Origin of the sequence: Tsukamurella sp. NPDC003166 (assembly GCF_040611135.1) — a bacterium.
GTDB lineage: Bacteria > Actinomycetota > Actinomycetes > Mycobacteriales > Mycobacteriaceae > Tsukamurella.
In genome coordinates this window covers 1-53215 of sequence record NZ_JBEXNL010000027.1, presented here as the reverse complement: position 1 = coordinate 53215, position 53215 = coordinate 1, and the positions used below count along the sequence as shown (strand labels likewise).

Annotated in this window: 61 protein-coding genes, 3 tRNA genes and 1 pseudogene; 31 read left to right on the top strand and 34 right to left on the bottom strand. The window is 69.7% G+C overall.

The window, feature by feature from the left end; translation table 11 throughout:
• Window positions 1-954, top strand: a 954-nt coding sequence (locus ABZX10_RS21825; RefSeq protein ID WP_355545046.1) for an ATP-binding cassette domain-containing protein, incomplete at its 5' end; no start/stop codon positions are given.
• Here the strand turns inward: ABZX10_RS21825 and ABZX10_RS21820 are convergent.
• Both ABZX10_RS21820 and ABZX10_RS21815 read right to left on the bottom strand, forming a co-directional pair.
• The gene (locus ABZX10_RS21820; protein WP_355545043.1) at window positions 921-1748 is read right to left on the bottom strand and encodes an SDR family NAD(P)-dependent oxidoreductase; all 828 of its coding nucleotides are present in this window, start codon (window positions 1746-1748) and stop codon (window positions 921-923) included. The genes ABZX10_RS21825 and ABZX10_RS21820 overlap by 34 nt on opposite strands.
• Before the next feature lie 24 nt (window positions 1749-1772).
• Window positions 1773-2372: a TetR/AcrR family transcriptional regulator gene (locus tag ABZX10_RS21815; protein ID WP_355545040.1), complete on the bottom strand. Its 600-nt coding sequence runs from the start codon at window positions 2370-2372 to the stop codon at window positions 1773-1775.
• Between the two features lie 54 nt (window positions 2373-2426).
• Here ABZX10_RS21815 and ABZX10_RS21810 point away from each other — a divergent pair, with 54 nt between their 5' ends.
• Together ABZX10_RS21810 and ABZX10_RS21805 are read left to right on the top strand one after the other, a co-directional pair.
• Entirely contained in the window at window positions 2427-2960 is a 534-nt protein-coding gene (locus tag ABZX10_RS21810; protein WP_355545038.1) for a pyridoxamine 5'-phosphate oxidase family protein, read from the top strand.
• A 35-nt stretch (window positions 2961-2995) separates the two neighbouring features.
• Entirely contained in the window at window positions 2996-3682 is a 687-nt protein-coding gene (locus tag ABZX10_RS21805; protein ID WP_355545035.1) for a DUF899 family protein, read from the top strand.
• 215 nt (window positions 3683-3897) lie between these two features.
• On the opposite strand, the gene ABZX10_RS21800 is transcribed toward ABZX10_RS21805, so the two are convergent.
• From ABZX10_RS21800 to ABZX10_RS21785, 4 genes are all read right to left on the bottom strand, one after another.
• A complete protein-coding gene (locus tag ABZX10_RS21800; RefSeq protein WP_355545032.1) occupies window positions 3898-4089 on the bottom strand; it encodes an addiction module antidote protein, HigA family in 192 nt (63 codons plus the stop codon).
• A gap of 162 nt (window positions 4090-4251) precedes the next feature.
• Window positions 4252-4848: a hypothetical protein gene (locus ABZX10_RS21795; protein ID WP_355545029.1), complete on the bottom strand. Its 597-nt coding sequence runs from the start codon at window positions 4846-4848 to the stop codon at window positions 4252-4254.
• Window positions 4849-5165: 317 nt separating this feature from the next.
• Window positions 5166-5444, bottom strand: coding sequence for a hypothetical protein (locus ABZX10_RS21790; protein ID WP_355545077.1), 279 nt, complete (start codon window positions 5442-5444; stop codon window positions 5166-5168).
• Window positions 5393-5590: a hypothetical protein gene (locus ABZX10_RS21785; RefSeq protein ID WP_355545071.1), complete on the bottom strand. Its 198-nt coding sequence runs from the start codon at window positions 5588-5590 to the stop codon at window positions 5393-5395. The genes ABZX10_RS21790 and ABZX10_RS21785 overlap by 52 nt, the downstream gene beginning before the upstream one ends.
• Between ABZX10_RS21785 and ABZX10_RS21780 the strand changes: the two genes are divergently transcribed.
• A complete protein-coding gene (locus ABZX10_RS21780) occupies window positions 5496-5762 on the top strand; it encodes a hypothetical protein (protein ID WP_355545074.1) in 267 nt (88 codons plus the stop codon). The genes ABZX10_RS21785 and ABZX10_RS21780 overlap by 95 nt on opposite strands.
• A 145-nt stretch (window positions 5763-5907) precedes the next feature.
• On the opposite strand, the gene ABZX10_RS21775 is transcribed toward ABZX10_RS21780, so the two are convergent.
• The 3 genes from ABZX10_RS21775 to ABZX10_RS21765 all read right to left on the bottom strand — a co-directional run bounded on the left by ABZX10_RS21775 (window position 5908) and on the right by ABZX10_RS21765 (window position 8393).
• On the bottom strand, window positions 5908-6537 hold the full coding sequence (locus ABZX10_RS21775) for a DUF4190 domain-containing protein (protein ID WP_355545026.1): 630 nt from the start codon (window positions 6535-6537) through the stop codon (window positions 5908-5910).
• Window positions 6538-6592: 55 nt separating this feature from the next.
• A complete protein-coding gene (locus ABZX10_RS21770; RefSeq protein ID WP_355545023.1) occupies window positions 6593-7252 on the bottom strand; it encodes an FABP family protein in 660 nt (219 codons plus the stop codon).
• Window positions 7253-7367: 115 nt separating this feature from the next.
• Entirely contained in the window at window positions 7368-8393 is a 1026-nt protein-coding gene (locus ABZX10_RS21765; RefSeq protein ID WP_355545020.1) for a LacI family DNA-binding transcriptional regulator, read from the bottom strand.
• 132 nt (window positions 8394-8525) lie between these two features.
• On the opposite strand from ABZX10_RS21765, the gene ABZX10_RS21760 reads away from it, so the two are divergent.
• The 5 genes from ABZX10_RS21760 to ABZX10_RS21740 are packed head-to-tail and all read left to right on the top strand — an operon-like array spanning window position 8526 to window position 12689.
• On the top strand, window positions 8526-9524 hold the full coding sequence (locus ABZX10_RS21760; protein ID WP_355545017.1) for a substrate-binding domain-containing protein: 999 nt from the start codon (window positions 8526-8528) through the stop codon (window positions 9522-9524).
• Between the two features lies 1 nt (window position 9525).
• Window positions 9526-10479 (top strand): ABC transporter permease, encoded by a 954-nt coding sequence (locus ABZX10_RS21755; RefSeq protein WP_355545014.1) that lies wholly within the window; start codon window positions 9526-9528, stop codon window positions 10477-10479.
• On the top strand, window positions 10476-11270 hold the full coding sequence (locus ABZX10_RS21750; RefSeq protein ID WP_355545011.1) for an ATP-binding cassette domain-containing protein: 795 nt from the start codon (window positions 10476-10478) through the stop codon (window positions 11268-11270). Before ABZX10_RS21755 ends, ABZX10_RS21750 begins: the two co-directional genes overlap by 4 nt.
• Window positions 11260-12084 (top strand): PfkB family carbohydrate kinase, encoded by an 825-nt coding sequence (locus tag ABZX10_RS21745; protein ID WP_355545008.1) that lies wholly within the window; start codon window positions 11260-11262, stop codon window positions 12082-12084. The genes ABZX10_RS21750 and ABZX10_RS21745 overlap by 11 nt, the downstream gene beginning before the upstream one ends.
• A complete protein-coding gene (locus ABZX10_RS21740) occupies window positions 12081-12689 on the top strand; it encodes a nucleoside/nucleotide kinase family protein (RefSeq protein ID WP_355545005.1) in 609 nt (202 codons plus the stop codon). Before ABZX10_RS21745 ends, ABZX10_RS21740 begins: the two co-directional genes overlap by 4 nt.
• A gap of 6 nt (window positions 12690-12695) precedes the next feature.
• Here the strand turns inward: ABZX10_RS21740 and ABZX10_RS21735 are convergent, their stop codons facing one another.
• The 9 genes and pseudogenes from ABZX10_RS21735 to ABZX10_RS21695 form a co-directional block, all read right to left on the bottom strand.
• A complete protein-coding gene (locus tag ABZX10_RS21735) occupies window positions 12696-13319 on the bottom strand; it encodes an alpha-ketoglutarate-dependent dioxygenase AlkB (RefSeq protein WP_355545068.1) in 624 nt (207 codons plus the stop codon).
• Between the two features lie 136 nt (window positions 13320-13455).
• Window positions 13456-13683: pseudogene (locus ABZX10_RS21730) on the bottom strand (Ada metal-binding domain-containing protein); the annotation flags it as partial.
• On the bottom strand, window positions 13680-14378 hold the full coding sequence (locus ABZX10_RS21725) for a 2OG-Fe(II) oxygenase (RefSeq protein WP_355545002.1): 699 nt from the start codon (window positions 14376-14378) through the stop codon (window positions 13680-13682). The pseudogene ABZX10_RS21730 and the gene ABZX10_RS21725, both read right to left, overlap by 4 nt.
• Window positions 14375-14977, bottom strand: a complete 603-nt coding sequence (locus ABZX10_RS21720; protein ID WP_355544999.1) for a methylated-DNA--[protein]-cysteine S-methyltransferase — start codon at window positions 14975-14977, stop codon at window positions 14375-14377. The genes ABZX10_RS21725 and ABZX10_RS21720 overlap by 4 nt, the downstream gene beginning before the upstream one ends.
• Window positions 14974-15444 carry a sigma-70 family RNA polymerase sigma factor gene (locus ABZX10_RS21715; protein WP_355544996.1) on the bottom strand — a complete coding sequence of 157 codons (471 nt, stop codon included), beginning with the start codon at window positions 15442-15444 and terminating at the stop codon, window positions 14974-14976. The genes ABZX10_RS21720 and ABZX10_RS21715 overlap by 4 nt, the downstream gene beginning before the upstream one ends.
• Window positions 15441-15959 carry a methylated-DNA--[protein]-cysteine S-methyltransferase gene (locus ABZX10_RS21710; RefSeq protein WP_355544993.1) on the bottom strand — a complete coding sequence of 173 codons (519 nt, stop codon included), beginning with the start codon at window positions 15957-15959 and terminating at the stop codon, window positions 15441-15443. Before ABZX10_RS21710 ends, ABZX10_RS21715 begins: the two co-directional genes overlap by 4 nt.
• A 149-nt stretch (window positions 15960-16108) precedes the next feature.
• A complete protein-coding gene (locus ABZX10_RS21705) occupies window positions 16109-16414 on the bottom strand; it encodes a DUF1416 domain-containing protein (RefSeq protein ID WP_068573081.1) in 306 nt (101 codons plus the stop codon).
• Between the two features lie 11 nt (window positions 16415-16425).
• On the bottom strand, window positions 16426-17253 hold the full coding sequence (locus ABZX10_RS21700; protein ID WP_355545065.1) for a sulfurtransferase: 828 nt from the start codon (window positions 17251-17253) through the stop codon (window positions 16426-16428).
• A 258-nt stretch (window positions 17254-17511) separates the two neighbouring features.
• Window positions 17512-18339 (bottom strand): LmeA family phospholipid-binding protein, encoded by an 828-nt coding sequence (locus tag ABZX10_RS21695; protein ID WP_355544989.1) that lies wholly within the window; start codon window positions 18337-18339, stop codon window positions 17512-17514.
• 107 nt (window positions 18340-18446) lie between these two features.
• Between ABZX10_RS21695 and ABZX10_RS21690 the strand changes: the two genes are divergently transcribed.
• The 7 genes from ABZX10_RS21690 (at window position 18447) to ABZX10_RS21660 (ending at window position 25427) form a co-directional block, all read left to right on the top strand.
• A complete protein-coding gene (locus ABZX10_RS21690) occupies window positions 18447-19181 on the top strand; it encodes a response regulator transcription factor (protein ID WP_355544986.1) in 735 nt (244 codons plus the stop codon).
• A gap of 2 nt (window positions 19182-19183) precedes the next feature.
• Window positions 19184-20110: a mycothiol synthase gene (gene mshD / locus ABZX10_RS21685; RefSeq protein WP_355544983.1), complete on the top strand. Its 927-nt coding sequence runs from the start codon at window positions 19184-19186 to the stop codon at window positions 20108-20110.
• A 130-nt stretch (window positions 20111-20240) separates the two neighbouring features.
• On the top strand, window positions 20241-21371 hold the full coding sequence (pstS, locus tag ABZX10_RS21680; RefSeq protein ID WP_355544980.1) for a phosphate ABC transporter substrate-binding protein PstS: 1131 nt from the start codon (window positions 20241-20243) through the stop codon (window positions 21369-21371).
• A gap of 108 nt (window positions 21372-21479) precedes the next feature.
• Window positions 21480-22502 carry a phosphate ABC transporter permease subunit PstC gene (pstC, locus tag ABZX10_RS21675; protein ID WP_355544977.1) on the top strand — a complete coding sequence of 341 codons (1023 nt, stop codon included), beginning with the start codon at window positions 21480-21482 and terminating at the stop codon, window positions 22500-22502.
• Entirely contained in the window at window positions 22499-23425 is a 927-nt protein-coding gene (gene pstA / locus ABZX10_RS21670; RefSeq protein ID WP_355544974.1) for a phosphate ABC transporter permease PstA, read from the top strand. Before pstC ends, pstA begins: the two co-directional genes overlap by 4 nt.
• An 18-nt stretch (window positions 23426-23443) precedes the next feature.
• Window positions 23444-24220, top strand: a complete 777-nt coding sequence (gene pstB / locus ABZX10_RS21665; protein ID WP_355544971.1) for a phosphate ABC transporter ATP-binding protein PstB — start codon at window positions 23444-23446, stop codon at window positions 24218-24220.
• A 49-nt stretch (window positions 24221-24269) separates the two neighbouring features.
• Complete coding sequence (locus ABZX10_RS21660) at window positions 24270-25427, top strand: FHA domain-containing protein (RefSeq protein WP_355544968.1); 1158 nt, start codon at window positions 24270-24272, stop codon at window positions 25425-25427.
• 3 nt (window positions 25428-25430) lie between these two features.
• Here the strand turns inward: ABZX10_RS21660 and phoU are convergent, their stop codons facing one another.
• The 11 genes from phoU to ABZX10_RS21605 all read right to left on the bottom strand — a co-directional run bounded on the left by phoU (window position 25431) and on the right by ABZX10_RS21605 (window position 34173).
• Window positions 25431-26093, bottom strand: a complete 663-nt coding sequence (phoU, locus tag ABZX10_RS21655; protein ID WP_068573098.1) for a phosphate signaling complex protein PhoU — start codon at window positions 26091-26093, stop codon at window positions 25431-25433.
• 65 nt (window positions 26094-26158) lie between these two features.
• Window positions 26159-27364, bottom strand: coding sequence for a tRNA dihydrouridine synthase DusB (gene dusB, locus ABZX10_RS21650; RefSeq protein WP_355544964.1), 1206 nt, complete (start codon window positions 27362-27364; stop codon window positions 26159-26161).
• Window positions 27361-27777 carry a PIN domain nuclease gene (locus tag ABZX10_RS21645; protein WP_355544962.1) on the bottom strand — a complete coding sequence of 139 codons (417 nt, stop codon included), beginning with the start codon at window positions 27775-27777 and terminating at the stop codon, window positions 27361-27363. The genes dusB and ABZX10_RS21645 overlap by 4 nt, the downstream gene beginning before the upstream one ends.
• Window positions 27774-27992 (bottom strand): hypothetical protein, encoded by a 219-nt coding sequence (locus ABZX10_RS21640; protein ID WP_355544959.1) that lies wholly within the window; start codon window positions 27990-27992, stop codon window positions 27774-27776. The genes ABZX10_RS21645 and ABZX10_RS21640 overlap by 4 nt, the downstream gene beginning before the upstream one ends.
• 60 nt (window positions 27993-28052) lie before the next feature.
• Complete coding sequence (locus ABZX10_RS21635; RefSeq protein ID WP_355544956.1) at window positions 28053-29039, bottom strand: acyl-ACP desaturase; 987 nt, start codon at window positions 29037-29039, stop codon at window positions 28053-28055.
• Window positions 29040-29162: 123 nt separating this feature from the next.
• Window positions 29163-30140, bottom strand: coding sequence for an acyl-ACP desaturase (locus ABZX10_RS21630; protein ID WP_355544953.1), 978 nt, complete (start codon window positions 30138-30140; stop codon window positions 29163-29165).
• A 116-nt stretch (window positions 30141-30256) separates the two neighbouring features.
• Window positions 30257-30883: a response regulator transcription factor gene (locus ABZX10_RS21625; protein ID WP_355544950.1), complete on the bottom strand. Its 627-nt coding sequence runs from the start codon at window positions 30881-30883 to the stop codon at window positions 30257-30259.
• Window positions 30880-32106, bottom strand: coding sequence for a histidine kinase (locus ABZX10_RS21620; RefSeq protein WP_355544947.1), 1227 nt, complete (start codon window positions 32104-32106; stop codon window positions 30880-30882). Before ABZX10_RS21620 ends, ABZX10_RS21625 begins: the two co-directional genes overlap by 4 nt.
• Window positions 32103-32927 (bottom strand): ABC transporter permease, encoded by an 825-nt coding sequence (locus ABZX10_RS21615; RefSeq protein WP_355544944.1) that lies wholly within the window; start codon window positions 32925-32927, stop codon window positions 32103-32105. Before ABZX10_RS21615 ends, ABZX10_RS21620 begins: the two co-directional genes overlap by 4 nt.
• The gene (locus tag ABZX10_RS21610) at window positions 32924-33895 is read right to left on the bottom strand and encodes an ABC transporter ATP-binding protein (RefSeq protein ID WP_355544941.1); all 972 of its coding nucleotides are present in this window, start codon (window positions 33893-33895) and stop codon (window positions 32924-32926) included. Before ABZX10_RS21610 ends, ABZX10_RS21615 begins: the two co-directional genes overlap by 4 nt.
• Window positions 33892-34173: a hypothetical protein gene (locus tag ABZX10_RS21605; RefSeq protein WP_355544938.1), complete on the bottom strand. Its 282-nt coding sequence runs from the start codon at window positions 34171-34173 to the stop codon at window positions 33892-33894. Before ABZX10_RS21605 ends, ABZX10_RS21610 begins: the two co-directional genes overlap by 4 nt.
• 237 nt (window positions 34174-34410) lie before the next feature.
• Here ABZX10_RS21605 and ABZX10_RS21600 point away from each other — a divergent pair, with 237 nt between their 5' ends.
• Genes ABZX10_RS21600 through ABZX10_RS21585 form a run of 4 tightly spaced genes read left to right on the top strand, consistent with a single transcriptional unit; the run spans window position 34411 to window position 38615 of the window.
• Window positions 34411-35298: a sugar ABC transporter permease gene (locus tag ABZX10_RS21600; RefSeq protein WP_355545062.1), complete on the top strand. Its 888-nt coding sequence runs from the start codon at window positions 34411-34413 to the stop codon at window positions 35296-35298.
• Between the two features lie 38 nt (window positions 35299-35336).
• Window positions 35337-36140, top strand: coding sequence for a carbohydrate ABC transporter permease (locus ABZX10_RS21595; RefSeq protein ID WP_355545059.1), 804 nt, complete (start codon window positions 35337-35339; stop codon window positions 36138-36140).
• A gap of 41 nt (window positions 36141-36181) precedes the next feature.
• Complete coding sequence (locus tag ABZX10_RS21590; RefSeq protein WP_355544935.1) at window positions 36182-37492, top strand: ABC transporter substrate-binding protein; 1311 nt, start codon at window positions 36182-36184, stop codon at window positions 37490-37492.
• A 46-nt stretch (window positions 37493-37538) separates the two neighbouring features.
• Window positions 37539-38615, top strand: a complete 1077-nt coding sequence (locus tag ABZX10_RS21585; protein WP_355544932.1) for an ATP-binding cassette domain-containing protein — start codon at window positions 37539-37541, stop codon at window positions 38613-38615.
• Window positions 38616-38658: 43 nt separating this feature from the next.
• Here ABZX10_RS21585 and ABZX10_RS21580 read toward each other — a convergent pair whose 3' ends face one another.
• Window positions 38659-39882 (bottom strand): glycosyltransferase, encoded by a 1224-nt coding sequence (locus ABZX10_RS21580; protein ID WP_355545056.1) that lies wholly within the window; start codon window positions 39880-39882, stop codon window positions 38659-38661.
• 109 nt (window positions 39883-39991) lie between these two features.
• Between ABZX10_RS21580 and ABZX10_RS21575 the strand changes: the two genes are divergently transcribed.
• Window positions 39992-40408, top strand: coding sequence for a VOC family protein (locus ABZX10_RS21575; RefSeq protein ID WP_355544929.1), 417 nt, complete (start codon window positions 39992-39994; stop codon window positions 40406-40408).
• Between the two features lie 360 nt (window positions 40409-40768).
• Complete coding sequence (locus ABZX10_RS21570; RefSeq protein ID WP_355544926.1) at window positions 40769-41374, top strand: YdeI/OmpD-associated family protein; 606 nt, start codon at window positions 40769-40771, stop codon at window positions 41372-41374.
• A 49-nt stretch (window positions 41375-41423) separates the two neighbouring features.
• On the opposite strand, the gene ABZX10_RS21565 is transcribed toward ABZX10_RS21570, so the two are convergent.
• Window positions 41424-42455, bottom strand: a complete 1032-nt coding sequence (locus ABZX10_RS21565; RefSeq protein WP_355545053.1) for a methyltransferase domain-containing protein — start codon at window positions 42453-42455, stop codon at window positions 41424-41426.
• Between the two features lie 340 nt (window positions 42456-42795).
• Here ABZX10_RS21565 and ABZX10_RS21560 point away from each other — a divergent pair.
• From ABZX10_RS21560 to ABZX10_RS21545, 4 genes are all read left to right on the top strand, one after another.
• Window positions 42796-42868: transfer RNA gene (locus ABZX10_RS21560), tRNA-Glu, on the top strand.
• A gap of 25 nt (window positions 42869-42893) precedes the next feature.
• Window positions 42894-42970: transfer RNA gene (locus ABZX10_RS21555), tRNA-Asp, on the top strand.
• Window positions 42971-43012: 42 nt separating this feature from the next.
• Window positions 43013-43086, top strand: a tRNA-Phe gene (locus ABZX10_RS21550).
• Between the two features lie 143 nt (window positions 43087-43229).
• The gene (locus ABZX10_RS21545) at window positions 43230-44216 is read left to right on the top strand and encodes an LppP/LprE family lipoprotein (RefSeq protein ID WP_355544923.1); all 987 of its coding nucleotides are present in this window, start codon (window positions 43230-43232) and stop codon (window positions 44214-44216) included.
• 24 nt (window positions 44217-44240) lie between these two features.
• On the opposite strand, the gene ABZX10_RS21540 is transcribed toward ABZX10_RS21545, so the two are convergent.
• Entirely contained in the window at window positions 44241-45305 is a 1065-nt protein-coding gene (locus ABZX10_RS21540; RefSeq protein ID WP_355544920.1) for a ferredoxin--NADP reductase, read from the bottom strand.
• 88 nt (window positions 45306-45393) lie between these two features.
• On the opposite strand from ABZX10_RS21540, the gene ABZX10_RS21535 reads away from it, so the two are divergent.
• From ABZX10_RS21535 to ABZX10_RS21515, 5 genes are read left to right on the top strand one after another with little or no spacing between them, the layout of a single operon-like run.
• Window positions 45394-46374 carry an alpha/beta hydrolase gene (locus ABZX10_RS21535; RefSeq protein ID WP_355544917.1) on the top strand — a complete coding sequence of 327 codons (981 nt, stop codon included), beginning with the start codon at window positions 45394-45396 and terminating at the stop codon, window positions 46372-46374.
• On the top strand, window positions 46374-47228 hold the full coding sequence (locus tag ABZX10_RS21530) for an SDR family NAD(P)-dependent oxidoreductase (RefSeq protein WP_355544914.1): 855 nt from the start codon (window positions 46374-46376) through the stop codon (window positions 47226-47228). The genes ABZX10_RS21535 and ABZX10_RS21530 overlap by 1 nt, the downstream gene beginning before the upstream one ends.
• A gap of 38 nt (window positions 47229-47266) precedes the next feature.
• Window positions 47267-48190 (top strand): ferritin-like domain-containing protein, encoded by a 924-nt coding sequence (locus ABZX10_RS21525; protein ID WP_355544911.1) that lies wholly within the window; start codon window positions 47267-47269, stop codon window positions 48188-48190.
• A gap of 16 nt (window positions 48191-48206) precedes the next feature.
• Window positions 48207-49691 (top strand): NAD(P)/FAD-dependent oxidoreductase, encoded by a 1485-nt coding sequence (locus ABZX10_RS21520; protein WP_355544908.1) that lies wholly within the window; start codon window positions 48207-48209, stop codon window positions 49689-49691.
• A 10-nt stretch (window positions 49692-49701) separates the two neighbouring features.
• Window positions 49702-50469: a MerR family transcriptional regulator gene (locus tag ABZX10_RS21515; RefSeq protein WP_355544905.1), complete on the top strand. Its 768-nt coding sequence runs from the start codon at window positions 49702-49704 to the stop codon at window positions 50467-50469.
• A gap of 24 nt (window positions 50470-50493) precedes the next feature.
• On the opposite strand, the gene ABZX10_RS21510 is transcribed toward ABZX10_RS21515, so the two are convergent.
• On the bottom strand, window positions 50494-52158 hold the full coding sequence (locus tag ABZX10_RS21510) for an MFS transporter (protein WP_355545049.1): 1665 nt from the start codon (window positions 52156-52158) through the stop codon (window positions 50494-50496).
• A 98-nt stretch (window positions 52159-52256) separates the two neighbouring features.
• Entirely contained in the window at window positions 52257-53111 is an 855-nt protein-coding gene (locus ABZX10_RS21505) for an acyl-ACP thioesterase domain-containing protein (RefSeq protein ID WP_355544902.1), read from the bottom strand.
• Between the last annotated feature and the right edge of the window lie 104 nt (window positions 53112-53215).

Genomic DNA, 53215 nt, shown 5'->3' with positions numbered 1-53215 from the left:
GGCCACCCCATATATATACACCTCTATAATTACACTCTTACCAACCCCGCCGCCCTTCCGATGGGGGCCGCCGCCGACGGGGCCGCGCGCGCCGGCGCGCTCGCGGACGCGGCCGTGCCGCTGGCCGTCGGGCTCGCGGCGATCGCCGCGCTGCTGTTCGCCGGCACGCGCGCCGGCGCCGTGGACGCCACGACGCTCGGCATCCTGATCCTGCTGCCGCTGAGCGCCTTCGAGGCGGTATCGACGCTGCCCGATGCGGCCCGGCAGTACGTCCGCTCCGTCGACGCGGCCGGGAGGATCGCTCCCCTGCTGACGCTACCCGTGGCGCTGTCCGGAACCGCTTCGGTATCCGTGCATCCCGCGCTCCGACTGGGCGACCTGGAGCTGGCACCGGGCGACCGGCTCGTCGTGCGGGGCGAATCCGGCGCGGGCAAGACGACGTTGCTGCTCGCCCTCGCCGGTCTCGACGCTCGCGGTGGCGAGGTGCTCGTCGACGGCGCGCCTGCATCGACGTTGGCCGATCTGCCCACGGCCGTGGGCTTCTTCGGCGAGGCGGCGCACGTCTTCGCGACGACGGTGGCCGAGAACGTGCGGGTGGCGCGCGGTGACGCGACCGAGGCGGAGATCGATGCCGCGCTACGGCGAGTGGGGCTGGGAGAGTGGATGGACTCCCTCCCCGACGGCGTCCGAACCGCGCTCGAGCACGGCGCGGACTCGTTGTCGGGCGGCCAGCGACGTCGGCTGTTGCTGGCGCGGGCCCTGGTGAGCGACGTCGCCGTCGTCCTGCTGGATGAGCCGACGGAGCACCTGGACCGGGCGGACGCGTCCCGGCTGCTGGCCGCGATCCTGGATCCGGGCGGGCTGTTCCCGGGCCGGACGGTGGTGGTCGCGGGGCATGCGGCCCCGCCCGCCGGCGTGCGTCAGCTGGTGATCGAGCGGCTCAGGTCGGCGTAGCGCTCCGCGTCGGCGCGGACCTCGTCGGACTTGTGCGCGATCGCGTGCAGCGCATCGGTTCCCAGGTAGATCCGGGACGGTGGATCGGGCAGGGCGGCGATCTGCACCAGGGTGCGGGCCAGTCGCGCCGGGTCGCCGCCCTGGTTGTGATTGAGCCGGTCCAGCGCCGCGAGCGTGCGCGCCACCGAGTCGTAGCCCGGAATCGTGACCTCGGGCCGGCGCGTCGACGAGGCGTCGAGGAAGTCGGTGCGCACGCCGCCCGGGCAGATCGCCGTGGCGCGCAGGCCGAGCGGGGCGATCTCGGCGTCGAGCGCCTCGGTGAGCATGAGGACGGCGGCCTTGGACGCACTGTAGATCCCCTGCGCCGGGCCGGTGACGCTCGCGGAGATCGACGCGAGGTTGAGGATCCGGCCGGAGCCCCGGTCGCGCATGCCCGGCAGCACCGCCTGGATCATCGTCAGGACGCCGAAGACGTTGATGTCGAAGTTGGCCCGCACGTCCGCGAGCGGGACCTCCTCGACCGCGCCGAGCAGCGAGTACCCCGCATTGTTGACGAGCACGTCGATGTACCCGAACTCCGTCTGCACCTGGGCGACGGCGCGGCGCACGTCGTGGTCGTCGGAGAGGTCGACGGCGAGCGCCAGTAGGTTCGGATCCGGCAACTCGGCGGAGAGCTTCTCGGGGCTGCGCGTGGTGGCCGCGACCCGGGCGCCGCTCGCGAGCGCGGCTCTCACCACCTCCAGCCCGATGCCCTTGGACGCTCCGGTCACCAGCCACACGGGGGAATCGGTCATGCCTCCCATCGTGCCCCTCGCGGTTCAGTCGCGCAGGATTCCGGCGATCGCGGTGTCGACGGCGGCCTCGGCCAGCGGCCACTGCTGATCGCCCGGGAGGTGGTGCAGCGGCCCCCGCAGCGCCATCTCGGCGAAGCCGTGCACCATCGACCAGCAGGACCAGGTCGCGGACCGTCGGGCCTCCGGGCGCAACAGCCCCGCGTGCACCATGAGGTCGAGCGAGTCCGACAGCGCTACGTACGGCGGAATGCCGCTCAGCGACTCGGGATCTGGGGCCTCGTCGCCGAAGAAGCAGACCGAGAACCACCCGGGCTCGGCGAGCGCGAAGGCGATGTAGCCGAGGCCCACCGCGCGCAGGCGGTCCCGCGGTCCCTGGTCCGCGTGGACGGGCATCGCGTCGGCCATGCGCTGCTGGATCGCGGCGCTGACGGCGCGGAGCAGGGCGAGGCGGTCGGGGAAGTGGCGGTAGGCGGCGTTCGGACTCACCCCGACGCGACGGGTGACCTCGCGGATGGTCAACGCCGACGGTCCGCCGGCGCGCGTGACCTCGAGTCCCGCGTCGACGAGCGCCTGTGCGAGGTCGCCGTGGTGGTACGCCATGCCCTTGTGTCCCCTGCCACTCAAGTGTACGGTGTGAACATAACAGATGTGGACGCTGTGAACATACGAGGAGTCGCCATGACCACCAGCATCGGACCCGTTCCGGTTCTCCATACCGGCTTCAGCACTCCGGGAGCCGTCGCCACACCGTGGGCGGAGGTGGAGCGGATCCTGGACGACGCCGAGATGTTCTGGCTCAGCACCGTGCGTGCCGACGGCAGCCCGCATGTCTGTCCGCTGCCGGCGATGTGGCTCGGGGGTGCGTTGTACTTCGTGACCGGGTGGGAGGAACAGAAGGCCGTGAACCTGGCGCGGAATCCGCGCTGCGTGCTCACCACCGGGAGCAACGAGTACCTGCGCGGGCACGACGTCACGGTGGAGGGCTCCGCGGAACGGTGCACCGATCGCGCCGTGCTGGAGACGCTCGCGCGGATGTGGGAGTCCCGGCTCGACTGGCCCTACGACGTGGACGACGAGGGCTTCCGGCACCGCACCGACGGGCAGGCCCCGAATCCGGACGCCGCCTCGCTGCCCGTCTTCGGGGTCCGCCCCGCCAAGGTCCTGTCGTTCGTCCGCGGCGACGAATTCGCCCAGACCCGCTACCGCCCCTGATCTTCCGTCAGCCCCGCCACCGGAGAGGAAACACCATGACCGCCATTCCACCCGTCGTCGACCGGGACACCTGGCAGCAGCAGATCGACGAGTTGCGCGCCCGCGAGAAGGCCGCCACCCGCGAGCTCGACGCCATCGCCGCGCAGCGCCGGCGGCTGCCCGCGGTGCAGCTGCCCGAGTACCGGCTGATCGCCGAGGACGGCTCCGAGGTGAGCCTTGCGGACGTCTTCGACGGCACGAGCCAGCTCATCACCTACCATCACATGTGGACCGACGGCAACGAGTGGCAGTGTCCCGGATGCACCGGTGTCACAGCGCATTACGCGCGCACGGAGTTCCTGGGGAACTGGGACGCACGGATGGTCGTGATCACCAACGGCCCGATGGACGAGGTGCTCGCCTACAAGAAGCGCGTCGGCAACACCATGACGTGGTACTCGACGGCGGGCTCGGACTTCGGGACCGAGGTCGGGGCCCCTCCCGGCGGCGGCTTCGCCTACAACACCTTCGTCCGCGACGGCGAGACGGTCTACCACGTGTGGCAGACCTTCAGTCGCGGTGCCGAGCAGGTCTCCTACACCTTCGGCCTGCTCGACGTGCTGCCCTACGGCCGCCAGGAGGAGTGGCAGGACGCCCCCGAGGGCTGGCCCCAGGGCCCCACCTACTCGCGCTGGGCATCGTCGAAGCAGTTCGCCGAGTGGTACGGCGAGAAGACCTCCTGACCTGTGTTTTCGCTGTCCGGATAATTCCGTTGCCGACGGTGCCGCGCGGGCGTAGCGTCGAAGAGGTCAAACGAAAGGAGGTGGTCCGAGAAATGGTGAATTTCAGGACTGAGGAGGTGGCCGCCGCCTGACGGCGGTCGCCCACCTGGAATAGCGGAGCCCCCTCCGGCGCGTGATGTCCACGCCCGGAGGGGGCTTCCGTCTGTCCGGGGTGGTCAGCCCGTGAGCGGTGTGATCGCGGCCAGTTCGTCCGCGATCAGTGCCCGCGCCAGATCCGCGTCGTACCGCGCTTGCATGGTGATCCAGTACATCTCGGACAGTCCGAGGGCGCGGGAAATCCGCAGTCCTGTGTCGGCGGTGAGCGAACGCTTCGCGTTGACGATGGCGTTGATCCGAGGCAGCGGCACCCCGGCCGCTTGGTCAACTACGGGTCTTCGTTCTCACGTGGTTACTATTCATTCTGAGAGTGTCCTTGTATGGCATGATTTGTGGCTCCAATAAATGGTATACCGCTGTTGTAACTCACAATAGATGTAGTAATTTCTACACGGAACGTAAGGTTCCTGGAGTCAGCCGCACGATTTACCTTTGATATTCAAGGGCAGCTCAGCTTGAACGTAGCTATCACCCGCGACGAGTACCGTACGAATCGCAATCTGGCCGCACGTCTTGGTGCCGACGTCGATCGCGAAGTACGTGAACGAGTTGACCTGGAACGCATAGTCGCCGATATCGACGCCATCGTCGTCCATGGGGTCGGCCGTGAATGCAGTGGGATCCTGGTCATCTGGCGCTTTGAACCAGGTTGAACCCTCGACCAAGTTCATTCCGGTGTAGAGGGTCGCCTTCAGCCGAACGTCTCGCTCGACCACCGCACCCGTGTTTTGAAACTCGACCCGGATGGCTACTTTGTCACTTGGCGCGACGGTCAAGCTTCGCTGCCAGTCGCCGATACCCCAACCGTCCGCGTCGCTAAACCGCCCGAGAATCTCTGCCCGGAAGCTGTGGCCAACCTTCATCGGCGCGGCAGCGGTTGACGACTCCGCCGAGTCTGAGAAGAAGTCGCTGAACTTGTCCACCCCGAAAAACGCTGCAGCGGTGATCAGGCCGCCCACCAGCGACACTATCGCCCCTACGCGCGCCACGTGGCTATCGAACACGCTCACCTGGTCTTCTCACCTCCTCGAACGTCAATCTAGCAGGATATTAACGGCCGGTCCTTCACCTCTAGTGAATTGTCTGCTTCAGCCTTGTCTGCATTGTCGAAGTCGTCGTTCGTAGTGCGAACTCTAAACAACCCAACCGCGGCCGCAACAACAATCGCTATCGCAATGACAACGCACCTAGCAGTGCGTTCCTTACTGTTTGTCACTAGCTAGACTCCTTGGGTGCTCTCCCGGCGACGTTCTCGTTTATAGAGTTCGAGAGGAGCATACGGTTCGCGGCAGGAATTTGCCGGCGGACCGCCTGGACTGTCGTCTGATCAGACGACACCCGCAACAACTTTGGTCGACCCCGACCAGCGCGCCCGCGGCCTTCTTTGGTGCGGCGTAGGCGCCGACCCGTGCGCCATGGGAAGCAGCAGCGAGACCCGTGCCATCCCCTCCGGGAGCGGGCGGATGGTGACGCGGCGGTCCTTCTCGGCACTGGCGATCCGTTGCAGTGTGCCCTGGGGATCCAGCTCGTACGCGATCTTCTGCACCAGGTCCTTCAGCCGGCCGAAGCCGAGGCTCTTGGTCGTCGCGGGATCCGCGCACAGCATCTCGTCGGCCTGCGGCGCACGTCCGCATCGAGGTGGGATAGTCCATGGACGATGACCGGTACCGCCTCGGGCGACAACTCGCCCTCGCCGAACCGTTGCTTGGTGTGCGGAAGATTCGTGTGCAGCTCCCGGGTCCGCGAGAGCAGAGACTTCGCTCGCGCCACCGACATCCGCAGCGCCAGCGCGATCTCCGCTGAGATGCCGATCTCCCACCTGCGAGAGCCCGGCAGCGATCCGCTCGGTGACCCGCTCCCGCAGCAGCTCCACTGCCAGCGCGTATTCTTCGAACACAACGCGACATCGGGCACGTTCTATTGAACTGAGGCGGGCGGTGACGGACAGGTCGGGAGGTTCGAAGACCTTGTCGTCAAAGGCATGTGGCTGTGTTTAGTTCATAGATTCATGATACGGCGGCCCACTGACAAGTTTTCGCGATGAGTTGTTGTGGTCGAAAGGTGTGTGGTCAGTACGAGTGGATCGAATTGAGAAAGACCGCCAGGAAGATGAACCAGGCGATGGTGGCCGCGAGCGCGATGTAGCCGAGGACTAGTCCGGCGATCGCCATGCCGCGACCCTGCTCGCCGGTGCGCTTGATCTGGCTCAAAGCGATGTGGCCGAACACGATCCCAAGAATCCCGCCCATGACGCCGAAGCAGAGGGCGAGGATCGCCATGGTGTTCGTGGAGGTGCTTGCGGGGTTGGCGTAGACCGGTTCGCCGGTCGCGGTGTGTCCTACGAGGACGGGGGTCGTGAGCGAAGCGGTGCCGGACGTCGACCCGTCGGTGGGTGCATTGCGCGACGTCCTGCGGACAAGTATGCCCGCAACGATCAGGAAGACACCCAGTGTCGCGCTGCCGACGGACAGCTCGACCTTCGGCACGAGCGCGCTCGCGATCAGCGCTAGCGCGCCCCCGATGAGTAGCGCGAACCATACCGCCGTCAATGGACCGGCGGGACGAGACGATTGCGGTTTCTGCTCGATCGATGGATGCACCGGCCGATGGTAACCAGGGCAGGTTGGCTTCGACAATCGTCTGAACGGATGATCTACCTCGGGGTAGAAATCACCGGAAGCCACAGGAACGCTCGCCACGTGGATACGCGATGCGACCGAAGATCCGCGCGACCTAGTGACTTCTGGTGCGGACTCAGCCCGCGTAGCGGTTCAGCTTGGCGCTCAGGCGGGGGATGAGCTCGCCGTCGGCGTCGATGCGCTCCTCGACGTACGCGAGGGCGCCGCCCGACTCGACGAGGCCGTACAGACGCTTCGAGGCACCTGCCAGAGGAGAGGTCTTGGAGCGGATCACCACATCGGCTTCCAGCTCCCACGCCGTCTGGGAGACGGGCTTGCCGTAGTACAGCTCGACGATGCCGCTGGCGTGCGTGACGACGAACTCGATCTCGTCGTCCTCGCCGATGCGCCAGAAGCCGGCCTCGCGGAGATCGGGCTCGGAGAACTCGCCCTTGTCGTCGAGCTTCCAGGAGCGCGATTGCCAGGACAGGAAGTTCTGTCCGTCGTGGCTGACGACGATCTGCTGGCCGAAGTGGTAGTCACCGGACTCGTCGTGACCCTCGCCCTCGCCGCGCCAGACGCCGACCAGGGGGAGCAGGCCGAGCAGGCCCGAGTGCAGGTCCGGGCCCTGCCGCAGGTTCGCCGTGTCATCGGCGAGCGGCAGCCCGGGAAGGTTCGAGATGTTGCGCGACGAGGTCGTCTCGGCGCGCTCGATGGCGGCGTCGAGCGCCTCCTGGCCGGTGCCGATTCCGGCGTCGGCAGGCGTGGAGGCGTCGGGGGTGGCCTCGTCGCTCACGGCGGACTACTGACCGTCGGTGAGGACGCGGTACATCACGAAGATCGCGAACGCGAAGATCGCGACCGATGCCACCGCCATGAGGATCTCGAAGAAGATGACCATGCCGTCGATACTAGACCCCGGTCCGCACGCGCTCGCAACCGCACGAGTCGCGGTGGTGGAAGGTGGTGGGCAGCCGCTCGACGCGGCGCGGACCGTCGAACCCGTCGATGCGTTCGACGAGCAGGTCGACGGCCCGCCGACCCATCGCTTCGACGTCCTGCGCGACGGCGGTGAGCCCGGGCGTGAACAGGTCCGACCACTCGAAATCGTCGTAGCAGACCAGCGCGACGTCCTGTGGGACGCGCAACTCCAGCTCTTGCAGGGCGCGCATCACTCCGACCGTCATGGCGTTGTTGAGCACGACCAGGGCCGTGGGGCGCGGGCCGCGGCCGCGGTACATCGCCAGAGTCTGCGTGTACGCCTCGTCGACGCTCGAATCGCCGCACCGCATGTGTCGCGGGGCGGAGCGGAGTCCGGCGGTGGCCATCGCCGTGGTGAAGGCCTCGGACCGCTCGACGGAGGACTGGATGCCGCGCCTGCCCGTGATCGCACCGATCCGCTCGTGGCCCAGTTCGATCAGATGGGAGGTCAGGCGCGCCACCGGTTCGGAGCCCTCCGAGGCCAACTGGTCGACGGGGGCCGACGACAGGCGGTCGATGAGGACCAGGGGGGTGCCTGCGCTGCGGATCATCGGAATGGTGGTGCGCTCGGCGCGGGGTGCGGGTGCGGGTGCGAGGATCAGGCCGTCCGCGCGCCGATCGAGCAGCGACCCCACGAGTGAGGACTCGATGGCCGGATCGTCGTGCGAGTCGCCCATCATCAGGGCGTAGCCGAGTTCGCCCGCGCGGGACTCGATGGCGCGCACGACGGGTGCGAAGTACGGGTTCTGCCACGCCGAGATGCTCAGTGCCAGAACGCCGGAACGTGAGGTGGCGAGCGCGGCGGCGAGCGCGTTGCGGCGATAGCCCGTGGTCGCGATGGCCTCGAGTACCGCGTCCCGGGTGCGCGGGTCGACCCGACGGGTCTCGTTGATCACATGGGAGACGGTGCTGATCGACACGCCGGCTGCGGCGGCGACGTCGGCCATGGTCCCCATCGCACCATCATCCCGCGCCGTCCGACGGCACGCAAGCGTTTGCGCAAACCCTTGCGTGCATTCCAACTGCAGGTATAGCGTTCTGGCCACTCGGAACCATGTGATCCAGCACACAATCGATCGGAGCCTCCCATGACCAGTCGGAACACCGTGCGCATCGCCGCGATCTGCTGCGCCCTCACTGTCGGCCTCACCTCCGTGGCCGCCTGCAACCGCGACGGCGGATCGTCCGGCGGCGTGAAGGTGGGCCTGATCACCAAGACGGACACCAACCCGTTCTTCGTGAAGATCCGCGAGGCCGCCAAGAAGGAGGCCGAGGCGAAGGGGGCGAGTCTCGTCGCGCTCGCGGGCAAGTTCGACGGTGACAACGAGGGTCAGGTCGCCGCCATCGAGAACCTGGTCAGCCAGGGCGTCAGGGGCATCCTCATCACCCCCAACTCGTCGAGTGGCATCCTGGCCGCGATCAAGAAGGCGCGCGACGCGGGCGTCATCGTCATCGCGCTGGACACCGCGACCGATCCGGAGAACGCCGTCGACGCGACCTTCGCCACCGACAACAAGGAAGCCGGACGCTTGCAGGGCGCGTGGGTCAAGGGCGCCCTCGCCGGGAAGACCCCCAAGCTCCTCATGCTCGACGGGACGCCGGGCGGCACCGTCGACACCTTCCGGCACCAGGGCTTCCTGGAGGGCATCGGCCTCACCGAGACCAGCCCCGAGGTGGCCGGCAAGGAGAACACCAACGGCGACCAGACCAAGGCGCAGACCGCCATGGAGAACCTGCTCCAGCGCGTCCCGGACGCCAACTCGCTGTACACGATCAACGAGCCCGCGGCGGCGGGCGGCTACGAGGCGGCGAAGAAGGCGGGCAAGGCAGGACAGTTGGTGATCGGCTCGGTCGACGGCAGCTGCACCGGCGTCCGGAACGTCAAGGCGGGCATCATCGGCGCCACGGTGCTGCAGTTCCCCGCGAAGATGGCAGAGCAGGGTGTCGACGCGGTGGTCGCCTTCGCCCAGAACGGCACCAAGCCTTCCGGATTCACCAACACCGGCTCGCAGCTGGTGACAGACAAGTCCGTCGCCGGCGTCCCGTCGAAGGACACCGCGTGGGGCGAGCAGAACTGCTGGGGCTGACGTGTCCGCTTCCACTTTCCAACGGCTCCTGCGCGAGCCGCTCGCGGGGCCGCTCGCCGCGCTCGTCGTCGCGTGCGTCGTCTTCTTCATCCTCACGCCGCAGTTCGCGACCGGCTACAACATCTCGTTGATCCTGCAGCAGTCCATGGTGATCGGGATCCTCGCGGTCGCGCAGTCGCTGATCATCCTCACCGCGGGCATCGACCTGTCGATCGGGGCGACGTGCGTGCTCGGCACCGTCGTCCTGGCGAAGGTGGCGGGTACGGACCCGGTCCTCGCGATGGTCGTCGCTCTGGGCGTGTGCGTGCTCATCGGCGCGGTGAACGGCGCCCTGGTGACGGTGCTCAAGCTGCCGCCCTTCATCGTGACCCTGGGCATGTTCACCATCGTCGCGGCGGCCACGCAGCTCTATGCCGGCTCGCAGACCTACCGCGTCGCCGACGGTCCGCTGACGGCGCTCGGTACCGGATTCACACTGTTCGGGTTCCCGCTCACGCTGGGCCTCCTCGTGCTGCTGGTCGTGTACGCCGCGGCCTGGTACGTGCTCAACCGCACGGCCACCGGCCGGCACGTGTACGCGGTGGGCGGCAATCCGGTCTCAGCGTCGCTGGCGGGTATCAAGACGTCCAAGACGATCTTCGGCGTGTACCTCGTGTCCGGCGGCATCGCGGCGATCGCGGCATGGGCCGCCCTCGGGCGCATCCCGACGGCGGATCCGAACGCCTTCCAGACCGCGAACCTCGACACCATCACCGCGGTCGTGATCGGCGGCACCAGCCTCTTCGGCGGCCGCGGCTCGGTGCTGGGCACGTTGGTCGGCGCGCTGATCGTCGGCGTGCTGCGCAATGGGCTCACTCTCGTCGGGATCGACAACCTCTACCAGAACATCGCGACGGGCGTCCTCGTGATCGCCGCCGTTGCGCTGGACCAGATCTCGCGTAGGAGGCTGCAATGAGCGCGCAGGATACCGGGCCGGTGCTCGAGGCGAAGGGCCTGGTCAAGAGGTACGGGCAGGTCCAGGCGATCGCGGGCGCCGACTTCGAGCTCCGTGCCGGCGAGGTGCTCGCCGTCATCGGCGACAACGGGGCCGGCAAGTCCAGCCTGATCAAGGCGCTCTCGGGGGCGCTCGTGCCGAACGAGGGCGAGATCCTGCTCGACGGTGCGCCGGTCCATTTCAAGAGCACGCTCGACGCCCGCAACGCGGGCATCGAGACCGTGTACCAGGACCTCGCAGTGATCCCTGCGCTGGACATCGCGGCCAACGTCTACCTGGGCCGCGAGCTGCGCAAGCCGGGGATCCTCGGCTCGGTGTTCCGGCAACTCGACCGCAGGGCCATGCGCGATGCCGCGGCCGGCCACCTCGCTGACCTGAAGATCGGCATCAAGTCCCCGACGCAGGCCGTCGAGACGCTCTCAGGCGGCCAGCGGCAGGGCGTCGCGGTGGTGCGGGCGGCCGCCTTCGGCAAGAAGGTGATCATCATGGACGAGCCGACGGCGGCCCTCGGTGTCCGCGAATCCGGTCAGGTCATCGATCTCATCCGGCAGATCCGCGACCGCGGCACACCCGTGATCCTCATCAGTCACGACATGCCGCACGTCTTCGAGGTCGCCGACCGGATCCACGTGCACCGGCTCGGTCGGCGCGCCGCCGTCGTGGACCCCAAGCAGCGCAGCATGTCCGAGGTCGTCGCGCTCATGACTGGCGCGCTCGCGCCGACCGACGAGGAGGCCGCGGGTGGGCCGTAGGCCGTCGGGCCTGTTCGTGGGCCTGGCCACCGTTGACGTGATCTCCCGGGTGGAGGAGTCGCCCCCGCGCAACGGCAAGGTCACCGCGATCCGGCAGGACGTGTCCGGCGGCGGGCCGGCCTTGAACGCCGCGGTGGTGTTCGCCGCACTCGGCGGGCGGGCCGTGCTGGCGGCCCCCGTCGGCGACGATGCCCTCGGTCGGTTGGTGCACGAGGACCTGGCGGCGTGCGGGGTCGAGCTCATCGACCTCGCACCGCCCGGCTTCGGGCCGCCCGTCTCCGCGGTCACCGTGCACGCGCCCACGGGGGACCGGCAGGTCGTCTCGTTCGACGGCACCGGCTACCCGGACCTGGTACCCCCGATCGACGTCGAGGGCTTCGACGTGCTGCTCCTCGACGGTCACGGCCCCGCCGCGGCGCGGTCGGCGATCCGCAGCGGCGTCGCGGCGGGCGTTCCCACGGTCCTCGACGCCGGACGGTGGCGGCCCGTGTTCGCCGACCTGCTGCCCCTCGCCGGGCACGCCGTCTGCTCCGCGGACTTCCGGCTGCCCGACGGTGTCCCGACGCCGCCCGTCTACGTCGTCACCGACGGTGCCGGTCCGATCCGCTATCGGGACGGCCGGACGGAGGGCACCGTCGACGTCCCGGCGGTACCGGTGGTCGATACGCTCGGTGCGGGCGACGTGCTGCACGGCGCGTACGCCTTCGCGATCGCGCGGGGCGAAGGGGTCGCCGACGCACTGCGTTTCGCGGCGGGACACGCCTCCGCGAAGTGCCGATATCCGGGGGTGAGGGTGTGGCTGGAGACACTGTGACGGACGAACTGATCGCTCGCGCACGGGAACTGATCGCCCGGCCGGGCCGCGCGCTGCTCGGTATCGCCGGTGCGCCCGCGTCGGGGAAGTCGACGCTGGCGGAGCGGCTCGTGGAGGCGCTCGGCGCCGACGCGGTGCTCGTCCCGATGGATGGCTTCCACCTCGACGACGCGGTGCTGCGCCGGCACGGCAGCTGGGAACGCAAGGGCGCCATCGACACCTTCGACGATGTCGGCTTCGCCGAGCTGCTGCACCGCCTGCGCGCGGCCGACGGCACCGCCTACGCCCCGCGCTTCGACCGCGGGCTCGAGGCGTCCATCGGCGGCGCGATCGAGGTGGCGCCGGACGTCCCGCTCGTGGTCACCGAGGGCAACTACCTACTCGCGGACGCCGGAGCCTGGCCGCGCGCTCGTGCGGCGCTCGACGAGGTGTGGTTCCTGCGCATCGATCCCGCGCTGCGCCGCGAGCGACTCATCGAGCGGCACATGCGCTTCGGCCGCACGCCCGACGAGGCCCGCGAGCGCGCCGATGGCTCCGACGAGGCGAACGCCCGCCTCATCGAGGCCACGGCGGTCCGGGCCGACCGCGTGGTCGACGGGGCCTAGCGCGGCTCAGCCCTCCATGCCGGTCTCGCGCAGGGTGAGGTTGATCCGCCCCGCGTTCAGGCTGCAGCCCGGCGGCGAAGTCCCGCGGTGCACGGCGGTGACGCCGTGGAAGGCCAGCCGGGACGGGCCGCCGAAGACCAGCAGATCGCCGGATTCGAGGGTGAAATCGGTGAACGGCCGGTTCCGGTTCTCCGAATTGCCCAGGCGGAAGGTACAGCTGTCGCCGATCGACAGCGACACCACGGGAGCACCGGAGATCTCGTCCTTGTCCTGGTGCATACCCATCCGGGCCCGCGCGTCGTAGAAGTTCACGAGCGCGGTGTCGGGCGTGTAGCGCTCGATGACGCCGGCGTCGTGTCCGGTGTCCGCCAGCGCGCGCCGGCCGGCCCGGACCATCCAGTCCGGGAAGGGCAGTACTCGTGCGCCGTTCACGTCTGTCGCGTTCCGCGAGTACCGGTAGGGCTGCCAGTGCCAACCCAGGCACACCGTCCGCACCGACATCGGATGCCCGCGCACCGTCGCGGCGCGGATCGGCGCCGGACCGGCGGCCCACTCGCGGAACCGCTGCACGATCCAGGCCTGCTGCTGGAGGTCGAGCCAACCCCGGATCAGGTACGCGCCCGGGGCTATGGTGACCGGGCACTTCTCGGGTGGGAACAGCGTCAGGCCCTCGTCCGGAGGCCGCGGCGGTCGAGCGTCCACAGATCACCTCCTCGTGTCGTCCCGGTGGCCCGCCGCTTCCAGGCCGCGTACCGCTCCAGGCCGCGTACCGCTCCGGGCAGCACACCGCGCAGGGACGGAAACCCGCGGCGACCGCGGTGCGTTCGTCGGCGAAGAAGACGCGCTGCGTCACGTAGCCCCCGCGCGCGATCGCACGGAGGGCGGACGGGCAGTCGAGGCGGCCGTAGATGCGCCCGCGACGGTGCCCTCCCCATGTGCCGGGCCGGTCCGATCGATAAGCCGTGCCCGCCGCATCCACCAGTGAGTAGCTCATGACGCATCGTGGAAGACGAGGGCCAGCGTGTGCCGCTCGCCGGAGCGCACCGTCGAGACCCCGTGCCGTACCGGTGCAGCAGACCAGCCCCGGGCCGAACGGACCGGTCGGTCGCGGGTGGTGAAGACGAAGCCGTGGCCGCGCGGCAGCGTGAAGGAGGTACCGCGGGACTGGGCGCGGGGGCGCTGCTTGACGAGGAGGAACTCGCCGCCCTCGTGATCCACGCCCGGATCGTTGAGCGCGATCACCACCTGCAGCGGGAACACCAGATCGCCGTAGAGGTCGCGGTGCAGCGCGTTCCAGTCGCCGGCACCGTACTTGAGCAGGATCGCCGTCGACTTCCGCTGCCCGGCCTCGTGGCACCTCGCGAGCCACTCGTCGAGGTCGTCGGGCCACGGCGCGTCGCGACCCAGCCGCCCCCACCACTGCCGGGCGATCGGCAGGAGGTGCGGGTAGAGGGCGTGTTTGAGCTCGTCGATCGGCTCCGGGTACGGACGATCGAAGTAGCGGTACTCGCCGGCGCCGAACCGGTACCGCTCCATGTCGATCGTGCTGCGGAACAGCACGTCCCGCGCGTACAGCTCGCGCAGTTCTTTCGTCTGCTCGTCGGACAGCAGGCGGGGCAGCAGGGCTCCGCCGACAGCGTCCAGCTCGGCGGCGACGGCGTCCCAGTTCGCGGAGTCGATCGCGCTCATGCGGCCGACTCCAACTCCAGCAGGGCGGCTTTCGCCTCCACGCCGCCCACGTACTGCCCGATGCCGCCGTCGGACTTCACGACGCGGTGGCACGGCACCACCACCGGCAGGGGGTTCGTGGCGCACGCGGTGCCGACGGCGCGGACGGCGGCCGGGCTGCCGACCAGCTCGGCCACCTGCTTGTAGCTCAGCGTCGTCCCGTAGCCGATCTCGGGAAGCCGGCTCTGCACCAGCTGTCGGAAGCCGTGGGAGAGTGCGTGATCCAGATCCAGGTCGAATGCGGTGCGCCGACCCTCGAAGTACTCGTCGAGCTCGCGCGCCGCGTCGTCGAGGCGCCACGGCGCGCGCAGCACCCGCGGGCTGAGCTTCTGTGCCAGGGCCTCCAGCACCCCGTCGTGGTCCTCGCGGGCGTAGGCCACCCGGACCAGACCGCGCTCGGTCGCCGCGAGGAGCAGGCTGCCGACGGGGGAATCGACGGTGGTGTAGGCGATGTCGAGCAGTCCGTCGGCCTCGGCGCTCGCCGTGAGGCGGGCGCGGAGCCGGGCGAGGGCGTCGGTATCGACGGGGGCGGATAGTGTTTCGGTGATCTTCTCGCTCATGAGAGTTCCTCCCTCGTGCGAGTGGTACGGAGTTTCTTGAGGCCGTCGGCGGCGGCGCGCCGCGCGGCATCGACGGTCCCGCCCAGGATCTGGGCGATCTCGGCGTACGGCAGGTCGGCCGCGTAGCGGTACGCGACGGCCTGCCGCTGCTTGTCCGGCAGGGCCGCCACGGCGAGCCAGAGGTCACCGTCGGGCAGGGCGACGGTGACGGGACGCTCCGGGAGCGTGTCGACGGGGACGGCCCGGCGGCCGGCCGCCCGGACCTGGTCGATGGCCTTGCGGTGCGCAATGGTCACGAGCCAGGCCTCGACGTTCGCCGATTCGGGCAGGTCCGGATAGGCGCGCAGCGCGGACAGGAAGGTCTCCGACCACGCGTCCTCGGCGTCGTGCGGGCCGAGGATCGCGCGGCAGACCCGCAGCACCGTGGCGGCGTGCTCGTCGACGAGGCGCTCGAACGGTGGTTTCACGCGGCGCCCGTACCCGGGAGCCAGGGCGCGCCGTCGGCCGCGGCCTCGAGGTCGAGCAGCGTTCGCTTGCGGCGCAGGCCGCCCGCGTAGCCCGTGAGCGCGCCGTTCGCACCGATCACCCGATGGCACGGGATCAGGACACAGAGCGGATTCGCACCCACGGCCTGCCCCACGCCCCAGGCGGTGAACCCCGCGCCCAAGCGCTGCGCGAGGGCGCCGTAGGTGGTGGTGGCGCCGTACTGGATCTCCCGCAGCGCCGACCAGACGGCCTCCTGGGCGTCGTCGCCGGCGGTCGTGAGTGGCAGGTCGAAGGCCCGGCGCTCGCCCGCGAGGTAGGCGCGGAGCTGCTGCGCCGCCTCATCGAGCAGGGTGTCCGCGACGAACCGCGCGCCGAACGACGATTCCGCGGGCCGACGGATGTGATGGCGGAAGTACACGCCGGAGACGGCGTCGTCCGTCGCGACGAGCGTGAGCTCGCCGAGCGCACTGTCCGTCACGATGTGCCTCGTGTTCATGATCTCTCCTCGTCTCGATCCTGCCCTGTAGACGCCGGGGACGGGCGGAACGTGAGACGAGGCGCCCCGAAAAGCAATTGAACGCTGTTACGGAGATTCCCACCTGGGGTTTTGTTCTCCGTAACAGCGTTCAATCGGGAGGGGAGGGACTACTTCGAGACGGTGATGTCCTGGTTGTAGACGCCGTTGGCCTCGGGTGAGACCTGGGTGTCGCCGTTGCCCACGGAGGACAGGGCGCGCAGCGTCCAGGTGCCCGGCGCCGCGAAGAAGCGGTAGTCGCCGGTACCGGAGGCCACGACCTCGGCGGTGAACTCACCCGTGCCGTCGAGCAGGCGCACGAAGGCGCCCGCGACGGGGTTACCGGCCGCGTCGAGGACCTGTCCGGTCAGGACGGTCTCCTTCTCGACGTCGACACCGGCGGGAAGGACCTGACCCTGCTTGGGAGCTCCACACATGATTGAAATCCTTACTTCTCGATCGGGGCGCCGACCAGCGAGCCGTACTCGACCCACGAACCGTCGTAGTTCTTGACATTCTTCTTGCCCAGGATCTCCTGCAGCACGAACCAGGTGTGCGAGCTGCGCTCGCCGATCCGGCAGTACGCGATGGTCTCCTTGGCGTCGTCGAAGCCCTTCTCCGCGTACAGCGCGGCGAGGTCCTCGTCCGACTTGAAGGTGCCGTCCTCGTTGGCGGTGGTCGACCACGGGATGTTGATCGCGCCGGGGACGTGGCCGCGCTGCTGCGCCTGCTCCTGCGGCAGGTGGGCGGGAGCGGAGATCTTGCCGGAGAACTCGTCGGGCGAGCGCACGTCGATCAGGTTCTTCTTGCCGATCGAATCGATCACCTCGTCGCGGAAGGCACGCAGCGACAGGTCGACGGGCTTGGCCTGGTAGTTCGTGGCCGGGCGGGACACCGCGTCGGTCGACAGCGGGCGACCGTCGAGCTCCCACTTCTTGCGGCCACCGTCGAGCAGCTTGACGTCCTGGTGGCCGTACAGCTTGAAGTACCAGTAGGCGTACGCCGCGAACCAGTTGTTGTTGCCGCCGTAGAGCACGACCGTGTCGTCGTTGCCGACGCCGCGCTCGGAGAGGAGCTTGGAGAAGCCCTCCTGGTCGAGGAAGTCGCGGCGGATCGGATCCTGCAGGTCCTTGCGCCAGTCGAGGCGCACGGCGCCCTTGATGTGGTTGTCGTCGTAGATCGACGTGTCCTCGTCGACCTCGACGAAGACGACACCCGGGGTGTCGAGATTCTGCTCAGCCCAGTCTGCGGAGACCAGGACGTCGGAGCGAGCCATGAGGATCCCTTTCGTTGAGTCCATGACGTGCGAATGTAGGCGCGAACGCTACTTCGAGGGGTTGCGCGAGAGCGCTGGGAGGGCGGAACGGATGCATCGCGATACGCGTGAAGACAGCACCCTGCCCGGGGAGAGAGCGGGCCTAGCCCAGACAGCGACAACCAGCCATACGGCACAGGTCGACCGCCAGGCGGCGGGTGAGCAGCAGCTCACAGCGGTTGCGCATGGTGCCCAGAATACCGAAGCCGCGGCCGTGCGTCACGGGAGGGTCTGCGGGAGCGGTCGGTGGAAGGCGCCGGGGGTGACGGTCACCCCGTCGGCCTCGCCGAGCAGCACCACGTCGGCGTTCTCGCCCCGCGCGCCGGTGGGCCGGATGCCGAAGGGCAGCGCCATCGCGGGCAGGGTGCGCGTGAAGCGGGCGAGCACCGTCGGCTCCTCGCCCGGCAGCAGGTCGGCCTTCGCGTGGTCCTCGGGACCCGTGTAGATCCCCGTGGCCCGTACCGCGATCGCGTCGCCGACGGCCGAGAAATCCGCCGCCACCGAGATCAGCACCGTCCGCTTCGGGTCCGCGGAGGTGGGCAGGGGCACGGTTCCCGTGAGCACGATGCCCTTCGACGCCTTGACGTAGCCGTCGGCAGGGCTGCCCGCGCCGGGCCGCTTCGGGGCGGGCGTGTGCACCTGGAGATCGACGATGTCCAGGTACCGGCCGACCGTCTTCTGGTCGAGCCGGACCCGCGACTCCACGTGGCCCGCCCGGATCGGCGTGTCCGGCGTGAAGGTCGGCAGCAGGCCGCCAGGGATAGTCACCTCCGCGAACTCGGCCTCGAGGCGCGCGTCCCGGCCGTCGACCTGTGCGGGGACCGCGATGGTGAGCTTGGGGTGCGTGCCACCCGAGGTCAGGTACGGGAAGCCACCGACCGTGACCTCCGGATCGTCCGCCAGGCCGGCCGCGGCCCGCAGTTCCCGGGAGAGCCGGTACTCGGCGGTCGCGGCGGTGCCGACCTCGGCGAGGAAGGTGACTGTGAGGAGCATCGCACCGACGACCAGAATGCGCCGGACCCACGCCCGTCCCTGCCCCTGCGCCACGCCCGCTCCTCCCCGTCCACACCGGCGCCGCTACGCACGACGCTTTGACCACCGCTATTGTGACATTCGTTCATTTCAAGCAGACCGCCGCGCACCGGGGAGGGCATGTGGATCTCATCCTGTTCACGTCCGACCGGGAACCGGACACGGTGCTGCCGTCTCTGTCGCTGCTGCCGCACACGGTCCGGCCCCTGCCCGCGGACGTCTCCTCGCTCCTCGAGGTCGGCTCCGCCGACGTCGCGCTCGTCGACGCCCGCACCGACCTGGTCACCGCCCGCGGGCTCTGCCGCCTGCTCGGCACGACGGGAGGCGGCGCGGTCGCGGTGGTCGCGGTGCTCACCGAGGGCGGTCTCGTGGCAGCCAGTGCGGACTGGGGCCTCGACGACTTCCTGTTGCCCGGCATCGGCCCGGCGGAGATCGACGCCCGCCTCCGGCTGGTGGTGGCGCGGCGCGGCGCGGACGCCGAGGACGAGGTCGCCGACAAGATCACCCTGGGCGAGCTGCTCATCGACGAGGGCACCTACACCGCCCGGCTCCGCGGCAAGCCGCTCGACCTCACCTACAAGGAGTTCGAGCTGCTGAAGTTCCTGGCGCAGAACGTCGGTCGCGTGTTCACGCGCGCCCAGCTGCTGCAGGAGGTGTGGGGCTACGACTTCTTCGGCGGCACCCGCACCGTCGACGTGCACGTCCGGCGCCTGCGCGCCAAACTCGGTGCCGAGCACGAGGGCATGATCGGCACCGTCCGTAACGTGGGCTACAAAGCGGTACGTCCGGTCCGGGGCAAGGGCGAGCGCCCCGTCGAGGACATGGAACCGACGGACGAGGATCTCGAGGAGGCCTGAGCATGACGCAACGGCACGCGGTCGAGGTGGTGCGCGGCCCCGTCACCGATCCGGAATCGGTACGGGCGATCGCCGCCGCCGCGGAGGACGCGGACGGTATCGGCGCCCTGTCGGAGCAGTTCCGCCTCGGTGTCACCGGCGCCGGCCCGCACGTGCTCGCCCGCGCCGCCGACGGTGCCGTGGCGGGCTACGCGGGCATCGTCGTCCCGCCCGCCGGAGGGCCGGGCTCGGCGGAGGTGGTCGTGGCACCGTCGGAGCGCCGACGGGGCCTCGGCCGCGCCCTGGTGACGGGAGCGCTCGACCTGGTGGGCGACGGCGGCACCGTCTGGGCCCACGGCGACCTGCCGCCCGCCCGCGCGCTGGCCGCCGACCTGGGTCTGACCGCCGTGCGGACCCTGCTCAATCTGCGCAGGCCGCTGCGCGGCGCCGGAAGCGGAGCGAGCGGGACGAATGACGCCGGACCGGACACCGCACCGTCGAACCCGCCGGGCGTGACCGTGCGCACCTACGCCGGCCCCGAGGACGACGCCGCGATCCTCGCGGTGAACAACGAGGCCTTCGCCTGGCACCCCGAGCAGGGCGGCTGGACGCAGGAGCAGATCGACGAGCGGACCGGCGCCGCGTGGTTCGATCCGGCGGGGCTGTTCCTCGCCGTGGATGACCGGGACCGGCTGTTGGGCTTCCACTGGACGAAGGTCGCGGACCCGGCCGCCGGACTCGGCGAGGTCTACGTGGTCGCGGTGGCACCGGACGGGCAGGGGCGCGGCCTCGGACGGCTGCTGACGGCCGTGGGGCTGCAGTACCTGGCCGGACGCGGGCTGACGGAGGTCGAACTGTACGTGGAGGGCGACAACACCGCGGCCCTGCGGACGTACGCCGGACTGGGCTTCACGGAACACGAACGACACGTCGCGTACGCACTACAGTAATCCACTCGACCTGGCGAGTTTGCCTGTCGTTCACCCGGGACACCCGGATCGGACACCCGGCCTCTTTAGGTTGCTGGATGACACCCGCATCCCGGTGTGCTCAGTCCTGACCCGACCCGGAGGAATCTCGGTGAACTTCAAGCGTGGATCCATTACGGCCGTTGCCGCTGTGGCCGCCCTGTCCCTGACCCTGAGCGCGTGCGGCAGCGAGGAGTCCAGCAGTGCGGCGGGTAGCTCCTCCGCCGGCGGCACGGGCGTGCAGTGCGACGGCAAGCTGCAGCTCAAGGGCAGCGGCTCGACGGCGCAGGCCAATGCCATGACCGTCTTCAAGAACGCCTTCGGCCAGGACTGCGGCGGCAGCGCGAACGTCGATTACACCGGCAGCGGCTCGGGCCAGGGCATCACCGAGTTCACCTCGGGCCTGACCAACTTCGCGGGCTCGGACTCGGCGCTCAAGCCGGAGGAGGCCAAGAAGGCCGAGGACAAGTGCGGCTCGCCCGCGCTGAACCTGCCGATGGTCTTCGGCCCGATCGCCGTGGCCTACAAGCTGCCCGGCGACGTCTCCGTGAACCTCTCGGCGCCGACCATCGCCAAGATCTTCTCCGGCAAGATCACGAAGTGGAACGCGCCCGAGATCGAGGCGGAGAACAGGGGCACCGCGCTGCCCGACCTGCCGATCACCGTCGTCTTCCGGTCCGATCCGTCGGGCACCACCGAGAACTTCCAGAAGTACCTCGCCTCGGCCGCGCCCGCGGAGTGGAGCGCGGACAAGACCGGCAAGGAGTTCAAGGGCGGCGTCGCCGGTGCCGGTGGCGCCAGCGGCAACTCGCAGGTCGCGGCGACGGTCAACAAGGCCGAGGGCACCGTCACCTACACCGAGTGGAGCTTCGCCAAGGCGCAGAAGCTGCAGGTCGCGAACATCATCACCTCCGCCGGCCCCGAGGCCGTCAAGCTCAGCGCCGACTCCGTCGCCAAGACGATCGAGGCGGCGAAGTTCAAGACCCCGGGCAGCAAGGACCTGATCATCGACACCGCGGGCTTCTACAAGCCGACGGCCGCCGGCGCCTACCCGATCGTGCTCGCGACCTACGAGATCGTGTGCTCGAAGTACGCCGACGCCGAGGTCGCGAAGGGCGTCAAGAGCTTCCTCAAGGTCGCGGCCAGCAAGGCGACGCAGGATCGGCTGGCGGATCAGGGCTACGCCCCGATTCCCGACTCGTTCCGCACGACGCTGAACGCGTCGATCGACTCCATCCAGTAACGACACCTGCTACACCGGAGGTCGTGCGCGCGTCGCGAACAGCGAGGCGCGCACGACCTCCGGCCCGGCCGGAAGGGACAGCTTCGCGTGGCAGACCATCGGGGGAACATGGCGACTGAGGACTCACCCGAGCGGAGCGCACCGTCGGACGGTGTGCCGGCCGCGGTCCGGGAGGACGCGGCCACCGTCGAGGGCGTGTCCTTCGCCGGATCCGCCGGGCGGATGGAGACGATCTTCAAGTGGGCCGCGCAGGGCGCGGGGATCCTGCTGATCGCCGTCATCGGCCTGATCTTCCTGCAGCTCGTGGTGCAGGCCGTGCCGGCGCTGACGAAGAACAACGTCAACTTCCTGACCAGCTCCGAGTGGCAGACCACCCCGTCGAACATGCGGTTCGGCATCGTCGAGCTGCTGAAGATCACCGCGCTGTCGTCGGTGATGGCTCTCGTCCTCGCCGTACCCGTCGCCGTCGGGATCGCGACCTTCCTCGCGCAGTACGTGCCCCGCCGGATCGCCCGCCCGCTCGGCGCCGTGGTCGATCTGCTGGCCGCCGTCCCGTCGATCATCTACGGCCTGTGGGGCATCCTGGTCCTGGCGCCCTTCCTGGTGCCGCTGCAGCAGTGGCTCAACCGCAACCTCGGCTGGTTCTTCCTGTTCAAGACCGGCAACATGCAGATCTCGCTGGGTTCGACCGTGTTCACCGCGGGGATCGTGCTCGCGATCATGATCCTGCCGATCATCACCTCCATCACGCGTGAGGCGCTGTGGCAGACGCCCGTCTCGCAGCAGGAGGCGGCGCTGGCGCTCGGCGCCACGAAGTGGGAGGTCGTCCGGCTGACGGTGCTCCCGTACGGCCGCTCCGGCATCGTCGCCGGGTCCATGCTGGCGCTGGGGCGCGCGCTCGGCGAGACCATCGCGGTGCTCATCATCCTGTTCGCCGCCACCAAGAACTCCATCTGGTCGCTGTTCGACAGCGGCTACACCTTCGCTTCGAAGATCGCCTCCGCCGCCGCTGAGTTCGACAACGTCGATCAGCGCGGCGCCTACATCGCCGCCGGCCTCGTGCTGTTCGTGCTCACCTTCGTGGTGAACGCGGTCGCGCGCTGGATCGGCGGGGGACGGGTGAACGGATGACCACCGCAGATCGCAGCCCTGCGCTCGACAGCATCGCCAAGAGCGGCACCGTGTTCCACCGCACGTCCACCGTGCGACGGCTCAAGAACAACGCCGCCGCGATCGTCTTCGGCGGCTGCTTCCTGCTGGCCGTCGTTCCGCTGGTGTCCCTGCTGTACATGGTGATCGCCAACGGACTCCCCGCCGTCCTCCACGCGGACTGGTGGTCGAAGTCGATGCTCCGAGTGGCGCCCGACTCGTACGCGGGCGGCATCAGCCACGCCATCTACGGCACCCTCGTCCAGGCCGGTGTCGCCACCGTCTTCTCCGTGCCGATCGGGATCATGGTGGGCATCTACCTCGTCGAGTACGCGGAGGGCACCCGGCTGGGCAGACTCACCACGTTCATGGTCGACGTGTTGGCCGGCATCCCGTCGATCGTCGCGACCCTGTTCGTGTTCGGCGTGTGGATCACCACCTTCGGCATGCCGCAGTCGGCGTTCGCCGTCAGCCTCGCGCTGATCCTGCTCATGGTCCCCGTCGTGGTGCGCTCCACCGAGGAGATGCTCAAGCTGGTCCCGAACGAGCTGCGCGAGGCGTCCTACGCCCTCGGAGTGCCCAAGTGGAAGACGATCGTGCGGATCGTGGTGCCCACGGCCGCGTCGGGCATGGTCTCGGGCGTCTTCCTGGCGATCGCCCGCGTGGTCGGTGAGACGGCCCCGGTGCTCCTGCTCGTGGGTATCACCGACCGCCGCAACTACGACGTGTTCAACGGCAACATGGCGTCCCTGCCGCTCTTCATCTACGACCAGTACCGCACGAACCCGGGCGAGGTCGGCGAGTACCGGGCGTGGGGCGCCGCGCTGACCCTGGTGATCCTGGTGGCCATCGCGAGTGGCCTGGCCGCCCTGATGTCCCGGCTGCTCGCCCCCAAGACGAAGTAACAGAAGAAGAGGACCGTCATGGCCAAGCGTCTCGACATCAAGGACCTGAACATCTACTACGGCGCGTTCCACGCGGTGCAGGACGTCTCCCTCACCGTTCCGCCGAACTCCGTGACCGCCTTCATCGGACCGTCCGGCTGCGGCAAGTCGACGGTGCTGCGGTCGATCAACCGCATGCACGAGGTCACGCCGGGCGCGCGCGTCGACGGGCACATCACCCTCGACGGTGCCGACATCTACGGCGTCGGCGTGGACCCGGTGGGCGTGCGCAAGACCATCGGCATGGTCTTCCAGCGCCCGAACCCGTTCCCCACCATGTCGATCCGCGACAACGTCGTGGCCGGCCTGCGGTTGCAGGGCGTCCGCAGCAAGGGCAAGCTCGACGAGATCGCCGAGTCCTCGCTGCGCGGCGCGAACCTCTGGGACGAGGTCAAGGACCGCCTGAACAAACCCGGCGGCGGCCTGTCCGGCGGCCAGCAGCAGCGCCTGTGCATCGCCCGCGCCATCGCCGTGAGCCCCGACGTGCTGCTCATGGACGAGCCCTGCTCGGCGCTCGACCCGATCTCGACGCTGGCGATCGAGGACCTCATCGGCGAGCTCAAGCAGCAGTACACGATCGTGATCGTCACCCACAACATGCAGCAGGCGGCGCGCGTGTCCGACCAGACCGCGTTCTTCAACCTGGAGGCCACCGGCAAGCCGGGCAAGCTCATCGAGATCAATCCCACCGAGAAGATGTTCTCCAACCCGGACCAGCAGGCCACCGAGGACTACATCTCCGGGCGCTTCGGCTGACACGTCACACGCATTACTGGGTGTCGGACGTCAGCGATAGTCTGGTCCTGTGACATCGCAGACCCAGGACCCGCCGGTCGCCGGCGCGCGGTACAGCACCGTGCTGCCGGGCGACCGCGTGGTGGCGCGGGTGCGTGACGCGGTGCTCGTGGTCGATGCTCCGGCGCTCGGAGCTCCGGCCGAGGTCACCGACCTCGCCGCCGCCCTCGATACCGACGGTGCGGATCTCACCGCGGTGCTGCGGGATCGCAGTGGCCCGTCGTTCGCCGTGGTCGAGGTCGTCGACGGCGCGGTCCGCGCGCTACTGCGCGGCGCCCCCGGCTCGCCCGAGGAGCGAACACTGTCCGTCGCCATCTTCCCGTCCGCCTCCGCCGCGGTGCCCGAGCACGTGCTGCACGCCGAGGCGGACTTCGTCGAGCGGGTCGCGCCCCTGCCCACCGGAGCGGTGGTGACGGTCACCGTCGGGCCTCCGCCGCCGCCCGGCCCCGTGTGCGGGCCCACGGCCCTGCACCTGCTGCGCGGTGCCGTCCCGGGCGCCGGGGCGGTCCTGTGGTCGGACGAGTCGTTGCGCCCCGACGGCGAGGCCGACATCGCGACGGACGTCTTCCCGGCGGACGCCCCCACCAACGAGGAGCCGACCGGCGTGAGCCCGTTGTTCGCGGCCACCGAGTACGACGTGGAGGTCGGCGACGTGAACGCGGCTGCGGCCGTCGCCGGCCCGATGGTCGAGGGTCGGCGCTGCGCGTTCGGGCACCTCAACTCCCCGGTCGCCGCGTACTGCACGCGGTGCGGGGCCCTCGTCGACCGCCGGGCGCCGCTCGAGACGGGCCCGCGTCCGCCGCTCGGCCTGCTCGTCGCGGACGACGGCACGGCCTTCGTCGTGGACGGCGACATGGTGCTCGGCCGCGACCCGGCCGCCTATGTCGCGCAGCGCGCGGGCCGGTCGTTCGACGGTGCCGGGCGGCTCCTGCCGATCGTCCTCCAGGACCGCACGGGTGCGCTCTCCCGGGCGCACCTCGAGATCCGGATCGATGGCTGGCAGCTGCTCGCCGTCGACGTGGGTTCGGCGAACGGCACCTGGGTGCGCCCGCCGGCGTCGCCGCAGCCCCTGCGGCTGCCGCCCGGGCAGCCCGTGCCGCTCACCGTCGGGTCGGACATCCACCTGGGCGGGCGGATCCTGCAGCTGCAGGACGGCGTCGGCGCGTAAGGGCTACTTCGCGACGTCGGCGGTGGGCTCGGGGCTGCCGGTGGCCTGGAAGATCACGCGGCGGCCGATCTCGACGGCGTGGTCGGCGAAGCGCTCGTAGTAGCGGCCGAGCAGCGTCACATCGACGGCGGCGGCCACGCCGTGCTTCCACTCGCGGTCCATGAGCACGGTGAAGAGGTGGCGGTGCAGGTCGTCCATCGCATCGTCCTGCTCCTCGATCTCCGCGGCCTGCTTCGGGTCCTGCGTGAGCAGCACCTCGCGGGCGGAGTTCGCCAGCTCGACCGCGAGGCGGCCCATCTCGGCGAAGTAGCCGTTGACCTCCTCGGGGAGGGTCTTGTTCGGGAAACGGCGGCGGGTGACCTTCGCGACGTGCAGGGCGAGCGCGCCCATGCGGTCGACATCGGCGACGATCTGGAACCCGGAGACGACGATCCGCAGGTCACCGGCGACGGGGGCCTGCAACGCGAGGAGGGAGAAGGCCTCCTCCTCGGCGCGGCGGCTGAGCCGGACGATCTCGTCGTGCTCGGTGATGACCTCTTCGGCGAGCGCCAGGTCGGCCTGGAGGAGCGAGTTGGTGGCCTTCTCCATGGCGATGCCCGACTTGTCGCAGATGTCGCCGAGGATGTCGTTGAAGGCAGCCATCTGCTGGATGTACGCGTTACGCATGTGTGCAGTATATCGGCGTGTTCGTACGCGACCTCAGCGTTGGATGAACGCCGGGTGAACGACGATTAACCGCCGCTGGTCTCGGCCTCCGCGCCGGGCATCGCCGCCGCGTCGGCCTCCCACGGATCGTCGAGCCAGCCCTCCGGGAGGACCACCTTGCCGGGCGTGCCCTGCCGGCCGCGCGGGCCCTCGGCGTCCTTGGGGAAGGGCACGTCCTGGTCCAGGGTGTCGAGCAGCGCGCGCAGGTCGGCCAGGGTCTTGACGGTGGCCAGGCGCGTGCGCAGCTCGCCCCCGGCGGGGAAGCCGCGCAGGTACCAGGCGACGTGCTTGCGGATCTCCCGCATGCCCTTGTCCTCGCCGTGGTGCGCGGCGAGCAGCTCGCCGTGCCGGTACATGATCGCGGTGACCTCGCCGAGGTTCGGCGGCACGGGCATCGGCGTGCCGTTGATCGCGGAGGAGAGCTCGGAGAACAGCCACGGCCGGCCGAGGCAGCCGCGGCCCACGACCACGCCGTCGCAGCCGGTGCGCTCCATCATCGTCACCGCGTCCTCGGCGGCGAAGATGTCACCGTTGCCCAGCACGGGGATCGTGTCGCCGAAGTGGTGGTGCACGTGCTCCTTGAGCCGGGTGATCTCGTCCCAGCGGGCCTGGCCCGAATAGCGCTGCGCGGCGGTGCGGGCGTGCAGCGCAACGGCGACCGCGCCCTGCTCCGCGGCGATCCGGCCGGCGTCGAGGTGGGTGTGGTGCTCGTCGTCGATGCCCACGCGGAACTTGACGGTGACGGGGATCCGCGTTTCGGGCCCGCCGCCTCTGCTTCCGTCCTCGATGCCGCGGACCGCCGCGTCGACGATGCTCGCGAACAGGTTCCGCTTGTAGGGCAGCGCCGAGCCGCCGCCGCGGCGGGTGACCTTGGGGACGGGGCAGCCGAAGTTCATGTCGAGGTGGTCGGCGAGACCCTCCTCGGCGATCATCCGCGCCGCCTCGTACGTCCACTTCGCGTCGACGGTGTAGAGCTGCAGGCTGCGCGGGTCCTCGTCGGGGGCGAAGGTGGTCATGTGCATTGTCACCGGATGCCGCTCGACGAGCGCGCGGGCCGTGACCATCTCGCACACGTACAGCCCGGCGACGGTGCCGGTGCGCGCGCGCTCCAGCTCCCGGCACAGGCTGCGGAAGGCGACGTTGGTGACGCCGGCCATCGGCGCGAGCACGACGGGGGAGTCGAGCTCGAACCGGCCGATGCGCAGCTTCGGAGCGGTCGTGGCGGTGGTCATGTGAAATCTCCGGTCAGTCGTTCGACGGGCTGCCCCGTCACCTCCGCGATCAGCTCGAAGTCCCTGTCGACGTGCAGGACGGTGAGTCCGTTCAGTTCGGCGGTGGCGGCGATCAGAAGGTCCGGAACACCGGGAGCGCGATGCCGCCCCTCTGGTGTGAGCAGGCCCTGCACCTCGAGGGCGCGGTCCTCGATGCGAGGCGTGAGGTGGCTGCGGATCAGGTCATCGAGCGGGAAGGTACTCATCATCGCGGACCATTCGCGCTGCGACCGGGCCGAGTAGCCGGACTCCAGCAGCGTGGGCACGCTGACGTGGACCAGCCCGCGGTGAATCGCGGCGACCCATTCGGCGGCGTGCGGGGAGTCGGCGAGCCGGACGAGGGCGGACTTGTCGATGAGCCACGGCCCACTCACGACCACGCCTGCCGCATCACGTCATCGTCCTTCAGATCGCGAGCCATCTCGGCGAAGCGCCGCAGATCGTCCACGGTGCCGCGAGCCCGAGGCGGGCCGGGCTGGGTGACCAGGCGCTTGAGGTACTCGTTGCGCGACAGGCCTCGTTGCTTCGCCTGGGCATCGATGTTTCGCAGTGCGTCGTCGTCGAGCCCGCGGATCAGAATGTCGGTCATGACGAGACCACCTCCTGATATCCGATGATATCAGGAGGTGGTGGTCGACGATTGCCCAGGTCAGACGGCCAGGCCGGCCTTCTCGCGCTTCGCGGCCTCGCGGGCCAGCGAGCGGTCGCGCATCTCCTCGAACTTCACGGCCGCGGCCTCGAGCTCGTCGAGGAAGGTGGCGAGCTCCTCGCGGGTGCGCTCGCCCTCGGGGCCGAAGTCCTCGCGCTCGAAGATCTTCCACTTGCGCAGGACGGGCATGACGACCTCGTCCTTGTGCTGGCGCAGGTCGTAGATGCCGTGCTTGGCCATGAGCACGCCGTTGCGGCGGAAGTCGGGCATGCCGGCGCCGGGCATCTCGAAGTGCTTGATGGTGTCCGTGATCGAGCGGATCGCCTGGTCGGGGACCAGGTTCAGGCCCGCCGCCGAGATGTTGCGGTAGAAGATCATGTGCAGGTTCTCGTCGGCCGCGATGCGCTGGAGCATCTTGTCGGCGATCGGGTCCTTGCAGACCTTGCCGGTGTTGCGGTGGCTCACGCGGGTGGCGAGCTCCTGGAAGGTCACGTACGCCACGGAGTGCAGCATCGTCATCTTCTGCTCGGTGTGCTGCGCCACCTTGCCCTGCGGGTCCCACCCGTTGGTCATGTGGATCATGCGGGCCTGCTCGAGCTTGACGGGGTCGACGCCGCGGGTCACCACGAGGTAGTCGCGCATGGCGATGCCGTGCCGGTTCTCCTCGGAGGTCCAGCGGCCCACCCAGTGGCCCCAGGCGTCGTCCATGGAGAAGTTCGCGGCGATCTCCCGGTGGTACGTGGGGAGGTTGTCCTCCGTGAGGAGGTTCGTGATCATCGCGGCCTTGGCGACCTCGTCGAGCTGGCTCTCCTCGGGGTCGTAGTCGTGACCACCGAGCGCGGCGTAGTTCTTGCCGTCCGACCACGGGATGTACTCGTGGGGGCTCCAGTCCTTCGTCATCGAGAGATGGCGGTTGACGTTGTCCTCGGCGACGCCAGAGAGCTCCTGCAGAAGCTCGAGCTGGGTGAGTTGGCGGGTCGACATCATTCCTCTTTCGACGTTTGGATCAATTCCAGATTACCCGAGGAGTCTACGCACTTCGGACCGCGGACTCAATGTCCTCAGTGGGAAAGTGACGCTTTCGTCCTGCGGTTTTGGCGCCGACCGTGCTCAGACGGCCAGCCCGGTGCGCTCGCGACGGGCGGCCTCGCGGGCCAGCGAGCGGTCGCGCATCTCCTCGAACTTCGCGGCCTGGACCTCCAGGTCGGCCAGGAACACCGCGAGCTCGTCGCGGGCCTGCTCGCCCACGGAGCCGAAGTCCTCGCGCTCGAAGATCTTCCACTTGCGCAGCACGGGCATGACGACCTCGTCGCGGTGCTGGCGCAGGTCGTAGATGCCGTGTTTGGCCATGAGCACGCCGTTGCGGCGGAAGTCGGGCATGCCGAGGCCGGGCATCTGGAAGCCGGTGACGATGTCGGTGATGGCGCGCAGGGCCTGGTCCGGGGCCAGGTCGAGGGCCGCGCCGCAGATGTTGCGGTAGAAGATCATGTGCAGGTTCTCGTCGGCCGCGATGCGCTGGAGCAGCTTGTCCGCGGTCGGATCGTTGCAGGCCTTGCCGGTGTTGCGGTGGCTGACGCGGGTGGCCAGCTCCTGGAAGGTGACGTACGAGACGAGGTGCAGGATGCTGCGGTCGCCGAGCTCCGCGCCGGTGTGCCCCTCGGAGGTGGCGCCGTTACCCATGTGGGTCATCCGGAACTCCTCGAGCTTGACCGGATCGACGGAGCGGGTGACCAGCAGGTAGTCGCGCATCGCGATGCCGTGGCGGTTCTCCTCGGCGGTCCACCGGCCGACCCAGTGGCCCCAGGCGTGGTCCATGGAGAAGTTGTCCGCGATCTCGCGGTGATAGCTGGGGAGGTTGTCCTCGGTCAGCAGGTTGGTGATCATCGCCGCGCGGGCCACGTCCGAGAGCTGCGACTGGACCGGATCCCAATCCGCGCCGCCCAGGGCGGAGAAATTGCGACCCTCGTCCCACGGCACGTAGTCGTGCGGGTTCCAGTCCTTGGTCATCGACAGATGGCGGTTCACGTTCTGCTCCGCCACCCCGGAGAGCTCCTGGAGGAGCTCGATCTGGGTCAATTCGCGCTGCATGATGCCTTTCATCGCCGAGAACCAGCGCGACGTTACGCAGAACCGCCAGGCCGGGTCCGGCAATCACCGATCTGTGGCGCACATAACGCCCGAACGGGGCGGTACCGAGACGGCGGTCACAGTATCCAGCCCAGTTCGCGGGCGCGCACGGCCGCCTCGTACCGGTTCGCGACCCCCAACTTCGCCATCGCCGAGGAGAGGTAGTTGCGGGTCGTTCCCGGGCTCAGATGCGCACGCCGCGCGATCTCGTCGACGGACGCACCGTCGACGGCGAACTCCAGGACGTCGGCCTCCCGGGCCGTGAGCGGCGAGTCGCCGGCGCTGATCGCGTCGGCCGCCAGCTCGGGGTCGACGTACCGCCCGCCGGCGTGGACGGTACGGATGACCTGCGCGAGCGTCGCCGCCGGTGCGGTCTTGGGGAGGAAGCCGCGCACGCCCGTGGCGAGGGCGCGCTTGAGGTAGCCGGGCCGGCCGTGGCTGGTGACGATGAGGGTCGCGGCGCCCGGGGTGCTGCGCAGCAGTTCGGCGGCGGTGTCGATGCCGTCGGGACCGGGCATCTGCAGATCGATCACCGCAACGGCGGGCGGCAGTCCCGCCGCGACGCGCCGCTCCCACAGCGCGATCAGTTCGGTGCCCGATGCCGCCTCGGCCGCGACGGTGATGTCGGGCTCCAGGTCGAGCAGCGCGGCCACCGCGGTCCGGATCAGGTGCTCGTCGTCGGCGAGCACTACCTCGATCGTCATGCTTCCTCCCAGGTCGCGGTCAGGACGAACTCCTCGCCCTCGCGGGCACCGTCGACGTCCGCGCCCACGGCCCGGAGCCTTCCCCGCAGGCCGTCCAGTCCCGACGGTGCGCCCTCGCCCCTGCCCGCATCCCCGGCCGGCGGCAGCGCACCGTCGTTGCGCAGGACCAGGCCCGACGGGCTCAGCGTGAGCACGGCCTGGCCCGCCGCGGAGTGCTTGACGATGTTGGTGACGCCCTCGCGGACCACCCACGCGGCGGCCTCGTGGAGGTCGGCGGGGACGTCGTCGGGGGTGCCGATGACCCGGAGCCCGCAGCCGGCGGCGGACAGCAACGAGCGCGCGCCCGCGACCTCGGTGCCGAGGTCGATCCCGCGGTAGCCGCGGACCAGGGAGCGGGTGTCCTCCATCGACGAGACGGCCAGCTCCTTCACCTCGTCCATCTCGGCGACCGCGCGGTCCGTGGCCCCGGCGCGCGCGAGCGTTGCGGCCAGTTCGCTCTTGACCGCGATCGCGGAGAAGGCCCGCCCGACCACGTCGTGCAGGTCGCGGGAGAACCGCAGCCGCTCCTCGGCGACCTCGAGTTCCGCTGTTGCCCGCTTGCCCTCCTCGAGCTCGGTGAGCACCTGCATCCCCCATGCCGTGCTCCGCGAGGTCCACATGAGCGCGGCGCCCGCGACGATGAGGATCGCGCCGACCCGCAGCTCACCGATGCCGCCGAGCGCGACCGCGGTCGCGAGCCCGCCGGCGATCAGGGTCGGCCACCGGTAGCGGGGCATGAAAGGGATCACCCCCGCGCAGGCCATGAGGAAGGTCATCGACCCGGTGAGCGCCGCGCCGCGGACGGCGTCGCCGTCGCCGAGGCGGGCGGCGACCACCGCGAGCACCCAGACCGTGCCGATCGCGACGACGGCGAACCGCCAGGCCAGTCGGCGTTGGCGGTCCGTGGCGCGGAGCGCGAGGTCGGGCTGCGCCTCGATCCCGGCGATCGCCCCGAGCCCGGCGGCGACGACGCCGACCGTCGGCCAGGTCCGCGTGCCGCTGACGATCAGCATGACCACCACGAAGACCAGCGCGCTCTGCAGCACGAGGCGGGTGTAGAGCCGGTACTTGTCCGGGCCGGACATCGACCGCCACCACGTGGCGATCCGCCGGACCGGCGCGGGCAACAGCCGCGACCGGGCCGGCGGATCCGCCTGCGCACCGGGTGGGGTGGTGGTGATCATTCCCGGTCGTCCCAGCGGAACCACTTCGTGGCCATGAGGAGAGCGATCACCGTCCATAGCGCCAGTGTCGCAAGTGGGCGGCCGGTCTCGCCGAAGGTGGCGGCGAAGCCGAGCGGCGCGGCGTCGTCGGGCATGCCGGGCGCGATGCCCGCCTGCCCGAGCCGGATGAGGTCCGAGACGGCGGCGAAGGGCGTCCAGTCGGCGACCAGGGCGAGGCGTTCCGGGAGGATCTGCCGGATGTTCGCCATGCCGGCCATCGCCACGATCATCACCGGCATCGAGGTGATCTGGGCCGCCTCGGCGTTCTTGGTCACCGCGCTGGTCGCCAGCGCCAGCAGGGTGAAGATCACCAGGCCGGCGGCGAGCGCGAACACCATGAGCGGCGCGTTCACCGGGAGCGGCCCGCCGGCGCCGTAGACGGCGGCGCACACGATCACCGCGCCGATCAGCGTGAGGCCGATGCCCGGGATGCCGGGGGCGGTGAGGATCTGCAGGTCCGAGGACTCGCCGGTGCGCAGCCGCTTGAGCACGCCCTCGGAGCGGCGCGTGGTGACCATCGACAGCACCGAGTAGTACTGCACGAAGAGCAGCGCGAACACCGCGAAGAACTCGATCGTGGTCGCCACGCCGAGCGGCTTGGGCGCCTGGTCGCCGCGGGCGACGAAGAACAGCAGCAAGGGCGTCCCGACGGGGAACACGGTTCCCATGAACAGCAGCGTCTTGTTACGGCGGAACTGCAGGTACTCGGCGTGCGCGAGGGCGCGCAGCGGGTGCCGGCCGTAGCCGACTCCGGGGCGGGTCTGGGCGGCGGCCGTGGTCATGCTCGTGCTCCGATCGGCTCGGGGTCGGCGGTCGCGTCGTCCTCGCTCGCGATGGCGAGGAACACGGACTCGAGGGAGGGGTGACGGGCCTGCAGCCCGGACAGCGTGAGGCCGCGGTCCGCGGCCCAGTCGAGGAGGATATGGAGGTCGCGCTGGAGGTGATGGGTGCGCAGGGTGATGCGGGCACCGTCGGGCGTCTGGTCCCAGGCGGCCGAGAGGGCGGGCAGGGGCACGGCGGGATCGTCCAGGACGATCTCCGCGGGGTGGCCCTCGACGATCTCGCGCAGCGTGCCGCGCCGGGCGACGGTGCCGTGGTGCATGATCGCGATCCGGTCGGCGAGTGCTTCGGCCTCGTCGAGGTAGTGGGTGGTCAGGACCATCGTGACGCCGTCGCGCTTGAGCTCGGCGAGGAGCTGCCAGGTGGCGCGGCGGCTCTCGGGGTCGAGTCCGGTGGTCGGCTCGTCGAGGAACAGCAGGCGCGGCTGTCCGATGAGGGCGCACGCGAGGTCGACGCGCCGCTGCTCGCCGCCGGACAGCGCGCGCACCCGCACGTCCGCGCGGTCGGTGAGGCGGACGCGCTCGAGGACGGCGTCGGCGGTGGTCGGGTTGCTGCAGGTGCCGCGCCACATCTCCAGCGTCTCGCGGACGGTGAGCTCGGCGGGCAGGCCGCCGGACTGGAGCATGATGCCGGTGAGCGGTCGCACGCCGCGCCGATCCTTGCGGGGGTCCAGGCCGAAGACGGCGAGCTCGCCGCCGCTCGGCTCCGCGAGGCCCTCGAGCAGGTCCAGGGTGGAGGTCTTGCCGGCGCCGTTGGTCCCGAGCAGGGCGAAGACCTCGCCCGCGCGGATGTCGAGGTCGATTCCGCGGACCGCCTCGAAGGCGTCCGCGCCGGAGCCGTAGGTCCGGCGCAGGCCCGTGGCCGTGATGACGGGGTCGACGGTGGCTGTGCTCGCCTCGGGCGCGGTCACGAGCGGTCCCACTTCCGGGTGCCGAGGACCCAGCGCACGGCCAGGTGCAGGGCGACGACGCCGGTGACGATCGCGGCGAGCAGCAGCGGGGGCTGCAGCAGGATCACGATGAGGGCGATGAGGACGACGGTGGCGATGACCACCGCGCCCTCGCGGGCGCGGGTGGGGGCTGGGCCGAGCCGGCAGGAGTCGACGAGGAGGTTGTGGAGCGCCCCTGTCGACGGTGCCCGGGACGGTTGGTGCGGACGATGGGCGGTGTGGAGGTCGTTGGCGTTCATGTGATCAACCCTCGCCCGGTTCGGGCGTCGGCAGTAGTGCGCGCAGTCAGGGGATTCCCGCTGGTTGTCACCGGTTCCCGATGACATCTGTCATGCCGCCGATGTCGACCGGCCCCGTGCGATCATGAATTCGTTACCGAATCTTTTCTCGGTTTTCGTCCGCCGGACGGGGAAGTGCAGCACGCTACGGCAGTGACCGCCACGACGGAACGGGTGGAGCCATCACCCAAGAAGGGGCTGGCCGCCGACCTGGTACCCAAGGACAACCTGCTGTTCCTGTTGTTCGTGGTGCCCAACCTGGTGCTGCTGGCCGTCTTCACCTATCGCCCGCTGATCGACAACGTGCGGCTGAGCTTCCACGAGTGGTCGCTCGCCGGCACGGCGCCCGCGAAGTGGATCGGGCTGGACAACTACCGCGAGTTCTTCACCACCGCGGAGAGCTGGCAGGTCGTCACCGTCACGCTGATCTTCACGGTGAGTGCGGTGGTGTTCTCGATGGTGCTGGGCCTCGCGCTGGCGATGTTGCTGGATCAGAATCTCAAGGGTCGCAACCTGGTCCGGTCCGCGGTGTTCGCGCCGTTCGTGATCTCGGGCGCCGCGATCGGCGCGGCGTTCTACTTCGTGTTCAACCCGCAGTTCGGCGCGGTGGCATCGATCCTCGGCTGGTTCGGGATCGAGAGCCCGGACTTCTACCAGAGTCCCGGCTGGGCACTGTTCCTGGTGACCTTCACCTACATCTGGAAGAACCTGGGCTACACGTTCGTCATCTACCTCGCCGCGCTGCAGGGGCTCAACAAGGACCTCGACGAGGCCGCGGCGATCGACGGGACGCCGGCCTGGCGAAAGTTCTGGCGGGTCACGCTGCCGCAGCTGCGGCCCGCCACCTACTTCCTGTCGATCACGGTGCTGCTCAACAGCCTCCAGGTGTTCGACATCATCAACATCATGTTCCCGGCGGGTGGCCCGCAGAACGGCACGACGACCATGGTGTTCGACATCTACTGGCAGACCTTCCGCAACCAGCGCGCCGGCTACGGCGCGACCATCGCCACGATCATGTTCCTCGTACTGCTGATCGTGACCGTGGTGCAGGTGCGAATGATGGACCGGGGGGACGACGCGTGAGCAGCGTGCTGAAGTCGGGTCCCACGGGCGATCCGAGGATGAAGGTCGTCGGCTACCTCGGCATGCTGGCGACGCTGCTGCTGGTGGCGGTGCCGGTGTACTTCATCGTCATCACCTCGTTCAAGGACCGCGGCGACATCTTCGTCTCGCCCGCCACCTGGTGGCCGCCGACGTGGTATCCGAAGAACTACAGCTATGTCACGCAGGAGATCCCGTATTGGCAGTACCTGCGGAACTCGGCGATCATCACGCTGGTCACGGGAACGATCAAGTTCGTGCTGGGCGTGAGCACGGCGTACGCGCTGGTGTTCCTGCGCTTCCCCTTCAAGAAACTCCTGTTCCTCGTGGTGATCGCGGCGCTGATGGTGCCCAACCAGATCACCGTGATCTCGAACTACGCGCTCATGGCGGACTACCGGAACACCTTCGTGGGCATCATCCTGCCGCTCGCGGGCGTGGCCTTCGGCACCTTCCTCATGCGCAACCACTTCCTCTCCCTGCCCAAGGAGATCGTGGAGGCCGCGCGCATGGACGGTGCCGGCCACCTCCGGCTGCTGTTCCGGGTGATCCTGCCGATCTCGATCCCCACGATGGTCGCCTTCGCGGTGATCACGCTGGTGAACGAGTGGAACGAGTACCTCTGGCCGTTCCTCATGTCGGACAACGCCGCCGTGGCGCCGCTGCCCGTCGGCCTGACCCTGCTGCAGAACACCGAGCAGGGCGTCAACTGGGGGCCGGTCATGGCCGCCACGCTGCTCACCGCTCTGCCCATGCTCGTCGTCTTCCTGATCCTGCAACGACAGATGATCAAGGGCCTCACGTCCGGTGCCGTCAAGGGCTGACCGGGACCACCACCGAATACGAAACACCAAGGGAGAAACTCATGGTCGACTTCACCAGGCGCGGTTTCCTCGCGACCGGACTCGCCGCCACCGCTGCCGTCGCCGCGGCGTGCGCGGGATCCGGTTCCGGCGGCGGCTCGTCGGACTCCGGCGACAGCGGCGGCGACATCACGCTGCGCTTCCTCACCAACCACCCCGGCAGTTCGAAGGCCACCGAGCAGGAGTTGATCGACGCCTTCCAGAAGGCGAACCCCGGCATCAAGGTGGAGATGCTCGATGGCGGCAAGAACTACGAGCAGGTCGCGCAGAAGTTCCAGACCTCGCTCACCGGCGGCACCAAGCCCGATGTGGTCGTGGTCTCCGACGTGACCTGGTTCAACTTCGCGCTCAACAAGCAGATCGCGCCGCTGGACGACCTGTTCGCCGGCGCCGGCCTCAAGCCCGAGGAGTACGTCGACTCGCTGCTGGCCGATACGAAGTTCGACGGCAAGCACTACGCCGTGCCCTACTCCCGCTCGACGCCGCTGTTCTACTACAACAAGGACGTGTGGAAGAAGGCCGGCCTCGAGGACCGCGGCCCGAAGGACTGGGACGAGTTCGTGCAGTGGGCCCCGCGCATCCAGGAGGCCATCGGCGGCGACAAGAAGGCCATCGTGCTCGCCGACTCGGAGAACTACATCGACTGGGTCTTCGAGGGCTGGAACTGGTCGAAGGGCGGCGCCTACTCCAACGGCTGGGACCTGAAGTTCACCACCCCCGAGTCGATCGCCGCGGCGAACCAGCTCAAGGAGGTCATCGGCAAGTGGGGCCGCCTGGTCACCACGCCCGAGAACGACTTCGGCGCCGGCCTCGCCGCCGCAACGATGCAGTCGACGGGCTCGCTCAAGACCATCGCCTCGGCCGCCAAGTTCGAGGTCGGCACGGCCTTCCTGCCGGGACCCGCCGGCAAGTCCTGCCCCACCGGCGGCGCCGGCGTCGCCATCACGGAGGGGATCTCGGCCCAGCGCAAGGCCGCTGCGATGAAGTTCATCGAGTTCCTCACCAATACGGCCAACACGGCGAAGTTCACGCAGGCGACCGGCTACATGCCGGTCCGCAAGGCCGCGGTCGACGAGCCCTCGCTGAAGGAGTTCATCGAGAAGAACCCGAACTTCGGCACCGCGGTCAAGCAGCTCCCGCTGACCCGCGTTCAGGACAACGCGCGCGTCTTCGTGCCGGGTGGCGGCGAGGACATCGGCAAGGCCCTGCAGCAGATCGCGACCGGCGGCGACGCCGCGGCCGTCTTGGGTGCGTTGCAGAAGACCATCCAGGGCAAGATCGACTCGCAGATCAAGCCGAAGCTGCCGAAGTAGATCCGGCGCAGTCGGTTTCGTAGGAACTAGGAGCAACAGGAACACCATGGCAACGGTGCGTTTCGACGGTGCGACCGTCCAGTATCCGGGCGCCGAGCGGCCGTCGGTCAGCTCGCTCGACCTGGACATCGCCGACGGCGAGTTCGTCGTGCTCGTCGGCCCGTCGGGCTGCGGCAAGTCCACCAGCTTGCGGGCCCTCGCGGGCCTGGAGGCCGTCACGGACGGCCACATCCTGATCGACGACGTCGATGTGACGGCGGTGTCGCCGAAGAAGCGCGACGTGGCCATGGTGTTCCAGAACTACGCCCTGTACCCGAACATGACGGTGGCGGGGAACATGGGCTTCGCGCTGCGCAACGCCGGTGTGTCCAAAGAGGACACGGCCAAGCGCGTGGCGGAGGCCGCGGCCATGCTCGAGCTGGAGCCGCTGCTCGACCGGAAGCCCGCGCGGCTCTCCGGCGGGCAGCGTCAGCGCGTGGCCATGGGGCGCGCCATCGTCCGGCATCCCAAGGTGTTCGCCATGGACGAGCCGCTGTCGAACCTCGATGCGCGCCTGCGCGTCTCGACTCGATCACAGATCTCCGCGCTGCAGCGACGGCTCGGCGTCACCACGCTGTACGTGACGCACGATCAGGTGGAGGCCATGACCATGGGCGACCGCGTCGCGGTGCTCAAGGACGGTCTGCTGCAGCAGGTCGCACCCCCGCGTGAGCTCTACGACGACCCGGTCAACACCTTCGTGGCGGGCTTCCTCGGCTCGCCGGGCATGAATCTCCTGACGGTGCCCCGCTCCGACGCCGGAGCTGACCTCGCGGGCGCCGTGGTGCCGGTTCCGCGCACCGTCGAATCCGGTTCGACGGTGACCGTCGGGCTGCGGCCCGAGGGACTCGAGGTGGTCGCGCCCGGCACGCCCGGGGCGGCCGAGGGCACCGTCGCCCTGGTGGAGGAGCTCGGCGCCGAGGCGCTCGTCTACGTGAACGTGAACGTGGACGGGCAGGACAAGCCGGTGGTGGCCCGGGTCGACCGCTCGACGACGCTGCGCGCGGGCGAGGAGGCGGGGCTGCTCCCCGACGCGGAGCAGGCGCTGTTCTTCCACGCGGAGTCGGGGGACCGCCTCCGCTGACCACGGCGGGCGGAACGGGTGCGGATGGCTTCCCGCACCCGATTCACCCGAGCGCACCCGGCATGCCGGGTGCGCTCGCGCACTCAGGGTGCGGATGGCTTCCCGCCCGCCGGGGCAGCGGGACGGTGCGCGCCGCCGGCCGCTCGCGCAGGAACCGCCGACGGTCCGCGGTCGAGAGGTGCAGGCTGAGCATCGTCTCGACCGCCCGGTCCCACGTGTACTGCTCCGCGCAGGCCCGCGCGGTCTCTGCGTAGTCGCCCCGCGCGAGCACGGTGCGGACGGCGGCGGCGAAGGCGGGACCGGTGTCGGCCGCCGGCAGGCCGCAGTCGCCGCGCGCCACCTCGGCCAGTGCGCTGTTGCGGGACACCACGATCGGCGTTCCCGACGCGAGCGCCTCCATCGCGCTGAGGCCGAAGGTCTCGTGCGGGCCGGGGCAGATCGCGACGTCCGCGCACGCCAGGAGGTCCGCCAGCGTGTCGCGATCGGCGAGGTGCCCGGTGAAGGCGACCGACAGTCCCCGTGCCTGCCTGCGGAGTTCGTCCGCCATGGTGCCGTCGCCGGCGATCACGAGGCGGGCCCGGACACCGTCGGCGAGGAGAGCGCGCAGGACCTCGATTCCCCGTCCCGGGTGCTTCTCCATGGACAACCGGCACGACTGCGCGAGGAGGACGTCGGCACCGTCGGACCACGTGGCGCGCGCCGACGGCGTGGCGCGCGAGGGGCGGAAGGTCGCCAGGTCCACGCCGAGCGGGACGGTCTCGACGTTGGGCGCCTGCACGCGCGCGAACTCCTCGCCGGCGAAGGCCGTCGTGCAGACGACGGTGTCGTAGCTGCGGGCCGTGCCCAGGTTCGCGATGTCGGACGCCCAGGTCGCGACGGACGACGGTGCCCCCAGCTCGATCATCCGGTCCAGGCGCTCGTGGCTGATCATGATCGAGCCGATGCCGTGCGCCTTGGCCCACGGGCCCATCCCGCGCAGGGTGAGCCGGTCCGAGACCTCGAGGCTGTCGGCCCCGAGCCGGGGGAGCAGCCGGCGGATCAGGACCGGGCTCGCGGCGCGGTAGCCCTCCACCTTGAAGAACTTCCGGCCGGGAACGGTGATCCGCCGGACGCCGGAGTCGAGCACTTCGTCCGCGTGCTCGCGGCCGGCGACGACGAGGGTGACGGCGTGCCCGCGGGCGACGTAGCCCGCGCCGAGCTGGTCGACGGCGGTGCGCAGTCCGCCCGACCGGGGCCCGTAGAAGTTCGCCAGCTGGACGATGTGCATCGGCTGCATGCCGCCAGGCTGCCCGCGGGGGCGGTCTCGGGGGTGAACGGGCGGAATCGGCTGGACGAACTGTCTGAACTCGTCAGCCGTCGGGAGCAGAATCGAAGGCATGACCGTACGCCTGAACCCCTACATCAGTTTCTCCGACAACGCCCGCGAGGCGCTCGAGTTCTACCGGGACGTCTTCGGTGGCGAGCTCGAGATCTCCACCTTCGAGGGCATGCCGCCCGAGATGCTCCACGATCCCTCCGACGCCACCAAGGTGATGCACGGCTACCTGTCCACTCCCGACGGCTTCTCCCTCATGTGCGCGGACACGCCGACCGGGATGCCGCGGAACGTCGGTGACGACGTCTCCGTCTCCCTGTCCGGGGACGATCTTGCGAAGCTCACCGGCTGGTGGGAGAAGCTCTCCGCGAGCGGCTCCGTGACCGTCCCCTTCGTCAAGGCGCCCTGGGGTGACACCTTCGGCATGTGCGTCGACGGCTTCGGCGTGCACTGGATGGTCAACGCCGCGGCGTCCTGATCCGGCCCGGTGGATGTGGCTTCGCCGGTCGGTCGCTAGACTGACCGGCGCTAGGGCCTCTAGCTCAATTGGCAGAGCAGCGGACTTCGAAATAGGAGCGCTCGGTCGGAAACGGCCGGGATGACACCACTCAAATTCGGGGAACCCTTCGCCGGGAGACCGGCATGGCGATCCCGAGCCAAGCCGAGGGAAACCTCGGAAGGTGTAGAGACTGGACGGGTGGCACCTACAGCGCGTCAGCGCCACGGTGAAGGGACAGTCCAGACCACGAACGCCTCCGGGCGGCGTCGAAAGACGAAGTGGCAGGTTAATCCGTAGGTTGTGGGTTCGAGTCCCACGGGGCCCACCGAGGGATCGAACATGGACGTGCTCGAATTCACGACCGGCGACGACTGGGAGTCGTGGCTCGAGGCGCATCACGCCCAGGCGCCGGAGGCGTGGCTCCGGATCGCGAGGCGGAACTCGAAGCTGCCCGGTCTGACGATCGAGGACGCGCTCGACGGTGCCCTGTGCTTCGGCTGGATCGACGGGCAGCGCAGGTCGAACGACGCCGATTCGTTCCTGCAGCGGTACTCGCCGCGGCGCCGGACCAGCTCCTGGTCGCGGATCAACGTGGAGAAGTTCGAGGCGCTGGAGGCGGCCGGCCGCGTGCGGCCCGCGGGTTTCACGCAGCGGGACGCGGCTCTGGCCGACGGACGCTGGGCGGCCGCGTACGAGTCCCAGCGCACCGCCGAGACCCCGCCCGACCTCGCGGCGGCGCTGGTCCGGGATCCGCAGGCCGCGACCGCGTTCGAGGCGATGAGCCGGTCCGACCGCTACGCGGTGATCCTGGCCGTACTGAAGGCCCGGACACCGCGTCGCCGCGCGGAGCTCATCGCGCGGGCGGTCGCCACCTCACGAATTCGGGCCCTGGACGCCGGAACCGGCTCCGGCGCACCTGTACCGCACCAGGACCCGAATTCCTGAAGTACGTTTCCCCGTCAGCGCTGCGGCCTGCTTCGGTGAGGTGCAGGGCTCAACCGATCGGCTTGCGGGCGACGTAGAAGTAGTTGAACGGGTCCGAGCGGATCTCCTGGACGTCCACCTCGGCCAGGCCGGCCTCCTGCAGCATGCGGACGGCGGTCTGCCGGCCCCACACCGTGCCGAGTCCGGCGCCGCCCGGCGTGGCCAGGGACACCGTCATGCAGTGCAGGAGGCTGATCGTGTACAGGTACGTCGCCCACGGCAGCGTCAGGTTGTTCTCCACGCCGGACTGCGCCTTGATGTCGACCATGAGCAGCGTTCCGCCCGGTCGCAGCGCTGCGGCGATGCCCGCCAGGACGCGGTCCGGGAAGGCCTGGTCGTGGATCGCATCGAACGCGGTGACCACCTCGAAGGCGTCGCTCTCGCCGAGCGCCGAGACGTCCCGGACCTCGAAGGTGGCGTTCGTCAGGCCTCGGGTCGCGGCCTCCGCGCGGGCGGCGTCGATGGCCTCCGGGCTGATGTCGTAGCCGACGAAGCGGCTCGCCGGGTAGGCGGCGGCCAGCAGGTTGACGGCGTGCCCGGACCCGCACCCGATGTCCGCGAGCGCCGCGCCGCGCGTGAGCGACTCGTGCAGGCCCGGCACCGTCGGGACCACGACGGTGAGCAGGCCCGCATCGTGCGTGGTCGCGGACTGGGCGGCCATCATGGCGTGGAACTGCGGGTAGTGCCCGTAGTCGAGCCCGCCGCCGTGCCGGAAGGGTTCGCGCAGAGCGGGTTCCACGCCCGCGAGCATCGTGATCATCTTCATGGTGCGCGCCAGGTTGACGGGGCCGTCGGCAGCCGTGAGGCAGGCCGCACGCTCGCGGGGCAGGCTGTAGCGCCCCGTGTCGGGGTCGTACTCGGCGACCGCGCCGGCGACGACGCCGTCGAGCCACTCGCGCAGGTACCGCTCGTCCACCCCGGCCGCCGCGGCCAGCGTCGCGGTGTCGGCCGGGCCGACGGTGCCGAGGACATCGAGCAGGCCGAGCTCGTCCCCGATCGCGAGGAGGAGGGCGAGCGCGGCATCGTCGAGCACCCCGACCATGCGCTTCTGGAACGCTCTGGCCGCGTCCTTGTCGAAGGCGGGGCCGGTGGTCGTCGTCTCGTCACCCATTCCGCCGACGCTAGCGGCTCCGCCCGGGCGGACGTGTGGTCTTCCGGTTCTTCCTCCGCCGTACCGCGCGACCGCGAACCGAACCGACGCGGCGATCGGCGGACGCGGCGGAATGCCGGCCGGCCGCGGGCCTGGATCTGCCGGCGTGATCGGCGGTATCGATGCTCTGACCTGGCGATTTGGGAACTGGGTGGGATGTGCCATAAGCTATCCCAGCTCCCAACGGAACACGGAAGCGGTGCGGAGAGCGGCTTCAAGTCGCCCGAAGCGAGCCCCCTTCGTTTAGTGGCCTAGGACGCCGCCCTTTCAAGGCGGTAGCGCGGGTTCGAATCCCGTAGGGGGTACGTCGCAAGACGCAAAATTGCATATGGCCCTGTGGCGCAGTTGGTTAGCGCGCCGCCCTGTCACGGCGGAGGTCGCGGGTTCGAGTCCCGTCAGGGTCGCCATCCGAGTTCGGAAGAACTCGGCGGTGACGGTTTTACCGGCACGGCCAGGTAGCTCAGTTGGTACGAGCGACCGCCTGAAAAGCGGTAGGTCGCCGGTTCGATCCCGGCTCTGGCCACAAGCAAAACCCCCTGTTCGCAGGGGGTTTTCTTGTGTCCGGACCGGGTGCGCCGCCGCCCGGGCGTAACGTCGGCGATCTCATTGCCGAACCGAACTACAGGAGGGCGCCGTCCGGCGCGCGAGAGTGGTTCAGGGGTGGACATGATCAGATCGGCAGGAATCGTGGCGGTCGTCGTCGCGGCGACGGTCCTCACCGCGTGCGGCGGAGGCCGGCCCGCGAACTCGGGCGAGGCACCGTCGCCCCTGACGGACTCCGCGTCCGCCGGGCTGGGCGGCACCGTCGCCGCGACCGGAACCGGAGGCGCTGGGGCAGCGGACCCGGCCGGCGGCGGATCCGGTGGTGGTGGCGGCGCGGGCAGCGGCTCGGCCGCGCCGGTGACGGCGGGCGGGGGAGCATGCGTGGACCTGTCGTCGCCCGCGGTCGCCCAGGCCGTGGCCGGCCTACCGCGTTTCCGCGGCATCGGCTACCGGGCGACCCGTGGCACGGATGCGAAGCTCGGCTCGTGCCCCGCTCTGCTGTGGGTGCACGCGGACCTCGAGGGCGGCACGGGCAGCTCGCCCGAGTGGGACCTGTTCTTCGACCGGAAGGGCTACCTCGGCACCGCGACGGACAGGTACACCAGCTTCACCGGATTCTTCGGCAGCACCGACACGTCGGTGGCGCTCCAGTACCGCTGGCTCAACCCGGGCGACGCCACGGCCGGACCGTCGGGCGGACCCGTGATCGTCACGTACACGCTGTCCGGGCGCACGGTGACGCCCGACAAGGCGGTCCCGTCCCAGGTCTTCGACGGTGGCGCCACGACGACCACCACGTCCACCTCCGCTGCTCCGACGGCGCCGCCCGCGCCGGTCTCGCACTGTTCCGAAGCGACGCCCGAGACCCTGCGCACGAACGCCGAGATGAACTGGGGTGCACAGATCGTGAAGCCCTTCACCGTCGACGCGATCGTGTGCGTCGACGAGTGGGCGACCGCTCGTATCCCTGCCCGCGAGGCGTACCCGCAGAACGCCCGGCTGCTGTTCCACTACACGGGCGGCGGCTGGAGCGGCGTGGCGTTCGGCGGCGGCATCTCGTGCACCGACAAGGGGGTGCCGGCGGCCACGGCGGCCCGGCTCGGCTGCTGACCGGGGCCGGTCCCGAATCCTCGGTCAGTCGAACTCGACTTCCAGCTCGTCCGCGCGGGGGAGTGATTGGCAGGCGAGGCGGACGCCGTTGCGCAGCTCGTGGTCGTCGAGGGTGTCGTTGACCAGCATGTGCACCTCGCCGCGGCGCAGCGTGAAGACGCAGCCGCCGCAGTTGCCCTCGCGGCAGACGTAGGGCGCGTCCAGTCCCCGGTCGAGCAGGGTGTCGAGCAGGACCTGCTCGCGCGGCCAGGCGACGGTGGTGGTCGCACCGTTGAGATCGACGACCACCGTCGCGGCACCGTCCGACGATGCCCCGCCGGTCGGCGCGGCGGCCGCCCCGGTGCCGACCGCGAAGGGATCTCCGGCCAGCGACGCGAAGGCCTCCCGATGGATGCGCGCACCGTCGATTCCGGCGAGGGCGGCGGCCTCGGTGGCGGCGTCCATGAAACCCGCGGGTCCGCACAGGTAGGCGGACGTCGCGGCCGTCGGCGCCGGCAGCAGCGGCGCGAGCCCGGCCGCGGTGGGGAGTCCTCGTTCGGACTCCAGCCAGTGGGCGACCGTCAACCGATCGCCGTGCGTCTCCTGCAGTTCTGCGAGCGCGGAGGCGAAGATGATCGACGACCGATCACGGTTGGCGTAGACGAGTGTCACGGGCATCGTGGACGCGGTCAGCGTGTCCCGGAGGATCGACATCACGGGGGTGATCCCGCTTCCGGCGGCGGCGAGGACGAGGAGGTCGGGGTCGTCGCGCACGGTGAAACGCCCACCGGGTGCCAGGGATTCGACGATCATCCCCTGTTTCGCGTTGTCGCACAGCCAGTTCGAGGCATAGCCCCCCGCGGTCCGTTTGACGGTGACCTTGAGGTGATCGTCGAGTCCGGGGGGGCTCGAGAGCGAGTAGCAACGCGGCGCCCACCGTGTGCCGTCCTCCGGCGTGCCCGGGACGCGCAGGGTGAGGAACTGCCCGGGGGTGTGATCGAGGCGTCCCTCGGCGGGATGCGCGAAGACGAGGGAGACCGCGTCGGGGGTCTCTTCGATCACGTCGATGATCTCGAGCGGATGCGACTGTGCGGTCGCCGGCGATTCCACGGTGTTCTGCTCCTTCGTCGGGTTCCCGGACGCTACATCGCTAATTGTGCCATTGACAACTGGCGCGATTGCTGGTGGTGTGTATGCCATGCGAACAACGACTCCGGCGCCGCCGGTCCCGTCGGCCTCGACCCTGCGATCCGACGCCGCGGCGTTCCTCACCCGCTACGGACTCGGCGTCACCAGTGGCCTGATCCCTATGAACGCGATCGGCATCCGGATCGCGAGGGGCCTCGTCGCGTCGATCATGGGCGCGCTCGGGTCCACCCCCGGCGGTACGACGGTGACCGCCGTTCGGACCCCGGTACCCGGGGAGTGGGTGCTCGGGCCGGGCGTCACCTACGGCCGGCGCGCGGTCTACTACGTGCACGGCAGCGCCTACGCGATCTGCTCGGCGCGCACGCACCGGAGCCTCGCCGCGCGGCTGTCCGCGGTCACCGGGCTGCCGGTGTTCGTCGTGGACTACCGCCTCGCGCCCGAGCATCGCTTCCCGGCCGCCGCAGGTGATGTCGCGGCCGGCTTCGACTGGCTGCTCACCCAGGGATACGCGGCCGACGACCTGATCATCGCGGGCGACTCCGCCGGCGGACACCTGATCGGCGACCTGTTGCTGCACCGCGCCGACACCGAACAGGCGCAGCCGGCCGCCGCCGTCCTCTTCTCGCCGCTCATCGACCTCACCTTCACGCTCGCCGCCCAGCAGGAGCGCGTCCGGCGCGACCCCGCCATTTCCGCAGCCGCGGCCACGCGCCTCGTCGACCTCTACACCGCCGGAACAGATCCGGCGCACCCGCGGCTGCGACTGGACTTCCGGCACGCGGATCGGCTCCCGCCCTTCCTGATCCAGGCCGGCGGTGCCGAGATGCTGTCCGCCGACGCCCGTCACCTCGATGAACAGCTGCGCGCGCACGGCGGCGTCAGCACGCTCGAGATCTGGCCGGGTCTCATGCACGTCTTCCAGGCGTTGCCCCGGCTCGCCCCGGAGGCCGACGCCGCGCTCCTGCGGGTGCGCGACTTCCTCGCCGCGCTCGACACCGTTGCGGCTCATACTGATTCGGAGGCCTCCTGATGTTCGGTATCGACCGACTGCTGCGCCACCTCGTCCGCGACCCGATCACGTCCGGCGCCAAGGCCGTCGTCACCGGCGCCGGCAGCGGCATCGGCCGCTCCTTCGCGCTGGAACTCGCCCGTCGTGGCGGCGAGATCGTCTGTGCCGACATCGACCCCGTCCGCGCGAAGGACACCGTCGCACTCATCGAGGCCGGGGGTGGGACCGCGCACGCCGCCACCGTCGACGTTGCCGACCGGGCCGCCGTCGAGACCTTGGCGGCGTTCGCGCGCACCGTCTTCGACGGTCCGCCCACCCTGGTGATCAACAACGCGGGAGTAGGCATCGGCGGCCGCTCCGTGGGCGACATCGGTATCGACGACTGGAATTGGGCTCTCGGTATCAACCTCTGGGGCGTGGTGCACGGCTGTGAGCTGTTCGCGCCGATGCTCCGCGAGGCCGGACGCGGCGGCATCATCAACGTCGCCTCCGCCGCCGGCTTCGCGGCCGCGCCGTCGATGGGGCCGTACAACGTCTCGAAGGCCGGCGTGATGTCGCTGTCCGAGACGCTCGCCGCCGAGCTCGCCGGGACCGGCGTCAACGTGACGGTGCTGTGCCCCACCTTCGTCAAGACCAACGTCGCCCGGGACGGCCGGATCACCGACGGCAGCAAGAACCTCGCCGGAACCCTCATGAAGCTCACCGGGATCTCGCCCGACGGCGTCGCCGCGCAGACCCTCGATGCGCTCGACCTCGGCCGGCTCTACGTGGTGCCGCAGCTCGACGCGAACGTCATCTGGCACCTCAAGCGCCACTTCCCGACGCCCTACGTGCGGGGTCTCGGTCTGCTCACCCGGCTCCTGCCCTCGTCCTGACCGGACGCACTTCTCCGCCACCCCGAAAGGAACACCTCATGGCCATGGATCTGGACAACATGCTGCAGATGATCAAGGACCGGCAGTGGGCCCTCGTCGACATCGACTGGGACGCACCGGGCGCCGAGCTCATCGACCCGGAGCTGCACGCGAAGCTCAAGCCCTTCCTCTCGGATCTGATGTGGATCGAGAACGTGGGCGCCCGCGGCTTCGCGGCCATGGCGCGCAAGGCTCCGACCCCGACCCTCAAGAGCATCTACGAGCACTTCCACGCCGAGGAGCAGAAGCACGCCAACGCCGAGCTCGCCCTCATGCGGCGCTGGGGGATGCTCGAGGACGACGAGATCCCGTCGCCGAACGTCAACGTGCAGCTCGTGATCAACTGGCTCGACCGGTACTCCGACGGCATGTCGCTCTCCTTCCTCGGCACCGTCATCCCCATGCTCGAGGTCGCGCTCGACGGCGCCCTGATCAAGTTCATCACCGACGAGGTGAAGGACCCGATCGCGCAGGAGGTGTTCAAGCGCATCAACGCCGACGAGTCCCGGCACCTGGCCGTCGATTTCGAGGTCATGGACATGCTGGGCCACGCCGACCTGCGCAAGCGGACCATCGACTTCGTCGGCGGCTGGATCAAGCCCTCGCTGCTCATCGGCTTCCTCAGCTACGTCCCGCTGCTGAACAAGATGCGCGACAACATCGTCGAGATGGGCGTCGACGAGGAACGGCTGTACGGGGCGATGAAGCGCTACCGCGCCGCCGGCGAGCGCAGCGAGTACATCCAGCGGCTCCCGATGTTCCGCATGGTGGCCTGGCACGGCAGCCGGGTGGTCGACCGCGGCAACAAGCTCTACCACGTGCCTGCGGACGCGCTGGTCAAGGCCACGTCGCTGATCCCCTTCCCCCTGGTGCACCGCACGCCCACGTGGTCGCAGGAACTGACCTACGAGCCCACCGCCTGACGAGGACATCTCAGCCATGACTCACTCCGTAGCCATCATCGGCGCCGGCTTCGCCGGCATCGGCGCCGCCATCCGACTCCAGGACAAGGGGATCGACGACTACGTCGTCTTCGAGCGCGATACCCGCGTGGGCGGCACCTGGCGCGACAACACCTACCCGGGTGCGGCGTGCGACATCCCGTCGCGCCTCTACTCCTACAGCTTCGCCCCGAACCCCGACTGGTCCCACACCTATTCCGGCAGTGCCGAGATCCTCACCTACATCGACCGCATGGTCGAATCCTCCGGCGTCGCACCGCGCATCCGGTTCGAGCACACCGTGACCGGCGTGGTCTACGACGCCGCCGCGGGGGAGTGGACGATCTCGTTCTCCGGCCGCGAACCCGAGCGGGCGCGCGCCGTGATCATCGCCTCCGGGCCCCTCGCGAACTGCTCCTTCCCCGCGATCCGCGGCATCGAGGACTACGAGGGCCACAAGATCCACAGCGCCCGCTGGGACCACGACTACGACTTCACCGGTAAGAAGGTGGCCGTCGTCGGCACGGGTGCCAGTGGCGTGCAGATCGTGCCCGAGCTGGTGAAGCAGGCCGCGTCCGTGAAGGTCTTCCAGCGCACGCCCGGCTGGGTGCTGCCTCGGATCAACACGGAGACGGGTGAATTCACCAAGTCGATCTACCGGAGGATCCCCGGCGCGCAGCAGCTCGCCCGCGCACTCTGGTTCTGGGGCCACGAATCGGTCGCGCTCGGCGTCGTCTGGAACACCCCGCTCACGCGGGTCGTCGAGGCCGTCAGCAAGCTGCACCTGTGGCTGCAGGTGCGCGATCCCTGGCTGCGCCGCCAGCTCACCCCCGACTTCGCCGCGGGCTGCAAGCGGCTCCTCATGACCAGCGACTACTACCCGGCCCTGCAGAGGGATAACTGCACGCTGGTCACCTGGCCGATCGCCCGGATCTCACCGCAGGGGATCCGCACCGTCGAGGGCGTGGAGCACCGCTTCGACTGCATCGTCTTCGCCACCGGCTTCGACGTCTCCAAGACCGGATCGCCCATCCCCGTCACCGGTCTCGACGGTCGCGTCCTGGCCGACGAGTGGAGTGGTGGCGCGTACGCGTACCGCAGCGTCGCCGTCTCGGGCTACCCGAACCTGTACGTCACCTTCGGCCCCAACTCGGGCCCCGGGCACAGTTCGGCGCTGGTCTACATGGAGGCGCAGATCGACTACATCACCGACGCGATCGGGCAGCTCCTGCGGGGCGGGTGGAAGGCGCTCGACGTGCGCGCCGACGTCCAGGAGGAGTACAACCGCGACATCCAGCGTCGGCTCACCTCGACCACGTGGAACTCGGGGTGCAGCAGTTGGTACCTGACCGACGACGGTTTCAACGCCACCATGTACCCGGGCTTCGCCTCGCAGTACGTGGGCCAGCTGCGCACCGTCGACCTGCAGGACTACCGGATCCTCGTGCACGAGGAGGCGAGCAGCGCGGCGGCGGCCGGATAGCATGCCGGGCATGACCGAATACCGGATCGACGATCTGGCCCGCGTGTCCGGGACCACGACGCGCAACATCCGGGGCTACCAGGAGCGCGGGCTGCTGCCCAAACCCCTGCGCCGCGGCCGCGTCGCGATCTACACCGAGAAGCACGTGCGGAACCTGTTGGCGATCAACAAGTTGCTGAGCAAGGGCTTCACGCTCGGACACATCGCGACCTTCCTCACCAACCCCGGGGCCCGCATCGGCGACGCGCTGGACCTCGCCGAGATCATCGACGAACCGTGGGCGAGCCCGCGCCGCCCCGTCCTGGACCGCGAGGAGTTGCAGGCGCGACTCGGGCCGCTCGACGATGCCGCAGTCGCCTCGCTGCTCGACGCGGGCGTGCTCTCCGAGACGGACGAGCCGGGGCGGTACGAGGCGGCCGACGCGCACATCGTGGGCAACCTCGCGCGGCTCGTGGGCAAGGGCATGGACCTGGCGGTGCTCGTCGATGTGCACCGGCGGTTCACCGCGAAGATGGCGGAGGTGGCCGAGATCCTCATCGGCGCCGCGCACGACGAGGTCGACCGGGTCCGCGGTCCCGGGTGGCTACCCTCCTCGGACGAGGAGATGGCGTGGGCCGTGGGTCTCATCGGCGCCATGCGCCGTGCGGGTACCGAGAACGCCCACGCCGCCCTCGACCGGGCGCTCGACGGCGCGCTCGATCAGGCGTTGCAGGTGCACCGGGTCGCGTCGGAGAACCGGGCCGAGGCGGGCCGCGCCGCGGAGCCCGGCGGCGCCTGACGGTTCGTGCTCGCCGGGGTGCGGTCAGTACCGGGCGGCCGTCTCCACCTCGTCGGCCTCGGCCTCGAGGACCTCGATGTCGACGGGGCCACCGTCGTCCTTCCCGGTGAGCAGCGAGGCGATCGCGCCCAGGAGGCACACCACGGCGGCGAAGCTGAACGCGAGCTCCAGGCCCGACCGGAAGGGCTCGGAGATGAGGTGCGGGAAGAACTGCAGGCCCGTGAGGTGCTGCGACTGCTCCGCGGTGAGGTGCAGTTGCGACAGATGCGGGCCGAGGAGCTCCTGCACGGGGTTGTAGCCGAGGAACGCCGCGAACAGCACGGCGACCGGCGGGAGCGCCGCGATCTCCGAGGCGTACTGGGCGGGAACGCCGTTCGCCTGCAGCCCCGTCGACATGGCGCCCGGGAGGGAGCCGGACAGGCCGGCGATCATCAGCGAGAAGAACAGGCCGATCGAGAGCACCATCGCGGAGTTCTGGAAGGTCGTCATCATGCCCGAGCCCGAGCCGCGGGACGTGGCGGGCAGTGAGTTCATCACCACCGCGCGGTTGGGGGAGCCGAACATGCCCATGCCGACGCCGTTGACGAACAGGATCACGGCGAACGCCCAGTAGGCGAAGTCGACCGGGAGCGCGATCAGGGCGAGGAAGGTGAGTGCGGTGATGACCAGGCCCGCGGAGCTCAACGCGCGGCCGCCGATCCGGTCCGACAGGGCCCCGGAGACCGGCGCGGAGAGCAGGAAGCCGACGGTCATCGGCACCATGTAGATGCCGGCCCAGAGCGGGGTCTGGGTGTAGTCGTAGCCGTGCTGCGGCAGCCAGATGCCCTGCAGCCAGATGATGAGCATGAACTGCAGTCCGCCGCGCCCCAGCGAGCCGCAGAGGTTCGCGACATTGCCCCACACGAACGCCCGGTTCCGGAACAGGTGCAGGTCGAACAGCGGCGACGCGACGCGCAGCTCGATGACGCAGAACACCGCCAGGACCGCCAGCCCGCCCAGCAGGCAGGACAGCACGAACGGCGAGGTCCAGCCCATCGCGTGGCCGCCGTACGGCTGGATGCCGTACGTGATGCCGACCAGCACGGCGATGAGGCCGATCGCGAAGGTGAGGTTGCCCCACCAGTCCATGGTCGCGGGCACGCGTGTTCCGCGGTCCTCGAGCTTGAGGTAGGCCCAGACGGTGCCGAGCACGCCGAAGGGCACCGACACCAGGAAGATCAGGTGCCAGTTGATCGGCGCGAGGACGCCGCCGATGATGAGGCCGAGGAACGAGCCGGCGATCGCGGCGACGCTGTTGATGCCGAGCGCCAGGCCGCGCTGGTCGGGCGGGAACGCGTCGGTGAGGATCGCCGAGCTGTTCGCCATGAGGAACGCGCCGCCGATGCCCTGCACGACGCGCCAGCCGATGAGCCACAGCGCCGCGGCGTGCCCGTCGAACCACGTGACCGCCAGGAAGATCGACGAGATCGAGAAGATCAGGAAGCCCATGTTGTACATCCGGGCGCGCCCGAACATGTCGCCGAGCCGGCCGAACGCGACCACGAGCACCGCCGTCACCACGAGGAAGCCCATCATCATCCACAGCAGGTAGCTGGTGTTGCCCGGCTCCAGGGGGTTGAGGTGGATGCCCTTGAAGATGTCCGGCAGTGCGATGAGGACGATCGAGCTGTTGATCGTGGCGATCAACATGCCCAGCGTCGTGTTGGACAGGGCGATCCACTTGTAGGCCACCGGCGAGATCCTTTGGTTAGAAGAGCTTATCTAACCTAAGTGTAGGCCCGAAGCGGTCAGCTCTTCCACTCGATGCGCTCGACCTGCTCCGGCGGCCAGGGAGCGGGCGCGTCGAAGGGCTCGCCCGGCAGCGCGATCACCGAGACCGCCGAGGCGGGCTTGGCGGCGGGCGCACCGTCGGCGTCGAGGAGGTGGAGCCACTGCCGGTAGCCCGCGTCGTCGCGCACGGACCGCACCTGCACGCTCGACCCCAGGGGGATCGGCGCGAGGTACTCGATGACCGCCCGGTGCGGCGCCGCGAGCAGCGGGTCGCCGTTCAGGTCGTCCTCGACCAGCTGCAGGTAGGCGGCGTTGTTGAGGTGCTGGTACGGATCGAAATCGGTGGCCCGCAGCCGGACGGTGCGATCGGCGGGCGAGGGCGCCGGCGGCGTCGTGGTGTTCAGCGCCTTCCAGCGCAGGCGCGTCTCGGACACGTACCGCTGCAGGTACTCCATGCCGCCGTCGGAGATGTGCGTCGGCATGCCGGACTCCGCGCTGAACCGGATCCAGAAGGCCTCCGTCTCCACGTGGCCGCCGGCGCTGCCGCGCAGCGTGATCCGCATGTTGCACCACCGCGAGCTGGTCGACTCGCACCAGCGCAGCAGCGTCACGTCCGACGGCCAGTGCAGCGGCTCGAGCACGTCGATGATCGACCGGCGCACCAGCCAGTACGGGTCGGTCGCGTCGAAGCCGCGGTGGAACATCTCGTCGTTCGCCATGTCCTGCAGGTAGCGGGCGATCCCGTCGAGCCGGACCCGCCGCTCGGGGTCCACATCGCCCGTGCGCACCGGCCACGTCCGCTCGAACGACGGTCCGGGCGGGGCGGCCTGCAGGAATTCGTAGTCCGACGGGGTCGCTGCTGGCTCTCTCACGCGCCCGACCCTAATGGGTGTTGATCGGTTGAACCGCACTCCGCTGCGAGGCGGATGCGCGGACACTGGTCATCGAGTTGCCGGTCCGGTGAGCACTACCCGAC

Bases quoted from the DNA above. Each gene is read 5' to 3' on its own strand.
- ABZX10_RS21805 (WP_355545035.1), top strand. From the start codon at position 2,996: ATGACCGCCATTCCACCCGTCGTCGACCGGGACACCTGGCAGCAGCAG.
- ABZX10_RS21615 (WP_355544944.1), bottom strand. From the start codon at position 32,927: ATGACCACGGCCGCCGCCCAGACCCGCCCCGGAGTCGGCTACGGCCGG.
- ABZX10_RS21585 (WP_355544932.1), top strand. From the start codon at position 37,539: ATGGCAACGGTGCGTTTCGACGGTGCGACCGTCCAGTATCCGGGCGCC.
- ABZX10_RS21640 (WP_355544959.1), bottom strand. From the start codon at position 27,992: ATGACCGACATTCTGATCCGCGGGCTCGACGACGACGCACTGCGAAAC.
- ABZX10_RS21725 (WP_355545002.1), bottom strand. From the start codon at position 14,378: ATGAGCGCGATCGACTCCGCGAACTGGGACGCCGTCGCCGCCGAGCTG.
- ABZX10_RS21570 (WP_355544926.1), top strand. From the start codon at position 40,769: ATGGACGTGCTCGAATTCACGACCGGCGACGACTGGGAGTCGTGGCTC.
- ABZX10_RS21705 (WP_068573081.1), bottom strand. From the start codon at position 16,414: ATGTGTGGAGCTCCCAAGCAGGGTCAGGTCCTTCCCGCCGGTGTCGAC.
- ABZX10_RS21700 (WP_355545065.1), bottom strand. From the start codon at position 17,253: ATGGCTCGCTCCGACGTCCTGGTCTCCGCAGACTGGGCTGAGCAGAAT.
- pstB (WP_355544971.1), top strand. From the start codon at position 23,444: ATGGCCAAGCGTCTCGACATCAAGGACCTGAACATCTACTACGGCGCG.
- ABZX10_RS21605 (WP_355544938.1), bottom strand. From the start codon at position 34,173: ATGAACGCCAACGACCTCCACACCGCCCATCGTCCGCACCAACCGTCC.
- ABZX10_RS21790 (WP_355545077.1), bottom strand. From the start codon at position 5,444: ATGCTGTGCGCGGATCCCGCGACGACCAAGAGCCTCGGCTTCGGCCGG.
- ABZX10_RS21565 (WP_355545053.1), bottom strand. From the start codon at position 42,455: ATGGTCGGGGTGCTCGACGATGCCGCGCTCGCCCTCCTCCTCGCGATC.
- ABZX10_RS21595 (WP_355545059.1), top strand. From the start codon at position 35,337: ATGAAGGTCGTCGGCTACCTCGGCATGCTGGCGACGCTGCTGCTGGTG.
- ABZX10_RS21580 (WP_355545056.1), bottom strand. From the start codon at position 39,882: ATGCACATCGTCCAGCTGGCGAACTTCTACGGGCCCCGGTCGGGCGGA.
- ABZX10_RS21810 (WP_355545038.1), top strand. From the start codon at position 2,427: ATGACCACCAGCATCGGACCCGTTCCGGTTCTCCATACCGGCTTCAGC.
- ABZX10_RS21620 (WP_355544947.1), bottom strand. From the start codon at position 32,106: ATGATCACCACCACCCCACCCGGTGCGCAGGCGGATCCGCCGGCCCGG.
- ABZX10_RS21545 (WP_355544923.1), top strand. From the start codon at position 43,230: ATGATCAGATCGGCAGGAATCGTGGCGGTCGTCGTCGCGGCGACGGTC.
- ABZX10_RS21710 (WP_355544993.1), bottom strand. From the start codon at position 15,959: ATGAACACGAGGCACATCGTGACGGACAGTGCGCTCGGCGAGCTCACG.
- ABZX10_RS21820 (WP_355545043.1), bottom strand. From the start codon at position 1,748: ATGACCGATTCCCCCGTGTGGCTGGTGACCGGAGCGTCCAAGGGCATC.
- ABZX10_RS21750 (WP_355545011.1), top strand. From the start codon at position 10,476: ATGAGCGCGCAGGATACCGGGCCGGTGCTCGAGGCGAAGGGCCTGGTC.
- ABZX10_RS21590 (WP_355544935.1), top strand. From the start codon at position 36,182: ATGGTCGACTTCACCAGGCGCGGTTTCCTCGCGACCGGACTCGCCGCC.
- ABZX10_RS21635 (WP_355544956.1), bottom strand. From the start codon at position 29,039: ATGATGTCGACCCGCCAACTCACCCAGCTCGAGCTTCTGCAGGAGCTC.
- ABZX10_RS21760 (WP_355545017.1), top strand. From the start codon at position 8,526: ATGACCAGTCGGAACACCGTGCGCATCGCCGCGATCTGCTGCGCCCTC.
- ABZX10_RS21780 (WP_355545074.1), top strand. From the start codon at position 5,496: ATGACCGGTACCGCCTCGGGCGACAACTCGCCCTCGCCGAACCGTTGC.
- ABZX10_RS21765 (WP_355545020.1), bottom strand. From the start codon at position 8,393: ATGGGGACCATGGCCGACGTCGCCGCCGCAGCCGGCGTGTCGATCAGC.
- phoU (WP_068573098.1), bottom strand. From the start codon at position 26,093: ATGCGTAACGCGTACATCCAGCAGATGGCTGCCTTCAACGACATCCTC.
- mshD (WP_355544983.1), top strand. From the start codon at position 19,184: ATGACGCAACGGCACGCGGTCGAGGTGGTGCGCGGCCCCGTCACCGAT.
- ABZX10_RS21535 (WP_355544917.1), top strand. From the start codon at position 45,394: ATGCGAACAACGACTCCGGCGCCGCCGGTCCCGTCGGCCTCGACCCTG.
- ABZX10_RS21630 (WP_355544953.1), bottom strand. From the start codon at position 30,140: ATGCAGCGCGAATTGACCCAGATCGAGCTCCTCCAGGAGCTCTCCGGG.
- pstA (WP_355544974.1), top strand. From the start codon at position 22,499: ATGACCACCGCAGATCGCAGCCCTGCGCTCGACAGCATCGCCAAGAGC.
- ABZX10_RS21625 (WP_355544950.1), bottom strand. From the start codon at position 30,883: ATGACGATCGAGGTAGTGCTCGCCGACGACGAGCACCTGATCCGGACC.
- ABZX10_RS21720 (WP_355544999.1), bottom strand. From the start codon at position 14,977: ATGAGCGAGAAGATCACCGAAACACTATCCGCCCCCGTCGATACCGAC.
- dusB (WP_355544964.1), bottom strand. From the start codon at position 27,364: ATGACCACCGCCACGACCGCTCCGAAGCTGCGCATCGGCCGGTTCGAG.
- ABZX10_RS21520 (WP_355544908.1), top strand. From the start codon at position 48,207: ATGACTCACTCCGTAGCCATCATCGGCGCCGGCTTCGCCGGCATCGGC.
- ABZX10_RS21575 (WP_355544929.1), top strand. From the start codon at position 39,992: ATGACCGTACGCCTGAACCCCTACATCAGTTTCTCCGACAACGCCCGC.
- ABZX10_RS21525 (WP_355544911.1), top strand. From the start codon at position 47,267: ATGGCCATGGATCTGGACAACATGCTGCAGATGATCAAGGACCGGCAG.
- ABZX10_RS21530 (WP_355544914.1), top strand. From the start codon at position 46,374: ATGTTCGGTATCGACCGACTGCTGCGCCACCTCGTCCGCGACCCGATC.
- ABZX10_RS21510 (WP_355545049.1), bottom strand. From the start codon at position 52,158: ATGTTGATCGCCACGATCAACAGCTCGATCGTCCTCATCGCACTGCCG.
- ABZX10_RS21515 (WP_355544905.1), top strand. From the start codon at position 49,702: ATGACCGAATACCGGATCGACGATCTGGCCCGCGTGTCCGGGACCACG.
- pstC (WP_355544977.1), top strand. From the start codon at position 21,480: ATGGCGACTGAGGACTCACCCGAGCGGAGCGCACCGTCGGACGGTGTG.